Annotated in this window: 55 protein-coding genes (2 of these 55 cut by a window edge); 9 read left to right on the top strand and 46 right to left on the bottom strand. The window is 46.8% G+C overall.

Features of this window, described 5'->3' with window-relative positions; genetic code table 11:
- The 9 genes from efp to C0033_RS19730 all read right to left on the bottom strand — a co-directional run.
- Positions 1-259, bottom strand: partial view of an elongation factor P gene (gene efp / locus C0033_RS19690; protein WP_103229614.1) — the 5' end (the start) only. It extends 299 nt beyond the left edge of the window; 259 of the gene's 558 nt are visible here — the first part of the coding sequence; the start codon lies at positions 257-259; the stop codon falls past the left edge of the window.
- Positions 260-400: 141 nt separating this feature from the next.
- Complete coding sequence (gene aroQ / locus C0033_RS19695) at positions 401-832, bottom strand: type II 3-dehydroquinate dehydratase (RefSeq protein ID WP_103229615.1); 432 nt, start codon at positions 830-832, stop codon at positions 401-403.
- A gap of 12 nt (positions 833-844) precedes the next feature.
- Entirely contained in the window at positions 845-1,396 is a 552-nt protein-coding gene (locus C0033_RS19700; RefSeq protein WP_242984558.1) for a shikimate kinase, read from the bottom strand.
- A complete protein-coding gene (aroE, locus tag C0033_RS19705; RefSeq protein ID WP_103229617.1) occupies positions 1,362-2,255 on the bottom strand; it encodes a shikimate dehydrogenase in 894 nt (297 codons plus the stop codon). The genes C0033_RS19700 and aroE overlap by 35 nt, the downstream gene beginning before the upstream one ends.
- On the bottom strand, positions 2,248-2,766 hold the full coding sequence (locus C0033_RS19710) for a YqeG family HAD IIIA-type phosphatase (protein WP_103229618.1): 519 nt from the start codon (positions 2,764-2,766) through the stop codon (positions 2,248-2,250). The genes aroE and C0033_RS19710 overlap by 8 nt, the downstream gene beginning before the upstream one ends.
- Positions 2,767-2,774: 8 nt before the next feature.
- Positions 2,775-3,227, bottom strand: coding sequence for a transcriptional regulator NrdR (gene nrdR, locus C0033_RS19715; protein ID WP_103229680.1), 453 nt, complete (start codon positions 3,225-3,227; stop codon positions 2,775-2,777).
- A gap of 93 nt (positions 3,228-3,320) precedes the next feature.
- Complete coding sequence (locus tag C0033_RS19720; protein WP_103229619.1) at positions 3,321-3,584, bottom strand: YlmC/YmxH family sporulation protein; 264 nt, start codon at positions 3,582-3,584, stop codon at positions 3,321-3,323.
- A 24-nt stretch (positions 3,585-3,608) separates the two neighbouring features.
- A complete protein-coding gene (locus C0033_RS19725) occupies positions 3,609-3,848 on the bottom strand; it encodes a helix-turn-helix transcriptional regulator (protein WP_103229620.1) in 240 nt (79 codons plus the stop codon).
- Positions 3,814-4,035, bottom strand: coding sequence for a hypothetical protein (locus C0033_RS19730; RefSeq protein ID WP_103229621.1), 222 nt, complete (start codon positions 4,033-4,035; stop codon positions 3,814-3,816). The genes C0033_RS19725 and C0033_RS19730 overlap by 35 nt, the downstream gene beginning before the upstream one ends.
- Before the next feature lie 219 nt (positions 4,036-4,254).
- Here C0033_RS19730 and C0033_RS19735 point away from each other — a divergent pair, with 219 nt between their 5' ends.
- Entirely contained in the window at positions 4,255-4,563 is a 309-nt protein-coding gene (locus C0033_RS19735) for a DUF3837 family protein (protein ID WP_103229622.1), read from the top strand.
- A gap of 1,000 nt (positions 4,564-5,563) precedes the next feature.
- Here C0033_RS19735 and C0033_RS19745 read toward each other — a convergent pair.
- Positions 5,564-6,490: an N-acetylmuramoyl-L-alanine amidase gene (locus C0033_RS19745; protein ID WP_103229624.1), complete on the bottom strand. Its 927-nt coding sequence runs from the start codon at positions 6,488-6,490 to the stop codon at positions 5,564-5,566.
- A 52-nt stretch (positions 6,491-6,542) separates the two neighbouring features.
- A complete protein-coding gene (locus C0033_RS19750) occupies positions 6,543-6,725 on the bottom strand; it encodes a hypothetical protein (protein ID WP_103229625.1) in 183 nt (60 codons plus the stop codon).
- A 103-nt stretch (positions 6,726-6,828) separates the two neighbouring features.
- On the opposite strand from C0033_RS19750, the gene C0033_RS19755 reads away from it, so the two are divergent.
- Entirely contained in the window at positions 6,829-8,406 is a 1,578-nt protein-coding gene (locus C0033_RS19755; RefSeq protein ID WP_103229626.1) for a recombinase family protein, read from the top strand.
- 316 nt (positions 8,407-8,722) lie between these two features.
- Here the strand turns inward: C0033_RS19755 and C0033_RS19760 are convergent, their stop codons facing one another.
- From C0033_RS19760 to C0033_RS19805, 10 genes are all read right to left on the bottom strand, one after another.
- The gene (locus C0033_RS19760; RefSeq protein ID WP_103229627.1) at positions 8,723-9,610 is read right to left on the bottom strand and encodes a DUF975 family protein; all 888 of its coding nucleotides are present in this window, start codon (positions 9,608-9,610) and stop codon (positions 8,723-8,725) included.
- Positions 9,607-9,912, bottom strand: coding sequence for a hypothetical protein (locus C0033_RS19765; RefSeq protein WP_103229628.1), 306 nt, complete (start codon positions 9,910-9,912; stop codon positions 9,607-9,609). Before C0033_RS19765 ends, C0033_RS19760 begins: the two co-directional genes overlap by 4 nt.
- 18 nt (positions 9,913-9,930) lie before the next feature.
- Positions 9,931-10,851, bottom strand: coding sequence for a MetQ/NlpA family ABC transporter substrate-binding protein (locus C0033_RS19770; protein WP_180994827.1), 921 nt, complete (start codon positions 10,849-10,851; stop codon positions 9,931-9,933).
- Between the two features lie 129 nt (positions 10,852-10,980).
- A complete protein-coding gene (locus tag C0033_RS19775) occupies positions 10,981-11,643 on the bottom strand; it encodes a methionine ABC transporter permease (protein ID WP_103229629.1) in 663 nt (220 codons plus the stop codon).
- Positions 11,636-12,655, bottom strand: a complete 1,020-nt coding sequence (locus C0033_RS19780) for an ATP-binding cassette domain-containing protein (protein WP_103229630.1) — start codon at positions 12,653-12,655, stop codon at positions 11,636-11,638. The genes C0033_RS19775 and C0033_RS19780 overlap by 8 nt, the downstream gene beginning before the upstream one ends.
- A gap of 527 nt (positions 12,656-13,182) precedes the next feature.
- A complete protein-coding gene (locus C0033_RS19785; RefSeq protein WP_103229631.1) occupies positions 13,183-13,935 on the bottom strand; it encodes a response regulator in 753 nt (250 codons plus the stop codon).
- Positions 13,928-15,694: a sensor histidine kinase gene (locus C0033_RS19790; protein WP_103229632.1), complete on the bottom strand. Its 1,767-nt coding sequence runs from the start codon at positions 15,692-15,694 to the stop codon at positions 13,928-13,930. The genes C0033_RS19785 and C0033_RS19790 overlap by 8 nt, the downstream gene beginning before the upstream one ends.
- Positions 15,695-15,854: 160 nt before the next feature.
- Positions 15,855-17,372: an extracellular solute-binding protein gene (locus C0033_RS19795; protein ID WP_103229633.1), complete on the bottom strand. Its 1,518-nt coding sequence runs from the start codon at positions 17,370-17,372 to the stop codon at positions 15,855-15,857.
- Between the two features lie 20 nt (positions 17,373-17,392).
- Positions 17,393-18,271, bottom strand: a complete 879-nt coding sequence (locus tag C0033_RS19800; RefSeq protein ID WP_242984559.1) for a carbohydrate ABC transporter permease — start codon at positions 18,269-18,271, stop codon at positions 17,393-17,395.
- A gap of 12 nt (positions 18,272-18,283) precedes the next feature.
- Complete coding sequence (locus tag C0033_RS19805) at positions 18,284-19,186, bottom strand: ABC transporter permease subunit (protein WP_103229634.1); 903 nt, start codon at positions 19,184-19,186, stop codon at positions 18,284-18,286.
- A 257-nt stretch (positions 19,187-19,443) separates the two neighbouring features.
- Between C0033_RS19805 and C0033_RS19810 the strand changes: the two genes are divergently transcribed.
- Positions 19,444-21,558 (top strand): right-handed parallel beta-helix repeat-containing protein, encoded by a 2,115-nt coding sequence (locus C0033_RS19810; protein WP_103229635.1) that lies wholly within the window; start codon positions 19,444-19,446, stop codon positions 21,556-21,558.
- A gap of 213 nt (positions 21,559-21,771) precedes the next feature.
- Here the strand turns inward: C0033_RS19810 and rhaD are convergent, their stop codons facing one another.
- The 10 genes from rhaD to nikB all read right to left on the bottom strand — a co-directional run bounded on the left by rhaD (position 21,772) and on the right by nikB (position 32,749).
- Positions 21,772-22,599 (bottom strand): rhamnulose-1-phosphate aldolase, encoded by an 828-nt coding sequence (gene rhaD / locus C0033_RS19815; protein ID WP_103229636.1) that lies wholly within the window; start codon positions 22,597-22,599, stop codon positions 21,772-21,774.
- A 49-nt stretch (positions 22,600-22,648) separates the two neighbouring features.
- Positions 22,649-23,899, bottom strand: coding sequence for an L-rhamnose isomerase (locus C0033_RS19820; RefSeq protein WP_103229637.1), 1,251 nt, complete (start codon positions 23,897-23,899; stop codon positions 22,649-22,651).
- A gap of 18 nt (positions 23,900-23,917) precedes the next feature.
- A complete protein-coding gene (rhaM, locus tag C0033_RS19825; protein WP_103229638.1) occupies positions 23,918-24,232 on the bottom strand; it encodes an L-rhamnose mutarotase in 315 nt (104 codons plus the stop codon).
- Between the two features lie 19 nt (positions 24,233-24,251).
- On the bottom strand, positions 24,252-25,652 hold the full coding sequence (gene rhaB / locus C0033_RS19830) for a rhamnulokinase (protein ID WP_103229639.1): 1,401 nt from the start codon (positions 25,650-25,652) through the stop codon (positions 24,252-24,254).
- Positions 25,653-25,867: 215 nt separating this feature from the next.
- Positions 25,868-27,214: an alpha/beta hydrolase-fold protein gene (locus tag C0033_RS19835; protein WP_103229640.1), complete on the bottom strand. Its 1,347-nt coding sequence runs from the start codon at positions 27,212-27,214 to the stop codon at positions 25,868-25,870.
- 30 nt (positions 27,215-27,244) lie between these two features.
- A complete protein-coding gene (locus C0033_RS19840; protein ID WP_103229641.1) occupies positions 27,245-28,879 on the bottom strand; it encodes an ABC transporter substrate-binding protein in 1,635 nt (544 codons plus the stop codon).
- A 25-nt stretch (positions 28,880-28,904) separates the two neighbouring features.
- Positions 28,905-29,861: an oligopeptide/dipeptide ABC transporter ATP-binding protein gene (locus C0033_RS19845; protein ID WP_103229642.1), complete on the bottom strand. Its 957-nt coding sequence runs from the start codon at positions 29,859-29,861 to the stop codon at positions 28,905-28,907.
- The gene (locus C0033_RS19850; RefSeq protein ID WP_103229643.1) at positions 29,861-30,862 is read right to left on the bottom strand and encodes an ABC transporter ATP-binding protein; all 1,002 of its coding nucleotides are present in this window, start codon (positions 30,860-30,862) and stop codon (positions 29,861-29,863) included. Before C0033_RS19850 ends, C0033_RS19845 begins: the two co-directional genes overlap by 1 nt.
- A gap of 13 nt (positions 30,863-30,875) precedes the next feature.
- Positions 30,876-31,766, bottom strand: a complete 891-nt coding sequence (locus tag C0033_RS19855; protein ID WP_347501203.1) for an ABC transporter permease — start codon at positions 31,764-31,766, stop codon at positions 30,876-30,878.
- Positions 31,763-32,749, bottom strand: coding sequence for a nickel ABC transporter permease (gene nikB / locus C0033_RS19860; protein WP_103229644.1), 987 nt, complete (start codon positions 32,747-32,749; stop codon positions 31,763-31,765). The genes C0033_RS19855 and nikB overlap by 4 nt, the downstream gene beginning before the upstream one ends.
- Before the next feature lie 298 nt (positions 32,750-33,047).
- Here nikB and C0033_RS19865 point away from each other — a divergent pair, with 298 nt between their 5' ends.
- Positions 33,048-33,992, top strand: coding sequence for a LysR family transcriptional regulator (locus tag C0033_RS19865; RefSeq protein WP_103229645.1), 945 nt, complete (start codon positions 33,048-33,050; stop codon positions 33,990-33,992).
- A 137-nt stretch (positions 33,993-34,129) separates the two neighbouring features.
- Here the strand turns inward: C0033_RS19865 and C0033_RS19870 are convergent, their stop codons facing one another.
- The 5 genes from C0033_RS19870 to hrcA form a co-directional block, all read right to left on the bottom strand.
- Complete coding sequence (locus tag C0033_RS19870) at positions 34,130-35,098, bottom strand: AraC family transcriptional regulator (protein WP_103229646.1); 969 nt, start codon at positions 35,096-35,098, stop codon at positions 34,130-34,132.
- Positions 35,099-35,214: 116 nt separating this feature from the next.
- Positions 35,215-36,369 carry a molecular chaperone DnaJ gene (gene dnaJ / locus C0033_RS19875; RefSeq protein ID WP_103229647.1) on the bottom strand — a complete coding sequence of 385 codons (1,155 nt, stop codon included), beginning with the start codon at positions 36,367-36,369 and terminating at the stop codon, positions 35,215-35,217.
- A gap of 70 nt (positions 36,370-36,439) precedes the next feature.
- Positions 36,440-38,305, bottom strand: a complete 1,866-nt coding sequence (gene dnaK, locus C0033_RS19880) for a molecular chaperone DnaK (RefSeq protein ID WP_103229648.1) — start codon at positions 38,303-38,305, stop codon at positions 36,440-36,442.
- A gap of 59 nt (positions 38,306-38,364) precedes the next feature.
- Complete coding sequence (gene grpE, locus C0033_RS19885; protein ID WP_103229649.1) at positions 38,365-38,988, bottom strand: nucleotide exchange factor GrpE; 624 nt, start codon at positions 38,986-38,988, stop codon at positions 38,365-38,367.
- Positions 38,989-38,999: 11 nt separating this feature from the next.
- A complete protein-coding gene (hrcA, locus tag C0033_RS19890; RefSeq protein ID WP_103229650.1) occupies positions 39,000-40,031 on the bottom strand; it encodes a heat-inducible transcriptional repressor HrcA in 1,032 nt (343 codons plus the stop codon).
- Positions 40,032-40,270: 239 nt separating this feature from the next.
- Here hrcA and C0033_RS19895 point away from each other — a divergent pair, with 239 nt between their 5' ends.
- Entirely contained in the window at positions 40,271-40,762 is a 492-nt protein-coding gene (locus C0033_RS19895; protein WP_242984560.1) for a 3D domain-containing protein, read from the top strand.
- Positions 40,763-40,954: 192 nt separating this feature from the next.
- A complete protein-coding gene (locus C0033_RS19900) occupies positions 40,955-41,665 on the top strand; it encodes a 3D domain-containing protein (protein WP_103229651.1) in 711 nt (236 codons plus the stop codon).
- Here the strand turns inward: C0033_RS19900 and hemW are convergent.
- From hemW to gpr, 4 genes are all read right to left on the bottom strand, one after another.
- Entirely contained in the window at positions 41,654-42,823 is a 1,170-nt protein-coding gene (hemW, locus tag C0033_RS19905) for a radical SAM family heme chaperone HemW (protein WP_103229652.1), read from the bottom strand. The two genes, C0033_RS19900 and hemW, sit on opposite strands and share 12 nt — an antisense overlap.
- Complete coding sequence (gene lepA / locus C0033_RS19910; RefSeq protein ID WP_103229653.1) at positions 42,813-44,627, bottom strand: translation elongation factor 4; 1,815 nt, start codon at positions 44,625-44,627, stop codon at positions 42,813-42,815. Before lepA ends, hemW begins: the two co-directional genes overlap by 11 nt.
- A gap of 157 nt (positions 44,628-44,784) precedes the next feature.
- Positions 44,785-46,047 (bottom strand): stage II sporulation protein P, encoded by a 1,263-nt coding sequence (locus C0033_RS19915; protein WP_242984561.1) that lies wholly within the window; start codon positions 46,045-46,047, stop codon positions 44,785-44,787.
- A 49-nt stretch (positions 46,048-46,096) separates the two neighbouring features.
- A complete protein-coding gene (gene gpr, locus C0033_RS19920; protein WP_103229685.1) occupies positions 46,097-47,119 on the bottom strand; it encodes a GPR endopeptidase in 1,023 nt (340 codons plus the stop codon).
- Between the two features lie 525 nt (positions 47,120-47,644).
- On the opposite strand from gpr, the gene rpsT reads away from it, so the two are divergent.
- Entirely contained in the window at positions 47,645-47,908 is a 264-nt protein-coding gene (rpsT, locus tag C0033_RS19925) for a 30S ribosomal protein S20 (protein ID WP_103229655.1), read from the top strand.
- 220 nt (positions 47,909-48,128) lie between these two features.
- On the opposite strand, the gene holA is transcribed toward rpsT, so the two are convergent.
- The 6 genes from holA to C0033_RS19955 all read right to left on the bottom strand — a co-directional run bounded on the left by holA (position 48,129) and on the right by C0033_RS19955 (position 56,614).
- Positions 48,129-49,100 carry a DNA polymerase III subunit delta gene (gene holA / locus C0033_RS19930; RefSeq protein WP_103229656.1) on the bottom strand — a complete coding sequence of 324 codons (972 nt, stop codon included), beginning with the start codon at positions 49,098-49,100 and terminating at the stop codon, positions 48,129-48,131.
- Positions 49,101-49,228: 128 nt separating this feature from the next.
- The gene (locus tag C0033_RS19935) at positions 49,229-51,541 is read right to left on the bottom strand and encodes a DNA internalization-related competence protein ComEC/Rec2 (protein WP_103229657.1); all 2,313 of its coding nucleotides are present in this window, start codon (positions 51,539-51,541) and stop codon (positions 49,229-49,231) included.
- A gap of 10 nt (positions 51,542-51,551) precedes the next feature.
- Positions 51,552-52,487 (bottom strand): GerMN domain-containing protein, encoded by a 936-nt coding sequence (locus tag C0033_RS19940; RefSeq protein ID WP_103229658.1) that lies wholly within the window; start codon positions 52,485-52,487, stop codon positions 51,552-51,554.
- A 22-nt stretch (positions 52,488-52,509) separates the two neighbouring features.
- On the bottom strand, positions 52,510-53,949 hold the full coding sequence (locus tag C0033_RS19945) for a HAMP domain-containing sensor histidine kinase (RefSeq protein ID WP_103229659.1): 1,440 nt from the start codon (positions 53,947-53,949) through the stop codon (positions 52,510-52,512).
- 30 nt (positions 53,950-53,979) lie between these two features.
- On the bottom strand, positions 53,980-54,840 hold the full coding sequence (locus C0033_RS19950) for a DegV family protein (RefSeq protein ID WP_103229660.1): 861 nt from the start codon (positions 54,838-54,840) through the stop codon (positions 53,980-53,982).
- On the bottom strand, positions 54,812-56,614 hold the full coding sequence (locus C0033_RS19955) for an ABC transporter ATP-binding protein (RefSeq protein WP_103229661.1): 1,803 nt from the start codon (positions 56,612-56,614) through the stop codon (positions 54,812-54,814). The genes C0033_RS19950 and C0033_RS19955 overlap by 29 nt, the downstream gene beginning before the upstream one ends.
- 289 nt (positions 56,615-56,903) lie before the next feature.
- Between C0033_RS19955 and C0033_RS19960 the strand changes: the two genes are divergently transcribed.
- Positions 56,904-57,599, top strand: a complete 696-nt coding sequence (locus C0033_RS19960; protein ID WP_103229662.1) for a hypothetical protein — start codon at positions 56,904-56,906, stop codon at positions 57,597-57,599.
- A gap of 62 nt (positions 57,600-57,661) precedes the next feature.
- A protein-coding gene (locus tag C0033_RS19965; protein WP_103229663.1) for a MazG nucleotide pyrophosphohydrolase domain-containing protein crosses the window boundary here: on the top strand, positions 57,662-57,671 show its 5' end (the start). It continues 317 nt past the right edge of the window; the window shows 10 of its 327 coding nt (coding positions 1-10); it begins with the start codon at positions 57,662-57,664; its stop codon lies beyond the right edge, outside the window.

Genomic DNA, 57,671 nt, shown 5'->3' on the forward strand with positions numbered 1-57,671 from the left:
TGTTAACATCCATAAAATGATATAAATCACCGTCAGCATATAAATACTGCATGTCCACTCTGTCAATTCTGGCTGCCGGGAACTTCTCTGTTGGACGGAATGTTTTCTCGACAACGCCGCCGTTCATAACATTTTTAATTTTAGTTCTAACGAAAGCAGCACCTTTACCTGGTTTTACATGCTGAAATTCCATAATCTGAAATACGTTTCCATCAATCTCTAATGTAATGCCGTTTTTAAAATCGCCCGCTGATATCATAAATGATATTCCTCCTTGAATTTCTCTTAATCCATCTTATTTTATACTATAATATCCGTATTTTCAACACCTTTTTGCAAATATCTGTCTCCAGCCCTTTATTTTACCGCCTTTCAGGGAATGTGACTGCTGAAATACAGGCTAGGTAAGGCTGGTCAGATAATCCATTGCAAGAGCATATCCCTTCAGTCCCAAGCCCACAACCTGCCCGGTGCAGACCGGAGCGGTGACGGAGAGATGACGGAATTCCTCCCGCTTGTGAACATTTGAAATATGTACTTCCACCTTTGGAATTTCGATGGAGGCCAAAGCGTCTCTCACCGCATAGCTGTAGTGGGTAAATGCGCCCGGATTGATGATGATCCCCTCCGTGCCGTCGTGATATGCAGCCTGAATTTTATCGATAATTGCCCCTTCATAATTGCTTTGGAACACCTCAATCTCATGTCCCTCTTCTGCCGCTTTTTCATTCAGCATGGTCACCAGATATTCATAATCCTGTGTTCCGTAGATGCCTTTTTCCCTGATTCCAAGAAAATTAATATTCGGTCCGTTTAGCACTAGTATCTTCATAATCCTGCCTCCCTATTCCTGACCGCCTGATCCATAAATCTCTTCAGCGATTTCTTTTAAACTTCTTTTATCCACCCGGACGATCCGGTGAGCGGCCTCTTCATATACCGGCCCTCTCAGATCCATCAGGTCTTTTACCTTTTGTTCCACATGATCTCCCTGCAGAAGAGGTCTGGTGGTATCCCCTTTCAGCCGTTCCAGAACCGTTTCCGGCTTCACCTGAAGGTATATCACTTCTCCCAGTTCCCGCAGTATAGCTCTGTTTTCCTCCCTCATGGGAAGTCCGCCTCCCACGGAGATAACCGTACTGCCGGCCCGTTCCAAAAGATCGGTGAGCACCTCTGTTTCCAGCTGCCTGAAATACGCTTCTCCCTTATCTGCAAAGATACGGGAAATGCTCATTCCCGCTTTTTCCTCAATCAAACAATCCGTATCCACCAGCATTTTCCCATACCGGGAAGAGAGTTCCTGGCCTACGCTGGTCTTTCCCGCTCCCATAAATCCGATTAGTATGATATTATCCTTCATCTCAACCTCGATCCCGCTTAATTTCCGGCTTTTCACCCAGCCGTTCCATCATCAGCGCTTTCGCTTCACGCGCCGTGGCTTCGTCCACCAAAGCGTCCGGATTCCACAGTTCATAAGCAATGATTCCCTGATACAGAAGCATATCCAGGCCATTGACCGCCTTTCCCCCCGCTTCTTTCACATACTTCATAAATTTCGTTTCCATGGGGGTGTAAATGATATCCAGGCCCGTATGGATCTTCTGGTAGAATTCTCTGTCCTCAATCGGCGCCGCGTCCACGTTGGGATGCATGCCCACGCTGGTGGACTGTACCGCAAGATAGGAACCCTCCGGAATCCGCCCATAATCCGTAATTGCCATGGGAATCATCACCGTGCGGCCGCTCAAACGGTTGATATACCCGGCCAGTTCCTCCGCCCGCTCTGCGCTCCGGTTCAGCACATAAATCACATTGGCCCCTTCCTTTGCCAGAAGGTAGGCGGCCGCCTTGGCAGCGCCTCCTGCGCCGATCAGAATGCAGTCTTCGCCTTTTATGGAGATATTCGACTGCTTCATCGCCCTTAAAAGCCCTGCTGCATCCGTATTATATCCTTTATATCCGCCTTCTGTGCGGACCAGCGTATTAACCGCTCCGATGGCGGCCGCGTCTTTATCGATCTCCACCAGATATTTCATCACAGCCTGCTTATGGGGAACCGTAACATTCAGTCCCACCAGATTCAGGGCGTACGCTCCCTTTATGGCTGCCTCCAGTTCCTCTTCCTTCACTTTAAACGGCAGGTATGCAAAATCTACGCCTGTCCTCTTTGCATATAAATTCTGCATTGCCGGCGACATGGAATGCTCCACCGGATTTGCGATCACTCCGCAAACATTTGTCTTTCCGTTAATCATGTTGTTCCTGTCCTTTTTGCATTTCCTTTTTATAAAAATGAAGCACAACGGCTTCTAATTTTCTCTTCATCACAATCTGAATCTCTTCTTTCGGATGAATGGGCTTCACCAAAATGCCATAGATTCCGGCCCTGTTAGCCCCATACACATCCGTAAAAAGCTGGTCTCCCACAAATAATGTGGTCTGCTTGTCCGTATGCATCATCTCCATGGCTTTCAGATAATTCTTTACAGACGGCTTTCCCGATTTATAGATATATTTGCTGTCCACCTGCCTGGCAAAAGACGCCACCCTGGGCTCTTTGTTATTGGAAAGCAGGCACGTATCAAGCCCGATGGCCCTGAGCTCCAAAAACAGCTCTAACGCCCGTTTGTCAGCCGGCAGCCCGTGAGGCACCAGCGTATTATCAATATCAAAAATGACTCCACGTATCCCCTTTTTATAAAATTCTTTAAATGGGATCTGATACGTGGAATCAACATATTCTTTCGGATAAAATTGTTTCAGCATGGATATCCTTATTTCTTTAACAATTTTCCAATCTCTTCCATAAAGGTATTCACATCTTTAAACTCACGGTAAACAGATGCAAACCTTACGTAAGCGACTTCGTCCAGCTGCTGAAGTTTCTTCATCACCAGCTCTCCAATGGTGGAGGTGGGCACTTCTTTTTCTTCCATGTTAAAGATCTGTGTCTCAATCTCGTCGATCATGGAATCGATCTGCTGGGTGGAAACCGGACGTTTATGGCAGGAATGAATCACTCCGGCCTCCAGTTTGGAACGGTCATACGCCTCTCTGGAATCGTCTTTTTTTATCACCATAAGCGGCATCGTCTCCAGCTTTTCATATGTGGTAAACCGTTTGCCGCAGCTCTCGCACTGACGCCGGCGCCGGATCGAGCTGTTGTCATCTGCCGGGCGGGAATCGATTACTTTCGTATCCGCTTCATTACAATATGGGCATTTCATGGTTTCTCCTCCTGTAACTTTAATTATGTACATTTTACCCTAGCCTCCTGTGAATCGCAAGCAATTTCTTCGTTTCTTTGGTTTAATCCGGCATTAAAATTTACATTTCTCCTCTACTTCCTTCTTTTTTACGTCCACTAAGATAATATCCTCCCCAATTTGGCAGATGTCGCAGAAGGGAATGATATATTCCTTTTCCCTGCCCAAAAACCCACAGAAGCAGCCGGGACCGGGGACGATAATGGCTAACATGCATCCTGTCTGAATATCAAAATCCACATCCCCCACAAAACCAAGACGTTTACAGTCATTGGCATTGATCACTTCTTTTTGTTTTAAATCACAAAGACATGAGATGTGTCAGTTATTTTATGTATTCTCCTATTCCTCCGGTTCCAGATCATCAAATACGGGAGAATTATAAAATTCCCGGATGCTGATCCCAAAAAACTCTGAAATCTTCCGGATCGTCACAATTCCAGGATTTTTACTCTGGCCATACAGAATATTTTTTATCGTGGACGGTGGCATATTTGAATGGTAAACCAACATGTACTCGATTGTATTCTTCTCTCTGCACAGTTCCTTAATCCTTAATCTTGTTGCGTCGCATACCTTCATCTTTTTTCCCCTTTTTATATTCCTCGATTTTTCTTTTCAGTGCCTGATAATCCCCCTTCCCACCTAGTTTTTTATCCGCCGCATTATCCTTTGTTTCCTTTTTTGCTTTTTCGAATTCCAAAAGCAGCTGTTCTTCACTATAACCAAATGCTTCCTGAATTCTCTTTTTAATCTCCTCATCCGTCATGGAATCGCCTCCCTCATGCATGCTGATGTAAATGATAAAACTGCGCGGCACTCTACACTGCATACTCTGCACTTTAAAATATACCACCCCTTATTTTGGTATTTAACTGGTAAATAATGGTAATTATTTTGTGCGGATAATGCAGGTAAAATTTGCAAACGTATCCAATCCGCTATATAATATATCCGACACAATTAACCAATCACAGGAGAATTGCAAATGGTATTTTCAATCAACAAACAAGCAGTAGAAATTAAGACACGTTTTGAGCACGCACAGCTGACTTCCAAATATGAGGTAGTCGCCACAATCGGTATGCTCTCCAAGATTTACGGCCTTCCTCTTCCCCAGAAAAAAGAAACTCTGGACGAAATGCGAAGCTGCCTTCACGAGTCCATCGACAAACTTCCGGTCCCATCTGATTATGCGGAGAAACTGGTCAGTCTTCTGGACTTTTACGATCAAAAATCAGAAATCACCGATGAAATGTACGATCTCCTCAAGTATTCTTACGAAGACCAAACCTGAAATTGGGATTTAACTGGGTTGGCTGCCGAAGGGTACGCCCGAAAGCGGGAGGCGGAACCGGAAGTCCAAGGTCGGAGGGGCCGTCCGGGCCGGGGGAAGGAAGATGCTGCCAAATGGGATTCGGGATTCGCCCCTAAGAGCTACTAAGGCCCGTAAGGACAGAACGAGGCAGGCCAGCGCCATTCGCAGTGAACTCTTTATGACTTCGCTGCTCAAGGGCGCTTTAGAACCTGATTCGGAATTCAGTTTCTACCTGCCTCGTTCTGCCCTTACGGACCTAAGTAGCTCTACAGGGGTTCCATACGATCCCATTTGGCAGCAGCTTCCTTTCCCCGGCCCGGACGGCCCCTCCGACCTTGGACTCCCGGTTCCGCCTCCCGCTTCCGTGCTGGTTTTCGCTGGCCTGGTTAAAAGCATTAATTTTGCCTTAGTATTTATATAGAATCACTTTTATATAGATCCTCAAGGGATTTTGCGAAATGCCTTCACCCTTTACATTAAATCCTCAAGGCATTTCCGAAAATCCCTTCACCCTTGATGTAAAAACTTACTCTCTCATCCACCAAATCTTTTTTCCTCAGCTAGCCAAGCAACAGCCGGAAAGAAGGGGAAACCTGGGTGGGCGGCGGTAATCATAAGGTATAGAGGATCGTTTGCAGACCCTTAGAGGTACTTGGCCGGCAGAAACGGAAAAAGGCAGACAAATACTGGATTCCGAATCAGTATTTGAGGCGCCCCTTGAGTGATGAAGTCATCAGGAGTTCATCGCGAATGGGCGCCGCGCTGCCTTTTTCCGTTTCTGGCGGCCTTAGTACCTCTTAGGGTCGAAACTCGAATCCCCTATTCCTTATGATTACCGCCGCCCGCCCAGGTTTCCCCTTCTTTCCGGCGTATCTTAATCAGTTAAATAAAGATTTCAAATTATCTTTCCAGCGGGTAAATAAGATTGCGGGTAAATATTTTAAATATAACAGAAGAATTGCTCTTGATAGCTGGGGACTTAGCGAATCCATGAAAAAACTCCTTTTCTTTTTAGTCTTCCCAGTTTCAGAGCTCCTTTATCATCAGTTTTCAAACAAATTTCGCCTTCAAACATGCTTCCGTCTCCGGTCACACGGTAAAGTTCATCTTTCCAGACAACCCACTGGTTTCGGGCCATTGCGCCATTGGGCTTCAGATAATACCATTTTCCGTCTGATCCGGTTTTCCAGTTGTCATGGATCATCATTCCGGCTCCGTCGAACCAGTACCAATCGTCACCGTCTTTATACCAGTCGTTTGTCACATAGTTGCCGGTATCTCCCAGATAGAAACGCCAGCCGCCGTTTTCTTCCATCCAGCCGGAACGTTTTGGAATTTCATTTATATTATAATATAGTGCAATGGTGTCCGCCTCTGCCTTCGCAAGGGCGTCCAGGTTGGATTCGTTCAGCAGCCATTTGGCGATCTCTGCGTTGGTGTGGAAGGAATGTTCCAGGATCAGTCCCGGCGTGCCCACAGCGGTGGCGCCTCTTATAACTCCGTAGTAATCCCCGTGGTCTCCCCGGCGGTGTTCGATGCGGGCGCTCTGTACGGTGCCGATCACATTTTCCACGCACTGAGCCAATGCCATTCCGATTCCGTCGGCGCTTCCATCGATAGCACAGTAGGCGGCCGGATAATCCACTTTATTGTTCACAGTGCCGCCTACCGCATTGGAGTGGTCCGATATGAAGAGATCGCAGCCCCTGGACTGGGTTCCTCGGTCATACAGCCCCCGGTCCGTCCCCTGATGCTCCCGCGTTAAAATCACTTCGATCCCATATTCCTCCAGATATTTTTTCTGCAGCAAATGAAGTTTCCACATGATTTCCGATTCATAATAACGGCCGTCTGCCGGGCTCTGATTGTATTTGCCAAAATGACCTGCATCTAAACATATTTTCATATTTTTTACCTTGTCCTTTTTTCTTTATAGTATGAAAATATGTGACGTTTTGTTACTTTTCCGATTTCCGTCTCATCTTCTCTTCTTTTTTTGAAGTTTTGCTGATCCCTGATATCCGTAACGCAAGAATTTTGCCGCAGCGTTTTAGAATTTCCTGTTTCTCATTCCCGGCCGCCGCATAATCATCACAGATGTCTATGATGCAGTAATCTGTCTCGATCCGTTTTTCCGCCATCTTTTCCACTCCTGTCTTTTACATTATATGGCGGCCCGTTTGTACATATTGAATCCGTATTTTTGCAGAATTGTTCCCATATAATGACTTGTGAGGTGATGTGATGTTAAATCCGGACGGATTATATTTTGCCTATCTCAGGAAATCCCGGGAAGACCGGGAGGCGGAACTTCAAGGGGCCGGCGAAACACTGGCCCGCCATGAAAAAGCGCTGGAAGATCTGGCACATACTCTTGGAATTACAATCGCGAAAATATACCGGGAGGTGGTGTCGGGAGAAACCATAGCCGCAAGGCCACAGATGATATGCATGTTAAATGATGTGGAAACCCTGAGGCCGGACGGAGTTCTGGTTACAGAGATCCCCAGGCTGGCCCGTGGAGACACCAGAGACCAGGGACTTCTTATGGAAACATTTAAATACTGCGGCACTAAAATCATCACTCCGTCCAAGACCTATGATCCCACCGATGAGTTCGATGAAGAATACGCAGAATTCGGCCTGTTTATGAGCCGCCGGGAATATAACTCCATACGGCGGCGGCTGATGAACGGAAAAACTGCCTCCGCCAAGGAAGGCAAATACGCGGGAAGCCTGGCTCCATACGGCTATACAAAATATAAGCTGCCTGACGGAAAGGGCTACAGCCTTCAAATTGTCCCCCATCAGGCCCAGATCGTCCACCTGATCTTCGAAATGTACTTAAACGGAACGCCGGAAACGGGAAATAAGCCGTCAGGCGCTTCTGCCATCGCCCGCACGTTAAACGGCTTAAAGATACCGCCGCCGCGCTCGGATCAATGGTCTCCGTCTTCCATCCAAACCATTTTGTCTAACTGCGTCTATGCCGGATTCATCCGCTGGGGCCACAGAAAAACAAAAAAGGTCATGAAAAACGGCAGCCTTACCCGAACCCATCCGGTTCAGCCGGACTGTCTCGTCGTGCCGGGCCTTCATTCCCCCATCATCAGTCCCGATGTCTGGGAATCGGTTCAGCTTCTCCATAAGAAAAAAAGCCGGACTCCCCCATTTTTAGATACCGGTTTAAAAAATCCTCTGGCCGGAATCCTCTACTGCGGCCGCTGCCGAAAAGCTATGATAAGACGACCGGGAAAAGGCGGGGATTCCTCCGGATATTTCATCTGCCGCACCCCGGGCTGCCCGACTTGCGGATCGGATTTCAGCCTGGTTGAAAAAGGGATTTTAACCGCCTTGTCCTCCTGGCTCCAAAATCTCAGAATCTCAGACCTTCCGGCCCCCTCATCCGAGGATTCTCCGGATATCCTGACCCTCTCCCTGGCATCCAGAAAAGCGTCTGTCTGCCGTTTAAAGAAGCAGCTGGATAAAACTTACACCCTTCTGGAAACAGGCGTCTATTCTCCTGAGATCTTTCGGGAACGGTCAGGCACTTTGAATCAGCAATTGGAATCAGAGCTTTCCATCATTGAAAGTCTGGAACAAAAGCTGCCCCGGCAGAATGATCCAAACAAGGTATCAAAAAAAGCAGAGAATCTCCCTCTGCTTTCCATCTATTCCGACCTGTCGGTGGAGGATCAAAATGCCCTTTTAAAGGAATTGCTTCTCCGGGTGGAATATACAAAAGATATCCGCGGAACAAAAAATAATCACCCCAAATTCCACCTGAGAATTTATCCCAAAATTGTGGGGAATACGGATTAAAGTTTTCATTGTTTTTCAAATGGATTCCCAAAAGAACGGGAAAACTCAGCCAGGAAATGAAAAGACTTTATCCCGAAAATTATCCATATAAAAACTGAGGATTCTCTCCAAAAACAAGAAAATCCTCAGTTTCCATATTCTAAATATAAAGTTTTATCTCATTCTGTCCAGCAGCCTGTTAACCGGTTATCCCGGCGAAAAAGTATCCTCTTACCGCTAAAACATTAATCACCAACACATTTAACGCTTTCTTTCACAAATACGCATAGAACAAATCACCTTTTACTCATTTACTGTATACTATGCGCATTGGCAGCTAAATGTCTTCCTCTGTATGCTCTTCATTTGCAGGGATAACCTCCGTCTGTTCCATTCTGTACGGTTCCCTCTGATTCTGATACATATATTCCTGTACGGGTTCTTCCGGCACGGCATAGGCAGCCGCCTGCTGCTCCCTGATATCCATATAAAAATACGTAAATGTACAGCCCATATATGGCACCAGCCATAAAAAAGCAAGTCCTATGGATAAATAACCCAATAGGAACCAACCAATAAAGCTGATTATCAGGCGGAAATAGCGCCCTCTGTTGCCATGCATCATACGGTAGCTTTCACGCAGCGCTTCCATGATTCCTTTTTGCGGTTCATCCACCAGAATATAGAGGGTAAGGCCAAAATTCATGTAAAATAAGAACATGAGGACGTAAATGAGAAGCATAGATCCCCAGTCGAGTACAATATTAAGGACAAAACTGTGAGTAAGCATCCCAACCATGCTGATTAAAAAGTTAAACCCGGTCATGACCACAACCAGTCCTATAATAATAAACGAAATAAGTAAAAATTTACCCGGCGTGTTCTTAAATGCGAATAAAAGGTCGCCCAGCGCATACCGTCTTCCTTTACAGATGTTTAAGTAAAGATTGATATACCCCGGCATCAGCATATATTCGATAACTAATGACGCGAAAAGGATGGCCACACCTATAATAATGATTATGATTACCGGAGCGTTGGATGCCCTGGAGTTACCAGAAAACAAAGCGGCAAATACGCCGATTATGGCAAAAAAGTAAATTACCATCACTAATCCTGCCGCTACGGCATAATTTACAAGAATCGCGCCCACGGCTGTTCCATATTTTCCCAGCAGAGCCCGCTTTGCAAGCTGTTTTAATTCTGCAGATGTTCTGCCTCTCATAGCATACCTCCCGGAATTATAGTCTGAAAACCGTACAAACTGGATGAAAGGTCAAAAGAACCGGCTGCGATCAGCACAAACCATCCAATTAAGAGAATTCCCGATAAAACCAGGCCGACGATGCTGGTGACAAGGCCCGCCTTCGCATGTCCTTCAAATGTTTCATTCACTCTGGACAAACAGGCAAATAATAGTCCTAAGGATGAAAACATAACGCCGATAAAACAACAGCAGGATAATACGATCGACAGGATTCCCATCACCAAAGACGCTGTTGCCATGTTATTTTTTTGTGGCTGCATAACAGTTCTCCTTCACGTTTAGTTTAAAGGAACTACTGCTCCCTCATACGTATCTTCAATATACTTCGTAACCGTATCACTTGTCAATGCATCAATTAATGCAAGAACGGCCGGATCATTTTCATTTCCATTTTTTACACACACAACATTTCCGTAAGTAACGGCTGCTACGGACTTTGCATCTTCAATTGCCAATGCGTCAGAAACCTTAAATCCTGCCTGAATTGCATAGTTTCCGTTAATAACTGCGATATCCACATCCTTGATAGCGCGCGGAATCTGAGCTGCTTCACTCTCGATGATATCCAGTTTTTTCTCATTTTCCACAATGTCTTTTTTCGTTGCGGTAAGTCCTGCGCCTTCTTTTAACTTAATTAAGCCCTGTGCTTCCAAAAGAAGAAGCGCTCTCGCTTCATTGGTCGTATCGTTTGGAACTACTACTTTAGCACCGTCTTTTAATTCCTCTAAAGACGCCGTCCTGCCTGCATAGATGCCGAACGGTTCATAGTGAATCGGCTTTACGGATACCAGGTCCGTGCCTTTTTCTACGTTGAACTGCTCTAAGTAAGGAAGGTGCTGGAAGTAGTTGGCATCCAGATCGCCGCTTTCTACAGCCAGGTTTGGCTGAACATAATCGTTGTATTCTTTAATTACCAGATCATATCCGGCTTCAGCCATCAGCGGTTTTGCCGCTTCCAGAATCTGAGCATGGGGAGCCGGACTCGCTCCTACCGTAAATTTCACCAGTTCTTTTGCTTCTGTGGATTCCTCTTTTGCCGCTTCTGAAGTCTCACCTTTTTCTGCGGTTGTTTCTCCGGCTGAAGCCGCCTGAGTTGTTTCCGCCTTTGAAGATTCCGCCGGCTTATTTCCGCCGCCGCATCCGGTTAATACCGCTGCTGTCAAAGACGCTGCTGCCAGTACACACACTAATTTTTTCATAATTTCCTCCATTCCGCCGCATTTGCGGCACTTTAATCTATGCTAAAAGAGATCCGGCTATGTTACTATTCGCGGCCCCGGGGACCTATGCGGTCCGGTCTGGTTCCGGGGCCGTGAATAGTAACCCGGCTATCGGATTCTCTTATCGCTCAACCTTGACATTCTCATGCCTGTTTCCTGAATAATCTGAACGATGATAACCAAAATTGCCACAGTAATCAGCATCATATCCGTCTGATACCGGTAATAACCGTAGTTGATCGCAATTGCGCCCAAACCGCCGCCGCCGACAAAACCGGCCATAGCGGAGTATCCCAGGATCGTGGTGACGGAAATCGCCGCGCCCACTAAAAGTGACGGCTTCGCTTCCGGAAGAAGCACTTTCCATATGATCTGGGAAGTGGAAGCACCCATGGACTTTGCCGCTTCAATGACGCCGGCATCCACTTCTTTGAACGAAGATTCCACCATGCGGGCCACATAAGGCGCAGCCGCAATCACTAACGGAGGCACGACTGCCTTGGCTCCCAAAGTGGTTCCCACCAAAAATCTGGTGAGAGGGATAACCATGATCAAAAGAATAATAAAGGGAACCGACCGAAGCAGGTTAATCACAAGCCCCAAAACCTTCTGCACCGTTGGAACGGGGCAGATTCCTTCTTTATCCGTCACAACCAAAATGATTCCCAGCGGAATACCGATCAGGTAGGACAAAAAAGAGGAAGCAAATGTCATAAAAAGAGTTTCCATAATACCAACGCCAAGCATTTCAAGTGTAGTCGCATCAAACATTATAATCTGTCACCTCCTCATATGGTACCTTCACTGTTTTCAGATAATTGATAACCCGGACTGCGTCCGCCTCATCCTCAGGAAGCTGGATAATCATCTGCCCTGCTGCCGTTCCTCCAATATCTTTGGTGGACGCATAGATGATATTCACCGCCACCTTACAAGCCAGAATCATATTCGCCAATACCGGTTCAAAGGAAGACCTTCCGTCAAAGGTAATCCTGATCTTTCTGGACTTTCCAAATTCCGCCGTGGACACCGCGTCTCCCAGGATCAGCTGGCGGCCGATCTTGGATTTGGGTTCGGAAAATATCTCCGAAACGCTTCCCACCTCTGCAATCCGGCTGCTGTCTATAATTGCCACCCGGTCACAGATCGCTTCGATTACCGCCATCTCGTGAGTGATCACAATCACGGTGATTCCCAGATTCTGATTGATCTCCTTTAACAGCTGCAAGATCGATTTCGTCGTATTGGGGTCCAGCGCGCTTGTGGCCTCGTCACACAGAATCACTTTGGGATTGGTGGCAATGGCTCTGGCGATGGCTACTCTCTGCTTCTGGCCGCCGGACAGCTGGGCCGGATAAGCTTTGGCCCGCTCTTCCAAGCCCACCAGTTTTAAAAGTTCCATGGCCCTGTTCTGTGCTTCCTTTTTCGGCACTCCCGCAATCTCCAGCGGAAAACAAATATTCTGAATTACATTTCTCTGAGCCAGCAGATTAAACTGCTGGAAAATCATTCCCATAGACTGTCTGGCTCTGCGCCGTTCCCTCTCATCACAGTCCGTAAGGCTGTTTCCTTCAAAAATCACCGTTCCGGAAGTGGGCACTTCCAGATAATTGATACAACGCACTAACGTACTTTTTCCAGCGCCGCTCAGGCCGATGATGCCAAAGATCTCTCCCCGGATAATATCCAGATTGATATCATCCAGAGCCTTCACCGGACCATTGGCAGTCTTAAATTCTTTCCCCATGCCCTTTAGCTGGATAATCGGTTGTTCCTTATTCATGATACCTGATCCTTTCCTGTTTGATTTTCCTATCCGCAACAGAATTATAGGAGACTTTCCTATGATATAAGAAAGAATCCCGCTTGCGGGATTCTCCGCCTGCGGCGGGTCGCTTCAGCGACATTATACCTCACCGCCGCAGTGCGATCCTGCCCGGAGGGCTTTTTTATATCATAGGAGCACTTTCCTATGGTATAAAAAAACGCAGGCCCATGCATGGGTCTGCGATCATATACAGCGCTTACTGCCACTCTTATCCATATCAAATCACAATTCCATACAAAAAAATACTTATGATGTTTTTATGCACATTAACATACGACACATATCCATCATGTCGTTCATCATATACATATTCATCTGCATGGTCTTTGAATTGCACATAAGAGCTGCCTCCTGCTCAGTTTCCTACATTTTAACTAGGAATCTTTATGAAGCGTATTCTACGCTAATGAGTCTGATTTGTCAAGCTTTTTGAACAGATTCCTTGTCTTTTTCCGGCTGATTCCCAACTTTTTCATATCCGCTCAGACTTCTGTTCTTTTTTTGTACTCCTGAGGGCTGAGACCCGTCCTGTTTTTAAACAGGGTTGAAAAATACTGCACGCTTTGATATCCCAGCCTGGCGGCGATCTCATACGTTTTCAGATTTGTGGTATCCAAAAGCTCCATGGCCCTCTCCACTTTAATCTGCTTGACGGAATCGGAAAACGACATCCCGGTTTTCTCCTTAAAATACCGGCTGAAATAGGACGGATTCATATGAAGGTATTCAGATACCTCCAAAAGAGATAATTCCTGATCCACATGGCTTTTCATATACCGGACGGCCCGGTCGATGGCAGTCCTGCCCTCCCGTTTCGATACATCATCCTCATTTTCCAAATCCGCGTCTTTCCTGCGCTTCTTATCCAGCTTTTCCCTTACGCTCACCACCTGTTCCACCACTTCGCTTTTTAATACCGGTTTAACAATATATCCGGCCACCCCCAGTTCAATGGCTTTTTTCGCGTATTCAAATTCCTCATATGCCGTTATGATCAGAAATTCACAGTCAGGAAGCAGGTTCTTCAGCTGTTCCACGGCCTGAAGCCCGTCAAATTCAGGCATCCGGATATCGGTCAAAATGATATCCGGGAGATATTGCAGGGCCCGTTCCACCAGTTCTCTGCCGTTTTCAGCCGTTGCCACCAGTTTAACCCCGCATTTCTCCCAGGGAATTGTTTTCGCTATTCCCTGTAAAACCACTCTTTCATCATCCGCAATCATTATCTTATACATTTTCACTCTCCTGTATCTCCAATACCACCTTTGTCCATTCCCCGTAAACGCTGTCAATGCTGATGGATGCCCTGCCGTGATAACGGATTTCCAACCGTCTTGCAATATTCACCAGCGCAAAATAGTCCTTTCCATCCCCATTTCCGGATTTCATCGCTTCCCGGATTTCGTTCAGCCTATTCTCCTGAATTCCCTGTCCATTGTCCCATACTTCAAAATGAAGGCGTTCCCCCCGCAGCTCTCCCGTCACCGCAATTTCCGTAATGCCCGCCTTATACTGAGCTCCATGGGCAATGGCATTCTCAACCAGAGGCTGCAGCAAAAGGTTTGGTATGCAAAGGGGCAGAATCTCTTTTTCGAAGCAGATTTCGCACTCAAACTGGTCTGCAAACCGCACCTGCTGAATCCACACATAACATTGAAGCTGCTTTAAATTATCCGACAGGCAGATATCCTGGTTTCCGTAATTCAGCGCCGTCTTATAATACCCCGCCGTAGCGCACACCATGCTTTCCAGTCCGTCATAATCTTTCTGTTCGCTCATCCAGATCATATTGTTGAATATATTGTAAAGGAAATGAGGATTGATCTGGGACTGCAAAAGCCGGTATTTAAAATCTTCTTTTCTAAGCCTCTCTTCCAGAACTTCCCGGACCAAACGCTGCAGATTACCCGACATATGGTTAAATCCCTGAAAGATTTCCCCAAACACATCGTTTCGTTCCTCGCTGATCCTGACTCCGAACGTTCCCTTTTCCATCTCCTTCATGGCATCCATCAGGACAACGACCGGCTGGGACATCTTTTTATCGGAAATGCGGATAATAATCCTGTAAACCGCCGCAAACAGCAGAATTACCGCGATGGTGCACACCGCCACCGGGAACAGGTTGGGAAGCAGATACCGGTCCTCATAATAGTAATAGACGGTCATTCCTGTCTTTCCGTCCTTTTTCCCCAGAACAGAATACCGCTTTCCGTTGAAGAGATAACGGTACGGCTGCCTGGCTCCCTCTTCCATCTGTTTTTCAATTCCGCCTTCCCCTTCCCACAACGCAAAATGCTCCTGGTCCATGTGGAAAGGCAGCATATTCCCTTCTCCGAAAGCGATCATCATTCCCTGGTTTTCTCCCTCGTGTTCAAGGTAGTTATACAGTTCATTGACCGGAATCCCCGCACACAAGATTCCCTTTTTCTTTCCAGTCAGAGTTGAATAAACCGGCCTCATCAACGTCACCACCTGCTTATTCCTGTGAAAATAAGACAGAAAATGGTCCGTATAATCCGTGGACCAGTATGGCCCGTCCGTCTCTTCCATTAATGTAACGTAATATTCCTGATCCTCCTTTTCCAAACCGTAAAACACACCGTCATTGGATGTGATAAGATTATTGGAATCGGAAAGGTACAGATCCACCCAGGCCACGGCATTTACGTTAAACACGGTGTTGGACAGATAGTCAACGCAGTCTCTGTACAGAAGGTAATCCGGTTTCGTTTTATAACTTTTAAGCAGTCCCTGGACTTCCGTACCGCTCCATATGCCGGCCGCAACCGTATCCGCCTCCTCCATAATTCTCTGTATGTAAAACATGCTCTGGTTCAGCTGGTTTTCCTTTTCATCCCGTATCAGCTTTTTCTCCCGGTAGGTGTAATACCCGATCAGCAGCACATTAATGCATACGGCCGCTATCATCAGCACGGTCAGGAACTGCAGATAGACCGCCTTCATATAAGATGCCTTTTTCTTCCCCTTCATGCTCCCCTCCCACACCGTTCATTATATCAAAAGAAACCGGATCTTCCATCCGCAATTCATATGTAAATTCTGGAAATGGAACCAGCGCCCGCCTGACAGAATGCTTATCTGCGGTATTTTACCGTATAAGCTTTCCGTTATGCGGACGCTTTGGCGCCTTTTATTTATTCAGTTCCTTCAAGAGCGTATCTCCGTCAATACTTCTCCAGAAATTCTTATAATTTTCCATTCCCTCTTCCACGGTAACGCTTCCCAGCACGATCTGTGATACGATTTCCTGCCAGGTGCTTGTGATGGATGCGGCGCATTCGTCATAAAGATCCGATTTGCCGGAAGGAATCATATATTTCGGCCCCTTCACTTCCAAAGCCTTTTCGATGATCTCCTTCTGTGCAGGCAGTGCGCGTTCCAGTTCTTCACTCAGCTTAAAATTCAGGTTAAAGTCCTGGATAAAGGAATCGTAAAGGAAGGAATATTTGGGGGAATAGCCGGAATTAGCAGCTTTTTCCGTAGGCTCCAGATATCCGTCACCGTTGATATTATAATGTTTGCCTTCCACTCCGATGTTAAACAGAGCCGGATACATCTCGGGGTCCATAACCATGGTTTCGATCACGTCAAATGCTTTCTGCGGGTTCTTGCAATCGGCGGAAATGCAGTAAGCGATCTGAACGGATTCATTTAAACAGCCGCCTTTGCCATCCGGTCCATAGATACAGTAAATCGGAAATACATCGCTCTCCTGTCCTGCCTTTGCGCTTTCCCGGCTGTAATTTGTATAGTTGGTGGTGTAATCGATATCGCAGGCCGCTTTTCCTGTATACATGTATTCACGCATTGTGGCCATCTCTGTGGTGATGAATTCCTGGTCAATCACCTCTGATTCGTAAAGCTCCCTCAGATACTTGAGGGCCTCTGCCATCTGCGGCTCCTGGAAACCGTCCACATATTCTCCTGATTCATTTTTATAAACGCCTGCATATGCGCCGTAAGCATTCATGAAAAACTGGAAGTTGTCAATGAACTTTGGAAAGCTGAACGGTATGATTCCGGTGCCTTTTAATTTTCCCATTTCCGTCATAAATTCTTCTGTCGTAGGAGTGTTGGAAAGTTCAATTCCGTATGTTTCCATCACATCTTTTCTCAAAAACAGGATTTTCATCTTTGGATTTACATAGGGAACATGGTAAATGTTTCCGTCAATGGCCAGAGCATCGTATAAATCCTGGCTGATTGTGGACAGCTTTTCGGAATTTTTAATATAATCATTTAAACAAAGTATTTTTCCTCTGGCCGCATAGTTGGGAAGCCGCGTCATGGCCTGTGATACATAGAAGATATCCGGCACATCCCCGCCTGATATCATGGTTTCCAGTTTATCGTTGTAGCTGGAGACAGGCGGAATGATCGCTTTCAGTTCCGTTCCTGTTTTCTCTTCTAAAAGATCGATAACCGCCTGCTGGAGTTCCGGATCTGTGCTCAGACCGAATGTGCTGTCCGAGGAACAGATAGACAAAGCAACCGGCTTTTCCTCTTTCACGGTTTCCCCGGGCGCCTGTCCCGAAGACTCCTTAGCCGCCCCTTGGGAAGGCGCCTCTTCCTTTTTTGCGCATCCTCCCAATGACGCCGCCATGGATGCAGCCAGCAACACCGCTGTAATTTTCTTGCTTAACCTCATAATTCTACCCCTTTTCCTTTTTATTCTTTCACCGAGCCCAGCATTAATCCGGTCACAAAATACCTTTGTACAAACGGATAGATGACGAGCACAGGCAACATTCCCAATACCATAACTGCCATTTTTGTATTATCATATACCACATTATTTTCCCCCAGCGAACCGTCTCCCTGAAATACCAGGGCCCTCAGCATAACCTGAAGCGTATATTTATCGCTGCTGTTGATAAACATCACAGCCTCGGTATAACGGTTCCAGAAGGATACGAAATAAAACAGTGTCACCGCCGCTAAAATAGGTACGGAAATCGGCAGCACAATTCTCACAAGCGCCTCTATATCGTTGCATCCGTCCAGTCTGGCCGACTCCATCAGGCTTTCCGGAATGGAAGACATGTAATTTTTCACTATAATCAGGTTGAAAGTGGACACCGCAAACGGAAGGATCAGTGACAGATAGGAATCGATCAGCTTTAGATTCCGTATCAGCACATAAAACGGCATGATCCCCGCTTCAAATACCAGGGTGATGGAAACAGCCCTCATAAAAAACTTTCGGAACACAAGTTTTTTCTGTGCCAGCGCATATCCGAGTGGAACGGTCACAACCATCGCCAGCGCCGTACCTCCGGCCGCCACCAAAAGGGAATTATAAAACCCTTTCATATAGCCGCTTTGAAGCACTCTGGCATAATTTTTAAATGTAACCGACTTGGGAATCATCAGATAGATTCCTCCCATCACGTCCTTATCCTCCGCCAGCGAAGTGATGATGATATTCCAAATGGGCAATACCACAATGGTACAGATCAGAGCCAAAAAGATCCCGTTAAATATCCGGTATGCGGTCCTCCATCCCGACTCCTTCATCCCGCGTTTCTCAATCATTTGTTTTTGCATTCCGCATACCTCCTAAAGAATCGAATCGTCCAGAAAACGCTTGCTGAAATAGTTGGTTCCCATCACCAGACACAGGCTGACGATTCCGGTAAACAGGCTGATCGCCGTTCCATATCCGATATTGCCGGAAAGGATTCCCTCCCTGTATGCATACGTTTGAAGCACGTCGCTGGCCGAATATACGGAAGCATTGTACATAACCAATACCTGTTCGAAGATGAGGAGCACATGGGAAAGATTCAAAAGCAGCATTGTCACAATGGTTCCTTTTATGCTCGGTATGGTAATATACCAGACCTGCCGGAACCGGTCGCAGCCGTCAATGGCGGCCGCCTCATACAGCTGAGGGTCAACCGTAGACAAGGTAGCCACATAGATAACCGCCCCATATCCCATCTGCCTCCAGATGTAGGACACGATCAGCACCAGCCGGAACCAATGGGGATCTGCCATAAAATAAATGGGTTTATGCCCAAAATACTGCAAAACCTGATTCACCACTCCACCGGAAGGAGAAAGCATGGTGACAAACACGCATCCCACCACAACCCAGGAAAAGAAATAGGGGACATAGATCATAAACTGCACGGACCGCTTCATAAACAAGGATTTCAGTTCGTTAATCATCAATGCCACGATGAGCGGAAACGGAAAGTAAAAAATGATATTGCACAAGCTGATTATGATCGTATTTTTAAAAGCATTCCAAAATACGGCTGATTTAAACAACCGGCTGAAATTTCTGATTCCCACAAAATCCACCCGGCTCCTGAACCCGTAGTTTGTAAACGCAAGGGCCAGACCGGAATACGTCGCATATTTAAAAACGATGTACCACAGAATTCCCGGAAGCATCATCAGCAGCAGATATCTTTGCCTGTACATGGTTTTCCACACGCTCTTTTTCTCTGACATAGCTTGTCTCCTTTTCACTTTTTCTGTCGATACAATGATTGTACAATAGTTGCCTTCTGTCTAAAACATCACATTTTTTACATTTTGTTCGTTATTTTTACCTCATTTGCAAGTTGGTCCGAAATGCTTGATTTTGCTCTTCCACACTGATATATTCAGTTCATACTTCTAATTGCAATCTCACAAAGGCGCATATCACTCATAATATCCGGAAAGAATCCGGCACCTTAATTCAAAAAGGAAAGGAAGGGATTTTTATGCATTCATCCAAACAATCACCCCCTCTATGGAAAGCGATTACCTTCGGCCAATCCACCGATCTGAATTTCTGCACCGGCGTTCTGCCGGGCAAAACCGGGGTAAATGGAGTCTGGCCTGAGGATTCGGACGTCCCCCTCCCCTCCGGTTCTTCCTCTCCCGTCCAAAATGTGATCATTGAATCGAGAGGGGGAAAGATCCAGCCGGTTCATGACGGCCTCACCTTTTATTATACGGAAATACCTGCCGGGCAAAACTTTATTCTGAGCGCCCATATCACCCTTCTCCAGCTGGGCCCCGAAGACCAGACAGCGCCTAACGGCCAGGAAGCCTGCGGCCTCATGTTCCGCGATATAATCGGACCTGCAAGACAGAATCCATTCCTTCCCGGATACGAAGAATATCCTGCTGCCAGCAATATGGCTATGCTCAGTTTCGCAGCTTCCGGGAGAACGGTTAACTGCCCTTGCGTCCTGCAGGCCGGCGCCCGTTACGGAGTACACGCCCCCTCCGGCAATCCGGGAGTCAAATACCTCACCCATCCGCTGATCCCGGACATCCCCTCCATCCCCGGCACCGGCAACTGCTATCAGACGTCCATCCGCTGCACCTTAGAGCGCAGGCAATCTGACCTTATCTTTACCTATACAGATTCGGAACAGGGAAGCATAAAAACGTACCGTTTCGACGATCCAAATATTTCTTCCCATATATTAACAGAAATTGATTATAAACGGATCTATGCAGGATTTTTTGCGGCCCGCAATGCCAAACTTCTGGTGCGCAGTCCCCAGCTCATATGTTCTCCTGCCGCACCTCTCGCCCCAAAGCCTATATATCATCCGGAACCGGCAGAATCTCCGGTGATGATCCGCACCTCTTCCGACTGGTGCTGTGGAGAAACCTACTGTCTTTCCGCGATGGCTGACCGCCGGGGAAGGCTTACGGTAAAAGCGGAGGGAATCGGTGACACCTACATTCTGGAACTGGAGCCCGCCGCCCAGACAGAGCTTATGGTTCCGGTCAATAGAGCCCATACCACTATATCCATGTTTTTTATTGCAGAAAACGGCAGGACATCATGTGAAGAATTCACCGTCACCTGCGGTCATTTCGGTCCGGATCTTTACGTCTCCCCCCGCGGTTCTGAGTATGGAAACGGTTCCCCGGAAGACCCTCTTACCATAAATGCCGCCGTCCAAAAGCTGCTGCCGGGAGGAACCATCCACATGGCGTCCGGGGTCTATCCTCCCATCACCATTCCCATGACCGCCTCTGGCACCTCATCCGCCCATAAACGGATCAGGCCCGAGGGAAGTGTCCTGATCCGCCCTTTAGGCAGTCAAAAAGCTTTATTTACCTTGGATTCTAATTATTGGGAAATAGAAGATTTAGAACTGGACGGCCAAAACCAGAAGGGTTCCTGCGGTTTTCTCATTCATGGGAATTATAATACAATTACCGGCTGTAAAGTCCACCATACCTTAACGGATCACAGAGACGCAGGCTTCATGATAACAACCATACGGCCAATCAAAGCGTTCTGGCCTTCCAACAACAAGTTAATTCGCTGCGAATCATACGAAAACCACGACAAAACAGACCAGAACGCAGACGGATTTTCCTGCCGTACCGGCGCCGGGGACGGAAACTGCTTCATCCGCTGTATCTCCCATCACAATTCTGATGACGGGTTTGATCTGTACAACAACATAAACGACGGCCCCAACGGCCCTGTATTACTGGAACACTGCATCGCATTTGAAAACCACTGCAATGGCTTTAAACTGGGGGGAGAGGGGCAGGAAGCGGCGCATACGGTCAAAAACTGTATCTCCTTCAGAAATGGCTTAAATGGATTCAGCGACAATTTCAATCCTGGCAGATTGCTGTTGGAATATAATACCGCCTACGACAATGGGCAGTTCAATTTTCTTATGCGTCCCAGCCCTTATAAAAAGGGGAGGAAGGGACAGCCTGTATCCGATTGTATCTTGGTGGGGAATGTTTCATTTCGAACTGAAGATGGGGATCGAAAAGATAGGTTAGAAAAACAGCCTTCTGACTTTACAGCTACGGAAAATATGATAGGGAATTTTTTACATCAAACGTGAAGGCATTTCGGAAAAAGCCTTCACGTTTAATGTAAATATGGATCTATGTAAATGCCAATACAAAAACATTAGTTTTACCATTCATCAGAAGCAGACACGGAAGCAAAAAAACGGACGGGGAGGCATTTACCTTCCCGTCCAGTCTTTCAATACCGTATCTGCTCTTATTATTGAATAACAATTTAATGCGACAGCCCATTATTTGAACAAAACTTATTTTTCATATAAAAATTCTTCCGGCAGCGTCACCTTAAAATCAACTGCAAGATCCCTGAAATTCTGAGGTGTAATCGTCTGAAGTTTATTCGGCTGTATGGATAATACTTTTACAAGAATTTCAGCCGATTTCTCCACCGTATGCATCAACCCGAATGTCAGATCGAAGTCTTCGCCGGAACAGAACATTCCGTGATGAGCCCAGATGGCAACATCATATTTTTTCATCAGTTCGCTGGTCGCAACTGCGATATCTCTTCCGCCCGGAACCATCCAGCCCACAACGCCTACGCCGTCAGGGAATACAACCGGGCATTCGGTTGCCATTTCCCACAGTTCTCTTGTGAAAACCTTGTCTTCTAAAGGAAGCACAAAAGTGAGGGCGATGGTATTGGCAGGATGCGCGTGGTAGATCACCCTGTGTTTTCCGCCTGTAGCCAGTTTTTTCACTTCATGGTTCATCAGATGGGACGGCAGTTCGCTGGTAGGTCTTCCGCCGTTTACCAGGCCCCAGCAGATTCTGAAATTCTCGCCTTTTTCATCCACTTCAATGATGCTGATGTTGGAAGCCGGGTCCAGAATCACGTTTCTGAAATATTTTCCGCTTCCTGTCACCAGGAAATATTCTCCGGCCAGCTGGGGAACGCTGGTGCCGATTGGCTGCCATTCTTTCTCATTGCTTAATTCTTCTTTTACGGATTCCACTTCTTCCGCTTTCATGCGGTAGCTTAAATTTCCGCCATTTCTCTCATGCCAGTTCTGCAAAAAACCGTCATCACACATACGAATAAAACCTTTTACAAATTCTGCATCTAAAACCTTCATGATATCCTCACATTCCGCCGCAAATCCGGCTTTTTAATTTCATTGGCATTTAATTTCTCTTTAATAAAACTTCTTTCTCGTATTTCATCACTTCATCGAACCACTCTTCCTTTTCAGGAACTCCGTTCATCTGGCAGAAATAATTCCATACATCGCCGAATGGATATGATTTTAAGCCTTCCTGCATTACCATCAGCTCTGTGAAGTTTCTGTCTTCCTGGAGTTTAGCCAGATAGCTGTCCGGACGAAGCAGGGCGAACAGCAATGCCTTCTGCATATTTCTCATGCCGGTTACCCAGGCGGAGATACGGTTGATGCTGGCGTCGAAGAAGTCCAGAGCCAGAAGAACCCGGTCAGCTCCATTTCTCACGATCTCTTTCGCAATCTCTTTTGTCTCGTCGTCAAAAAGCACCACATGATCACTGTCCCAGCGCACGGAGCGGGTTACATGAAGGGCCACTTTATCAAAGAACAGCAGCATGCTGGAAATCTTGTCGGAAACCACCTCGGTCGGATGATAATGTCCGTTGTCCAGCAGGCATAAAAGATCATTTTTAGCCGCATAATTCATGTAAAACTCGTGGGAACCTACGGTGCAGCTCTCAAAGCCGATGCCGAATACTTTAGATTCAACAGCGATTAAAACCTTGCTCTTATCATAATCGATGGAAATGATCTGATCAAGAGAATCTTTTAATCTGGCTCTCGGTGACGTTCTGTCCGCAGGGATATCCTTAAATCCGTCCGGAATCCAGATGTTCATCGCGCATGGAGTTTTAAGCTCTTCGGCGAAATATTCGGAAATGCGGATGCAGGCTTTGCAGTGATCGATCCAGAATTTGCGGATCTCAGGGTCTTCACTGGAAAGAGTCGCATTTTCTGCCTTAGGATGTGAAAAGCAGGTAGGATTAAAGTCCAGTCCAAGGCCTCTTTCTTTTGCAAACTCCACCCATTTTTTGAAATGCTTTGGTTCCAGCTTATCGCGGTCTGCGAACTCTCCGTCTTCAAAAATAGCATAGCTGGCATGAAGGTTGATTCTGTGCTTTCCAGGAATCAGGCTCAGCGCCTTGTCGATGTCCGCCATCAGCTCTTTAGGAGTTCTGGCTTTTCCCGGATAATTTCCGGTAGTCTGGATGCCGCCTGATAACTGGGCTGCCCCCTCAAAGCCGTTAACGTCATCTCCCTGCCAGCAGTGCATGGAAACAGGGATGTTCTTTAATGCTTCCATCGCTGCATCTGTGTCTACGCCGATTGCCTTATAAATTTCTCTTGCTGATTCATATCTTTCCTTTGTCGTCATTTCAATTCTCCTTTATTATTAGTCTAAATGGAATACTGGTTTTAAATCTATGCATACGGGACTGTTGTCCTCGTTGGTTTCCATGATATCGGCCATATAATCCCACCATTTCCGGTTGATCTCGGTATCCGCCGATCTGCTCCACTTCTCTTCGTCTTCCACTTCCAGATATCCGTAGAGAACGTTGGTATCCGTATCCAGAGAGATGGAATAATTTCTTCCGCCGTATTCGTGAATCATCTCTTTCATCTCCGGCCAAAGCGCGTTATGCCGTTTCTCATATTCCTCTGCCATTCCGGGATACAGGAACATTTTAAATGTTTTTCTTGTCATATGCTTTCTCCTGTTCTTTTTAAGCGGTGTATTTTTTAATTTCAAACGATTTAAAAATGCTTTCTCTGGCTTCTTTCAGGGAATTAAATTCTCCTGCCTTCAGCATCTGAGCCGTTAAATTGCCGATCGCAGTGGCTTCGGAAGGGCCTGCGTAAACATCCCGTTTTGTAGCCTTCGCAGTCAGAATGTTCAGATACTCCGCATTGGAACCTCCGCCCACAATATGTATGCAGTCATAATGCTTTCCTGTGACCGCCTCGATCTCTTCCAAGGTTTTTCCATAGCAGACAGCCAGACTGTTATAGATAACTGCCGCCAGCTCTCCGGGCGTTTCCGGGACTTCCTGTCCGCTGGCCGCGCAGGCTTCTTTTACGGCATCGATCATGCTCTTAGGCGCCAGGAAACAGTCGTCATTGCAGTCCACGATGGAAGAAAGGGTCTCTTTCGACGCCATGTCACAAAGCTCTGCAAAAGAATAGCGGTTATCCAACTCCTTTTTCACAGACTGGATCATCCAAAGGCCCATAATATTTTTCAAATACCGGAAACGGAAAAAATAGCCGCCTTCATTGGTAAAATTAGCTTTCATGCTCTCCATGGAGCAATTGGCCGTCAGACACTCCGTGCCCATCAAAGACCAGGTTCCCGAACTGATATAGAGCACGTCCTCCTGATTGGAAGGCACTGCCACAACCGCCGAACCGGTGTCGTGGGTAGCGGGAAGCACAACCTGGCAGTTAAAGCCTACCTCTTCCTGAATCTCCGGGCTCAGCTCTCCTACCGTCGTTCCGGGCACTGACAGGGGAAGGAACAACCGTTCCGGATATCCCAATTTTTTTATCAGGCCGATATCCCATTCCATTGTCTCCGGACTTACCAGCTGGGTTGTAGTCGCATTGGTATATTCCTGCTTTTTAATTCCGGTCAGCCGGAAGTTAAAGTAATCCGGTATCATTAACAACGCTTCTGCCTGATTCAGCTGTTCCGGATGTTTCTGTTTTAAGGCCATCAGCTGATATACGGTGTTGAATATCTGTTTCTGGATTCCGGTTCTCTGATACAGTTCTTCTAAAGAAACCAGCTTATAGACTTCTTCATCCATTCCTTTTGTCCGCTCATCCCTGTATCCTGTGGTATTGCCGATGATCCTGTCTTGTCCGTCCAGAAGAACAAAATCCACCGCCCAGGTGTCAATTCCCATACAGTAAGGGATCTTTCCCAGTTCTTTGCATCTCTTCATACCTTCTTTGATTTCATGGAACAAGGCTTCCACGTCCCAGCACAATTCTCCATTAACCGGGCTCATCCCGTTGGAAAACCGGTAAATCTCCTCCAGCTGCATCTTCCCGTCCTTTACTGTTCCCAACATATGACGTCCACTGGATGCTCCGATATCCACTGCCAAATAGTATTTTTCCATATCATCGCTCCTAACATTTTAATCTGACTTTATCATAACTGAAAAAAGGCGAAAAAATAAGAACCTGGTTAATGAAAAACTACGTCCTTATTTGCAGATAAAAAAAGAACTGGGGCAGCGGCATTCGTTCACGCCGAATGCCGCTGCCCCAGTATAATACTGTTATATTACGTGCCGGGCCTTACACCGCCCGATATGTGATACCTGATAATCCGTCAATCCTTCCACTTTTCCACCACATAGTAGAGCGACTGGCTTTCCGATGCCCGGACAAACCGGTTCACCTCTTTTCCTTCTTTCGTACATTCCGTTTTCAAATCACGGTTTTCAATACAGCGTCCAAAATGTCCGTAAAACTCCCAGTCCCGCGGAACGCCGATGCTTCCCGTAAAAACATTTTTTTCCTTCCGGTTCAGAATGCAGTACTGATCCCGGAAAAAATGATATACGACCGGTTCGTCCTGCGGCGTGTTTTCCGGCACTTCCACAGAAATATTCAGCAAAACGCTGCCCGACAGGGAATTGATGGCCGTAACCTGTTTGCTTACGGTCAAATCCCCGTTTTTATATGTGATGGCGGCTTCTCCCGGATGGAGCGCCCTCACCTCGCCGGTGGGTTCAATGGTTAAAATCCCTTCCGGTTCCACCTGGTAGCCGGCATCCATATCGCTGCTCATGATTCCATTTTCATAGAATACAACCGTATTGAGGATTGAAGGATAGCCGTTGACCGATACCGTATTTCTGCACTGAATCGCCGCCGCCTTGGGCTTTGTCTTCTCTCCGAACATCCACAGCAGTGCCATCCGGAATCTCTGGCTGAAATACTGCTCCGTATGCACTGCGTCCGGCTGGGCCAGATAGTGCAGATCCACACCCTGTCTGTAGCCAATTCCTGAAAAAATGCGGTAAAGTTCCCTGGTATTATCCACATAGTAGGACTCGGCCATTCCACAGTCCAGCCAGATCTTCTGGCCGTAATTCCGGATGGAATTATAAAATTCATCTGACAACCAGTGAATAGCCGGAGATATCAGGCCTAACATTCCGTATATTTCATGGCGGTTCATGCCCATGCACAGCGTTACGATTCCGCCCATAGAAGAACCGGCCAGCATGGTATTTTCTTTTTCCGGCTTCGTCCGGAAATGGCTGTCTATATATGGTTTCACTTCGTCCGCCAGACATGCCTCATAGGAAAATCCCAGCCCCTCTCCTTCAAACGCATAACACGGTACATAACCTCTTCTGCCCATTTTACGGAATGGGGGCGGCGTCGTATGGGTCATCTCCCTTCTGCGGTCTTTTTCATTGCAGTCGATTCCCACCAAAATGACCGGCGGAATATACCCTGTCTGAATTAAGTCCTCCACTATCAGGTCCACGTCCCAGCGCTTTTTTCCCTTTTCGGAAAAAGCCCATTGGCCATCATGCAAATATACTACCGGATACCGCTCCTGAGACTTTTCATATCGGGGCGGGAGATAGACCCTGAGTGTTCTCCTGCTGTCTAATGCTTTTGAATAAAAGTCTGTAATTATATGTACGCTTCCCTTTCTCATTTTTCCCTTCCTGAAATCCTGCTTTTTTATCTATTCAAAATACGCTTTATTCATATACTCATAGTTTACAACTTTCATGTTCCCTTTCAGCGAAGTGTTCTGAATCTCATTCAGGCTGGCAAAGCAAAGAGGAATCCACCACATATTTTCGTTGCAGATCTTCTGGGCCTCTTTTAAGAGTTCCTCTTTTTTATCCTGGTCAAAGGTTACTTTCAGCTCATCAATGGTCTTCTGAAGCTCTTCCGTTTCGGGATCATTAGCATTCTTGGATACATTTCTTCCCCCTACAACGCCTTTTGCCGGCTCAAAATGGGTTCCATACGGAGATACAATAGGATCGCCGTTGATATTCACAAGGCGGATGCACAAGTCTTCTTTGAAATCGCCTTCCTGCATGGATGAAGAAGTCGCATCGTCATAAGTCGTGATATCCAGCGTGATACCGATTTTTGCAAGCTGGTTCTGGATTACCTCCGCAGCCCTCGTATAAGTGATTACATTGGCATTGACCATGGTTAATGTAAGTCCGTCCGGATATCCCGCCTCTGCCAAAAGCGCTTTGGCTTTATCCACATCTGCCGTGGTGAGCACGGAATTCTCTTTTAAGCTCTCGTCGTATCCCATAACGCCCGGAGGAATCAGCCCTGTCGCTCCTTTTCCCGTTCCGTCATAAGCGACTGCCGCTACGTCTTCGGTATTAATCGCATAGGCGATGGCCTGGCGGACTCTCTTATCCTTCATAATGCCGCTCTCTGATTCATAATTGCAGGCCATAAATACTACCACTACTTCGCCTCCGCTGTTGACTTTCAGGTTTTCGCTTCCCTTGTTCAGCAGATCTGCCACATCCGAATTCAGAGGATCTAAAGCTACGTCAATGGTTCCGGCTTCAAGCTCAATCATCTGAACCGACTGTTCGGAAATCAGACGGATGATCATGTTTTTGATGGCCGGTGCCCCATTCCAATAATCCTCGTTGGCTTCCAGAGTGATATTATCGCCGCTCACCCATTTTACAAACTTATAGGGTCCGCTTCCCACCGGTTCCTGTCCGAACTTTTCTCCCTTTTCCGTCGTAGCGCTTTCCGAGAACAGGCTGACTTTTACCAGGGAATCCAGCAGCGCGCCAAAGGAATAATTTAAGCCCACATGCACGCTGTAATCATCTGTTTTTGTCACATCGTCGAAATTAATAAAATCCAATGTGGAGCCAATGCTGCTTCCCTTATAATGGGCAAATGTAAACACCAGATCGTCTGCATCCGCCTTGTCGCCGTTGTGGAACACGATGTCCTTTCTCAGATGCAGGGTAATTCCCAGATTGTCCTCGTCCATCTCGTAGGATTCCACCGCGTAAGGCACGATGTTGGCACTACTGCCGTCATAACGGAACAGCTGGTCAAATACCTGGCAGTATACTCGTTTTATGGATGCGCTGTCCAAACCGGAGGGATCGAGGGTTGCCGGCTCCACGTTGCTGGCCATAATGATCGTGTCTTTGCTGGACACCGCCTGCCCGCTCTGAGCGCTGCTTTCCTTATTATCTTCGGCCTGGGCTGCGGCCGGTTCCTTTCCCTGGGACGGGGCCGGCTCTTTTGAACCGCCGCATCCAATTGTCGACAACACCAGTGCCGCTGTGAGACAAAATGCCATCACTTTTTTCATATGAACTACCTCCTCATTGAATGAATCATTGATTGATTTTTTCTACATAATGGCAAGCCGCCATATGTCCTTTTGTAACTTCCTGCCACGCCGGATTTTCATGAAAACATTTCTCCTGGGCGTAAATACATCTGGCTGCAAAGCGGCAGCCCGGCTTTGGATCAATTGGTGATGTAATCTCCCCTTTCAAAAGAATACGTTCTTTTTTCACATCGATGTCAGGCACCGGAACTGCTGACAAAAGCGCTTTTGTATAAGGGTGCAGGGGATGTTTGAACAGCTCCTTTGACTGGCTGTATTCAACCATCTGCCCCAGATACATGACCATAATCTCATGTGATATGTAGCGCACAACCGACAGGTCATGAGTAATAAAGATATAAGTCAGATCCATCTGTTCCTGAAGATCCTGCATCAAATTCAGGATTTGAGCCTGTATGGAAACGTCCAGCGCGGAAACCGGCTCGTCGCAGACAATAACCTTGGGAGACAATACAAGCGCTCTGGCAATTCCCACTCTCTGTCTTCGCCCTCCGTCCAACTCATGCGGGTATGCGTCCTTAATCCTTCTCGCAATTCCCACCGTATCCATGATTTCAAATACCCGCTTCTCAATTTCTGCTTTTGAACCGTATTTAAATATGATTAACGGCTCCGCTATGGTCTGAAATACCGTCATCCGGGGATCGATGGAGGACATGGGGTCCTGGAAAATCATCTGCATCTCCGAACACAGCTCATATCTTCTTTTGGATGTAATATCGGAAATATCCTGACCGTTATAAAATATCTTCCCGTCCGTATGGTCTAAAAGATGAAGAACCACCCGTCCCACGGTGGATTTTCCACAACCGCTTTCTCCCACTATCCCAAGAGTCCGCTTGCGTCCTATGGAAAATGAGATATCATCCACCGCATGAAGCCTACCGCCAGGAGTATCAAAGTATTTTTTCAAATTTTTGACTTCTAAAATTGTATCCATCACAAACCTCCTGTTCCGCGTCCGGCAGCAAGCCCGGTTTTTCCGCATCTCACCAAATGTCCACCGCCAATGTCCAAAAGCTCCGGTTTGCATTCTTCACACCGCTTATCCGCATAAGGGCACCGCGGATGAAAATAGCATCCGGAAGGGAGATTAGACGGGTCCGGCATCATACCCATAATGGGCTTTAATCTGGTTTCCTCTCCCGTTAAGCTGGGCAGCGACTCAAACAGCCCGATGGTATAAGGGTGCGCGGTTTCTTTGTAAATCTGCCTGGCCGTGCCGTATTCCACAATCTCTCCGGCATAGACAACTGCAATTTTATCGCACATCTCCGCAACCACTCCCAGATCGTGTGTGATCAGAATCATGGACGTCTTCATCTCGCTTTTTAGTTTGTTCATCAAATCCAGAATCTGTGCCTGGATCGTCACGTCTAATGCGGTGGTCGGCTCATCCGCAATCAAAAGTTCCGGGGAACAGGCCAATGCGATGGCGATTACGATTCTCTGCTTCATCCCCCCTGAAAATTGATGAGGATATTCTTTTAATCTCTCTGCCGGGATTCCAACCAGCTCCAGCATTTCCCCCGCTTTCCGTTCCAAATCCGCCTTGCTTTTTAAACCGGAATGGAGCTTTAATACCTCCATAATCTGCATCCCCACCGGATCGATGGGATTCAGCGCTGTCATCGGGTCCTGAAATATCATGGAGATCTTATTTCCCCTATATTTTTTCATCTTCTTTAAAGGCATTTGAAGCAGGTCTTCCCCTTTAAATTCGATGCTGCCGCTTATTATTTTCCCCGGAGGATCGCTTACCAGGCGCATAATTCCTCTGGCAATCGTGGTTTTTCCGGCTCCTGTTTCCCCCACAAGGCCCAGCGTTTCCCCTCCGGCCAGGTTAAAGCTGACGCCGTTGACTGCCCGGCATGTCCCCATATTGCGGGTTATGTAGTGAATGTGGAGGTCTTTTACACTTAGTACATTTTCTTTATCCATTCAAGCATCCTCCTTATTGTTTCAGCCGCGGATCTAACGCATCCCGCAGCGCGTCGCCTAAAACATTTAAGCAGATAACGCTGAGGACAATTGCAAGACCCGGGTATGTAACCAGCCATGCGCATTTTGTGATATAGGATCTTCCTGTGGAGAGCATGGTTCCCCACTCCGGAGTCGGCGGCTGGACGCCCAGTCCCAAAAAGCTTAAACTCGCTACGGAAATAATGGAGTTTGCCACTCCAAGCGTTGCCTGAACGATAATAATGGCCAGCACGTTTGGCAGAATATGCCTGATGATCAGTCTCAGCGGCCTTGCTCCGATGGCCCGTGACGCCTCAATATATTCATTCTGTTTGACGGCCAGTATGGGGGCCCGAACCACCCTGGTGAAGCTGGGTATGGCGGAAATCGCAATTGCAAATACGGTATTGCGCAGGCCTGCCCCCAAACTGGTAGCCAGAACGATCGCCATGAGAAGCGACGGAATTGCCATGAATATATCCATAATCCTCATGATGAGATTGTCCACTTTTCCTCCGTAATAGCCGGCTAAGGAACCTAATATCACTCCGACCGCAGTGGAAAGGATGGTTGCCATCATCGCAACGAGAAGAGAGATTCTTCCCCCATATAACACTCTTGAAAATATATCCCGCCCGTAATTGTCCGTGCCAAACCAATGTTTTAAGCTGGGAGGCATCAGCGCCTCTGAAATCTGCTGCTCGTCGATTCCATAGGGAGCCACGAAATCAGCAAATACGGATGAGAAGATAATGACCAGCAAAACGATCAGACAGATAACCGCCAGACGGTTTCTGGAAAACTGATAGACGGCATCTCCCAACCGGCTGTGGCTGATATTGTTCTGCGCCTTCTCCGCTTTATTTTTTCCGTTTCCCATCATGCCGCCACTCCCTTCTCATTGGAAGAACCGCTTCCTCCATTCTTTTTCAACCGCTTTCTTCCCTGTATTTTAATTCGCGGATCGATCAGGGAATAAAGAATATCCACAATTAAATTGATAATGCTGAAGGAAAATGCCACCAGAAGAACCGCCCCCTGTACCACCGGATAATCTCTGGAATTGATGGAATCGATCATCAGCTTACCAATTCCCGGTATGGAAAAGATCTGTTCCGTAACAATGGCTCCGCCCAGCATGATTCCAAATGAAATTCCGATTACAGTAAAAATCGGAAGCAGAGCATTTCTCAGCACATGATGTAAAATTACGGTGATCTCTTTCTGTCCCTTCGCCCTGGCCGTCACCACATAATCCTGGCGGATACACTCCAGCATGGATGAACGCGTCGTTCTGAGAAGGCTGGCCGCATTGGAAAATCCAACGGTCATCGCCGGCAGAATCCAGTATTTCCATCCGTAGAATCCGGACGCAGGCAGCCAGTGGAGATTTGCCGAAAAGATAATGATCAGCACCATGCCAAGCCAGAAATTCGGCATGGACACCGCCACCAAACCAATGGTGACGGCGATATTGTCAATCCACGTGTACTGCTTTACCGCCGATATGATACCGATCGGAAGCCCCATGATAATCATCATCACCAAGCACGCACTTGCCATCTTCAGTGTGGTCGGATAGCGTTCAAAGATCAATTCCACCACCGGCCGGTTCGACTTAAAAGAATCGCCGAAATCGCCTTTTGTAACAATGTTTTTTATGTAGCGCACATACTGGGTGATAAAAGGGTCATTGAGCCCAAGTTCTTCTCTCATCTCCTCAATCGCCTCCACCGGCGCATCGTCCCCCAGCATAATTCTGGCGGGATCTCCAGGCGCAAAATGAAGCAGGCTGAAAACCAGGAATGATACGCCCACAAGAACGGGTATCATCATCACAATCCGTTTAATGATATAGTTAACCACTTAAAAGTCCCTCCCTTTTTATAATTTCCATATTCTTTTTAACCGCTTCCCACCTTTCCATAATCTTCCTACTCCTTTTATTCTAATTTCTTATTCCCCCTTTTTTGATGGTATTTTTTTCCATTTCATACCTGTCTTGTTTTCTAAACTTTCATTTGCTATAATTAAGTTGGCTGTAAAATTGTAGCTAAACTATATCATTGCAAATTATTAAGTGTCAAATTCCACAATTTCATAGACATAATAACCATCTTTCATAGATATTATGTTAGATTCATTTACAATAGGGGATTAAATAATGGATTTTAAAGAATTGACTTACGTTGTAGCTCTGGCAAGATACCAAAACTATACGGATGCCGCCAAAAGCCTCTTTATCACTCAGCCCGCTTTGACGAAATCCATAAAAAAACTGGAGCTTGAATTAGATGAACCTCTTTTTATCAGGAATAAGAATTCTACAATTCCTACAGATTTCGGTTTAAAATATGTGCAATATGCACAAAGCATTTTAAGTCTGAAAAATACCATGGACAGGGAACTGCAAATGCTGCACGACAGAAAATATCCTGTGCTGAGAGTGGGCATCACGCCTGTGTCCGGCCGTTTTCTATTATCTCAAACGGCCATTGCCTATCAAAAGAAGCACCCGAATGTACAGCTCAGTTTTACGGAGGGCATCACCCTCACCTTATATGATATGGTTGAGAAGGGGGATCTGGATCTGGCCATCTGTGTCTCTCCGGGATCTCCGCCATTTCCTGCCCGCCCCAATTTACAAACCGCCTTCGTCCAGGACACTGAAATCGTGCTGGCAGTCCCGCCGGACCATCCTTTAATCAGTATGGCAACCATAAAACCTGAGTTTCAGTATCCCTGGATTCCGTTGGAATGGGCCCGGAACGAAAAATTTCTGCTTCAGCCGGAAGACCAGTTCACTACAATGGCTGCAAGACACCTGTTTAAACAACTGAATTTTCAGCCCGCTTCCATCAACAATCTGACCAATGTGCATTCAGCCATCGATTTGGTCTGCGCGGGCTGCGGCGTAGCCATTGTAACCAACATGCATTTGGCAATCTTAGAGCAAAAAGTGAAACTGACCGCCCTGTCAATCGGGACACATCCTCTCTACAATAAGACGGTGGCCATTTACCGAAAGGGCACATCCCTTCCTCCATATGCGGTGGATTATGTTGACCTGGTCCGGGAAGTTTACAGAGCCATTTTACTGAATCTTTAGTTCTTATCCTTTAAACATTAATTTTATCTATGCATTTTTCCATGTTTGTCAAAAAGTGCATAAAAAGAACCCGGGAATGGATCAGCCCTTCCCGGGTTCTTCTTTTGTCCGCCGCCCTGCGCAGCAAATTTCTGGTTCTATGTAATCTTATTATTTTCCCTGTACTGTTTCGGAGAAATCCCATACCGCTCCCGGAAAATCCTATGGAAATAGCTGGTATTATCGTATCCGACGGCCACGCTGATCTCCGCCACCGCTATCTTGGTGTTCAGCAAAAGAAATGCCGCCTGGTTCAGCCTCTTGATCTGCAAAAGCTCCTTATAGGTTCTCCCGGTCAGCTTTTTCACCGCCCGGCTCAGCCAGTAGATATCATACCCCAATAGGCCTGCCAGTTCCGTCAATTCCCCGTCCCGGTAATTTTCATCAATATATCTGAGCACATTTAACACCAGTTCCTGCTCAAATGTGTCCTCATTCTGGCTGATCTTATCCGTGTAATGCATCAGCTGGAGAAATAAAAGCCCCATGGTGATCTGGTTAATGCTTCTTTTATTGGGCTGATTATTCATCAGCGTCCAAACCATATTTTCCATCAGGTTCTGAACGGGAAGCACATCCGACACCTGGAAATGAAGATAGCTGGAATAACCGTTGTCTCCTCTCAGGCAGCCCACAATAAACTCCCTGAGAAGGTTCTCTTCCTCTCCCATCATCCGGAAGGCCGTATCAAAGAATTCCGGTAAAATAATAAAATTAACCGCAATATCATCTTTCCCTGCCGGAAGTATTTCCTGGGTGGCGTTCTGGTTCAGAAACAGAATTTCCCCTTCTTTTAACACCACTTTTGTGTCGTCCACAATATGAGTCGTGGTTCCCTGGCACATATAAATCACTTCCACAAAGTTGTGTTTATGCTTAGGGAAATACACAAAACGGGTATGGGGCCGGATTCGGATCAGTCTGCCGTGCTCCAACATCTTTTTGCTGTCCACAATCAGATCTTTTTTCTCCGTATAACGGGTCTTGTCAATCTCCGTGCGCCCGTCTAAAAGCTCCCGTTCTTCCTCTGTTATGATGCTTAGCTGGTCTATGATCTTCTGGTTCATCTTTATCCTCACTCAGGATTTAACACCAAGGGTGAAGGCATTTTCGAAAAAGCCTTCACCCTTTAATGTAAAACCTGAAGGCATTTTTGAAAATGCCTTCACCCTTGATGTTAAATTTATTTGAAAAGTCCTTTTTTCTTAGTTTCCTTCGTCTCAGAAGCCCTGCCGTTCATCACATCGTCAAATTTCCGCAAAGCCTCTTTCTGAGCCTCTGTCATCTTCTCAGGCACCTGAACCACCAATGTAACATAATGATCCCCTCTCTGATTCCTGTTGCGAAGAGACGGAACTCCTTTGCCCTTCAGCCGCACTTTTGTATCGGTCTGGGTTCCAGGACGCACCTCGTATTCCACCTGCCCGTCAACCGTCTTAATGCGGATAGTTCCGCCTAATGCCGCCGTTGCAAATGAAATCGGTACTGTGGAGAAAATGCTTGTGTCTTTACGTATGAATACCGGATGTTTGGATACGACCGCCTCTACCAGAAGGTCTCCGCGCTCGCCGCCGTTGACGCCTGGTTCTCCGGCTCCGGAAAGGCGCACGCTCATGCCGTCGTCAATACCTGCGGGAATGTTCACCTTGAATTTCTTCTTTCTGGTGATATAGCCGGTTCCACGGCAGTCCGGACATTTTTCCTTTATGATCTTGCCTGTGCCGCCGCAGTCCGGACATGTCTGGACGTTCTGCACCTGGCCGAATAAGGACTGCTGAGTGTACATAATCTTGCCTTTACCATTACACTTAGGACATGTCTCTGGAGAAGTGCCCGCTTTCGCTCCGGTTCCGTGGCAGGAAGCGCACTCTTCCTTAAAATTGATCTCTATCTCTTTTTCGCAGCCAAAAATAGCTTCCTCAAAAGTGATGCGGATGCTCGTTCTCAGATTAGCGCCTTTCATAGGCCCGTTATAGCGGGCGCTGCTGCGGCCGCCTCTGCCGCCGAAGATATCTCCGAAAATGTCTCCGAAAATATCTCCCATATCCGCGCCGTTAAAGTCAAATCCGCCGAATCCTCCAAATCCGCCGGCGCCGCCTGCCCCGCCGTCAAATGCTGCATGGCCGAACTGATCATACTGCCTACGTTTTTCCGGGTCGCTAAGTACACTATAGGCTTCAGAAGCCTCTTTAAATTTCTTTTCTGCTTCTGCATCGCCAGGATTGGTATCCGGATGATATTTTTTTGCCAACGCCCTATAGGCTTTTTTCAGGGCAGCATCATCCGCATTTCTGTCGACGCCAAGAACTTCATAGTAATCTCTTTTATTTTCTGCCATGTTAGTCTACCTTTCACACTAAGGAAAGTGCTGTACTGCTACAACACTTTCCTCATTTCATCTAAATATCTTATACTTCTTTGTAATCTCCGTCAACTACATTATCATCGCCAGGCGCACTTCCCTGAGCGCTTCCCATGTCAGGACCTGCGCCCTGAGCACCGGCTGCTCCCTGTGCAGCTTCGTAAACTTTAGCAAATAATGCCTGAGCACTTGCCATCAGTTTTTCTTTTCCGGCTTTGATATCTTCGATCTGAGCATCTGTCATCTGATCGATTGGAGCGCGGTTGATCGCTTCTTTCAGTGCGCTTAAATCAGCTTCTACAGCAGCTTTATCATTGGCATCAATCTTGTCGCCTACTTCTTCAAGAGCTTTCTCTGTCTGGAATACCATGGAGTCAGCGTCATTTCTTGCATCAATACCTTCTTTTCTCTTCTTATCCTGTGCTTCAAATTCAGCAGCTTCTCTTACAGCTTTATCGATATCGTCATCGGACATGTTGGAGCCGGATGTGATGGTGATATGCTGTTCTTTACCTGTTCCAAGATCCTTAGCGGATACATTAACAATACCGTTGGCATCGATATCAAATGTAACTTCGATCTGAGGAACACCTCTTCTTGCTGGCGGAATACCGTCCAGACGGAACTGGCCTAACGTCTTGTTATCTCTTGCAAACTGTCTTTCACCCTGTACAACATGGATATCAACGGCTGTCTGGTTGTCAGCTGCAGTTGAGAAGATCTGGCTCTTCTTGGTCGGGATTGTGGTATTTCTCTCAATCAGTCTTGTGGCTACGCCGCCCATGGTTTCAATTGACAGGGAAAGTGGGGTTACATCCAGAAGAAGGATGTCGCCTGCGCCTGCATCGCCTGCTAATTTACCGCCCTGAATAGCTGCGCCGATAGCAACGCATTCGTCTGGGTTCAGGGTCTTGGATGGTTCCTGGCCGGTTAACTGTTTTACTTTTTCCTGTGCGGCGATCATACGTGTGGAACCGCCGACTAACAATACTTTGCCTAATTCGGAAGCTGTCATTCCTGCATCTTTTAATGCATTCTGTACCGGAACTGCAGTTCTTTCGATCAGGTCATGGGTTAATTCATCAAATTTTGCTCTTGTCAGGTTCATATCCAGATGTTTCGGACCTTCTGAAGTAGCTGTGATGAATGGAAGGTTAATATTGGTTGTAGTAGCAGTGGATAATTCCTTTTTCGCCTTTTCTGCTGCTTCTTTTAATCTCTGAAGAGCCATCTTGTCGGCAGATAAGTCTACGCCTTCTGCTTTCTTAAATTCATCAGTCATCCACTGTGTAATTCTTGCGTCGAAATCATCTCCGCCCAGTCTGTTGTCACCGGAAGTAGCCAATACTTCGATAACGCCGTCACCGATCTCGATGATGGAAACGTCAAATGTACCGCCGCCTAAGTCGTATACCATGATCTTCTGTTCTTTTTCATTATCCAGACCATAAGCAAGAGCTGCTGCAGTCGGCTCGTTGATGATACGTTTTACTTCAAGACCTGCAATCTTACCAGCGTCTTTGGTTGCCTGACGCTGAGCATCGTTGAAATATGCAGGAACTGTGATAACTGCTTCTGTTACTTTCTCGCCCAGGTAGCTTTCAGCGTCCGCTTTTAACTTCTGAAGAATCATAGCTGAAATTTCCTGTGGTGTGTATTTCTTATCGTCGATGGTTACTCTGTAATCGGTACCCATATGTCTCTTGATGGAAGAGATTGTCTTGTCTGCATTGGTAACTGCCTGACGTTTTGCAGGTTCACCCACTAATCTTTCGCCTGACTTTGTAAATGCTACAACAGACGGTGTGGTTCTGACACCTTCTGTATTGGCGATAACAACTGGTTTACCGCCTTCCATAACTGCTACACAGCTGTTAGTTGTTCCTAAATCGATTCCTATAATTTTGCCCATAGCTTTTTCCTCCTGATATTTATACTAAATGTTTGAATTGTCATTGCCTTTACTGCCGCTTAATTGGCTACCTGTACCATACTGTGACGCACTACGGTGTCTCTGTACATATAGCCCTTCTGAAGTTCCTGGGCTACCACATTCTCTCCCAGTGATTCATCTTCAATATGCATTACCGCATTATGGAAATTAGGATCAAATGGCTGGCCTACCGCTTCGATCGGTTTCACGCCCGCTTCGTCCAGAGCTTTCATAAGCTGCTTATATATCTTCTCCATGCCTTCCGCCACAGGGCCGCCCTTTTCCGCTTCCGGCACAGAGGCTAAGCCTCGTTCAAAGTTATCCACAACCGGCAGAATCCGTTCAACCATGTCACGGGCGCCGATCTCATACATCGCCGACTTCTCTTTTTCCGTCCGTTTACGGAAATTATCAAATTCAGCCATCGTCCGCTTTACGCGGTCTGTCAAATCTTCAATCTGAGCATCTCTCGGATCTTTTTTCTCTTTTTTCTTTCCGAAAAAGCCTTTCTTTACCGCCTCTTCGGCTTCAGCCGCACGTTCTGTTTCCTCTGCGTCTGCCTGAGCATTCTCAGCTTCAGCTGTTTCTTCTAAGTTATCCTGAGCTGCGGTTTCTTCTTTCATTTCATCCTGTTTTATCTCTTCACTATTCACGCCTGTCATTCACCTTTCATCTATTCTTCTTTATGGAAGATTACATCCAGCTGAGTCATCAGCGTTCGCAAAGTTCCCAATACCTTTTCGTAATCCATGCGCTTAGGTCCGATAATTCCTATCGTTCCCTGAAGACCTTTTCCCAGGTCATAATTGGCGGTTACAACACTGCAGTCCTTCATGGTCTGTATCTGAGTCTCATCTCCGATATAAACCTGAATATCCGCATTATCACTGTTGGAATTCACATCTGAGATCAATTCCTGTAAAAGTTCTTTCTGTTCCAGTGTGCTGATTAACTGGCTGGCTTTTTCTCCGTCGCTTAACTCCGGATATTTAAAAATGTTGGTGGTGCCGCTGGTATAGATCTGAAGATCCTCATCCGCTACAATGGCGGCTGCGATCTCATTGAGCACCAGATCGACCACTTCCCTGTGCATGCCTGCCTGTTCCTTCAGCCGTGTAATCACCGCTAAGTTGATCTCTTCCACTGTCAGACCATTCAAATTAGTGTTCAGCAGAATATTCAGATTCAGAACTTCTTCATCCGTCACTTCCACGCTGACCGGAACAATGGTGTTCTTGATAATGTTGCCTTCCACAACGACCACGACCAGAAGCTTTCTTAAATCAACTCTGGAAAGCTGGATGAACTTCAGCTTGTTCTGATGGTAATTGGGACCGGTTATCATCGCCGCATAGTTCGTATCTTTTGCCAGTATCTGTGCCAGCTGCTTCAGCACAAGTTCCACCCGGTCAACTCTCTGCAGCATCAGTTCCTTGAACTCCGCCACTTCGTTGTCCTTCTCTTCCATGATCTGATCCACATAGAAGCGGTATCCCTTATCTGAAGGAATCCTTCCGGCTGAAGTATGAGGCTGAATGATATAGCCCATATCCTCCAAATCCGACATCTCATTACGGATGGTGGCTGAACTCCACTTCTGTTCAGTGAACTTGGATATGGTTCTGGATCCAACCGGCTCACCTGTATCCAGATAAGTTTTTATGATAGCTTTCAATATAATCATCTTACGCTCATCCAAATCCATATCGTTTCGCCTCCCATCTTTTTGTTATTAGCACTCCCAATCATTGAGTGCTAACAACCATGTACTTAATATAATCCTTTCATATGCGTTTGTCAACACTTTTTTAAAAATATATTCTCTGTTTTCAATACGTTTTCAATACTTTTAAGCAGTTATTACGATCTTAACTTGACATTTAACAATTATGTAATATAATGGTAATTGATCCACCCAAACAATTTATTTGCGAGGTAAATCATATGATAAAGAATTTAATATACCGATTGAGAATGACCGTACTGATCTGCGTGTTCGGCATCCTGCTTTCCTTTCCGGCCATGGCCGCCAAAACGATTGATGTGAAAGTAGCTGACACAGCGGATATGCAGGAAAGTGATACAGAACAATCCGGCCCCGGCGTTCCGGCCGAAGAAAAGATTGAAGAACCCGAAGCTCCTAAGGCAGGCGATTCTCTTGGAACTTTTACCACCAGCGGCTACTGCAACTGTGAAAAATGTTCCAAAGGCCACAATCTCACCTATGCAGGAACGGTTCCTAAGGCAGGACATACAATTTCAGCAGATTTAGACTTGATTCCCCTTGGCACAAAAGTACTGATTAATGGTACTGAATATACAGTTGAAGACAAAGGCAGCGGTGTAAACGGCAGAATGATCGATATTTACTATGATAATCATGATGATGCATGGAACCACGGCTTACAGACAGCAGAAGTTTTTTTAGCAGAATAACAAAAGATAAAGGATGCAGAAGCAGCGGCTTTTGCATCCTTTTTTGTTCCCCGAAAATCGGGAAAAATGGAAAAAATATCCATTTTCCTTGACAAATCGTAATTTTTGTGTAGAATAAGTACTTGTGTCAGTTGTTACAGAATTATTACATTTGTTATAATTTCTTAACAAAGCAGCAGAAAGGATTTATTTATGAAAGAAAAAAAATTGTTAGTGGCTTTAATTATGGCAGCAGTGATGACGCTCCTCGGAGGCTTCACAGCATTTGCTTCCACTTATTCAGGCCGGCTGGACAGTGTAACTCAGGACAAAATAACAGGATGGGCTTGGGACAGCGCAGACCCTGCATCTTATGCAGTTGCCAGAGTCGTCATCCGCAATCAAAATACACAGGAAATTGTTCAGGATACTACCGTTGTTGCTTCCAACTACCGGGAAGACTTAGCCGCTTCCGGCAAAGGGAACGGAACACACGGATTTGAAGTGCCTGTCGACTGGAGCCAGTATGAAGACGGCGTTTACAGCGTTCAGGCCTACATCGGAGACCAGGAATTCGACAATACCATCTCCTATAATACCGGAACAGCCGCACAGGAAGTATCCGGAGGCAGTTTCCGTTCCTTAGGAGTGTTTAAAACAACCGCTTACTGCCCATGCGCCAGATGTTCCGAAGGCTGGGGAAGAAGAACTTCAACCGGAGCGGTAGCAACTTCCGATCACACAATCGCAGTTGATCCAAGGGTCATCCCATACGGAGCAAAGGTTATGATCAACGGCACGATCTATACGGCCGAAGACAGAGGCGGCGGCGTCAGAGGACACCATATCGATATCTTCTTTAACACCCACGGTGAAACCACTCAGTACGGAACACGAAACGTTGAAGTTTTCTTAGTCCAGTAAAAACTGGCTCAACACATAATTGCTGACATCAATGCCCTTCTCCGTTAAACGGATCGAAGGGCTTTTTATTTCTAAAAGACCTTGTTCCGCCAGCTTCTCTATCACATCTTTGTAAACATTCCACATGTTCTGGCCGAAACGGCCCACAAATTCGCTTCCGGACACGCCGTCCATCATCCTCAGCCCCAGAAACATGAATTCTTCCATCTTTTCCTGCAGGCTTAAAATTTCCAATTCCTGACAGAGATTTTCTTCGTCGGGACAGCGGTCCAAATACGTCTTCAGATCACTTTCATTGCAGAACCGTTCTCCCTTTATATAAGAAGAAGAACCCAGTCCAAGCCCCAGATACTCCACGCCTGTCCAGTATCCGATATTATGCCTGCATTCATATCCCGGCTTCGCATAATTGGATATCTCGTACCGCTCATATCCATGCTGCTTCAAAATCTCCTTCGTCTTATAATACATCCACCGCTCCAGCTCTTCATCGGGCAGAGGACAGCGGTTATATTCCAAAGGATTGGCTTTTGGACCGTAATAGGTGTAAAATGGGGTTCCCTCTTCAATAATCAGGCTGTAGGCCGATATATGTTCCGGTTTCAGCATCAGCACTTTCTTCAGCGTCTTTTCCCAGGAAGCGCAGGTCTGTCCCGGCAGCGCCGACATCAGATCCACATTCACGTTGGTAAATCCGGCGATTCTCACTCTCTGGTAACTTTTCAGAAATTCTTCGTAGGTGTGGATTCTTCCCAAAGACCTAAGTTCGTCATTATCGGCCGATTGAAGCCCCAGGCTGATCCGGTTGATCCCCGCCCTGCGGTACGCATCCAGTTTCAGGCTGTCCACCGTCCCGGGATTCACCTCGATGGTGATCTCAGCATCCTCTTCCACCTCAAAGCCCTGCCGGATGGCATCCATGACCGCCTCCATATATTCCGCCCTTAATATAGAAGGAGTGCCTCCCCCTATAAAAATGGTTGAAACCATATAATCCCGGTATCTGGCACTCTGAAGCTGAATCTCTTCTATTAACTTGTCCGTATACTGCCTATGCACTCCCTCCGGCGCCACGCCGGACAAAAAATCACAGTACTCACACTTGCGGGCGCAAAAAGGAATATGCACATATAATTCTAATTTTTCTCTATTCTTCATCTAATTTCAACACACTCATAAATGCTTTCTGCGGGATCTCCACATTGCCGATCTGGCGCATACGCTTCTTACCTTCCTTCTGCTTCTCCAACAGCTTTCTCTTTCTGGAGATATCGCCGCCGTAGCATTTTGCAAGAACGTCTTTACGCATGGCTTTAACCGTCTCTCTGGCAATGATCTTGCTTCCCACCGCTGCCTGAATCGGTATCTCAAACAAATGTCTCGGAATTTCTTCTTTCAGCTTTTCACACATCTTGCGTCCCCGCTCATAGGCGGATTCGGCATGTACAATAAAGGACAGCGCGTCCACTTCTTCTTTATTGATCAGGATATCCAGTTTTACAAGTTCGGACTGCTCATATCCCTTTAATTCATAATCAAAGGACGCGTATCCTCTGGAACGGGACTTGAGAGCGTCGAAGAAATCGTAAATGATCTCATTTAACGGCAGCTCGTATTTTAACAGCGCCCTTGTCTCCTCCATATACTCCATTCCCAGATAAACGCCGCGGCGTTCCTGGCAGAGGGTCATGATCGCGCCTACAAATTCTGTGGTCACCATGATCTCAGCGGTGACGATAGGCTCTTCCATATATTCAATCTCGGAAGGGTCCGGAAGATTGGACGGATTGGTCAGCTCCATCATCTCTCCATTTTTCTTATGAACCCGGTAGATAACGCCGGGAGCCGTGGTCACCAGATCCAGGTTGTATTCTCTCTCCAGCCTTTCCTGAATGATCTCCAAGTGAAGCAGTCCCAAAAATCCGCAGCGGAATCCGAATCCCAAAGCGATGGATGTCTCGGCTTCGAAGAACAGGGACGCGTCATTTAATTGTAGTTTTTCCAGAGCATCTCTCAAATCATTGTATTTGGCTCCGTCGGCCGGATACAGGCCGCAGTAAACCATGGAAGTCACTTTTTTGTAACCGGGAAGCGGATGTTCGCAAGGGCGTTCGCTGTTGGTAATCGTGTCGCCTACAGACGTATCCTTCACATTCTTAATGCTGGCTGTGATATAGCCAACCATACCTGCGCTCAGCTCTTCACACGGAAGGAACTGCCCTGCTCCGAAATATCCCACCTCCACAACTTCTGCAGTTGCTCCGGTTGCCATCATCTTGATCGGAGTCCCTTTTTTCACCCTGCCCTCTTTAATCCGGCAGAATACGATAACCCCCTTATAGGAATCATATAAGGAGTCGAAAATCAGCGCCTGCAGCGGCGCTTCAGGATCACCGTCCGGCGCCGGAATCTTCTTCACAATCGCCTCTAAAACTTCTTCAATGTTCACCCCGGTCTTTGCCGATATCCTGGGCGCGTCGTGCGCCTCAATTCCGATCACATCTTCGATCTCCGCTGCAACGCGGTCAGGATCGGCGCTTGGAAGGTCGATCTTATTGATCACCGGAAATACGTCCAGATCGTGATCCAGGGCCAGATAGACGTTAGCCAGCGTCTGCGCCTCGATTCCCTGAGCCGCATCCACCACCAGGATCGCTCCGTCACAGGCCGCAAGGCTTCTGGACACTTCATAGTTAAAATCCACGTGTCCAGGCGTGTCAATCAGGTTGAATATATATTCTTCCCCGTCCTCTGCCTGATACACGGTGCGGACTGTCTGGGCCTTGATGGTAATGCCCCTCTCCCGCTCCAGTTCCATATTATCCAGTACCTGAGACTGCATCTCTCTGCTGGTTAACAGTCCGGTCTTTTCTATAATCCTGTCTGCAAGGGTTGACTTACCGTGATCGATGTGTGCGATAATACAGAAATTCCTAATTTTGCTTTGGTCAACAGTTGCCATAATATTCCTCTCTTCTTCTGGTCTTACCAGAGTACAAATGTATACAAATGCGCCGCCTGCGTACCCGCACGGGACGGTACATCATGCCGTTTTGGCATTCTTTTTCTCTTGCTGCCCGGCAAACTGCCGCAGCTGTCTATAAAAATATATCATTTTTTTATTTTCCTTGCAACACCATATCTAAAACTTCTGCCAGCGGTTCCATGGCATTTAAGGCTTCCTGATAGGTATTGGTCTGGGCTCCCACTTCAATTAATGCTGATGCAGGGCGCAGATGCATGTTATACCGGAGACCTTTTAAATAGATTTTCCTCGTATAACCCGGGAAATAAGCGGCCGCCTTCAGCTGCATCTGAAAGCTGAAAGCCAGATTGTCTTCCCTGTATGGATTTTTCAGATAGTCGATTTCCCCTGTGGGCGTTTGGGATAATCCGTTAAAAAACATGATATTGGCCGTCGGCTTGCCGTTGACATCGGAAACCAGATGCACCCCTTCCCGCACGCCGTCTCTATGCAGGTCCAAAACCACTTCCACCGACGGATTATCCTGAAGAATCCGGGTAATCCCGTCCAGAGCATATGTATAGGCCTTATTCCGGTCCAGCTTTCCGTCTCTCAGATCATATACCGAAGTATCGTGAATCACATGATACCCCTTCTGCTCCAGCAGGCTGGTCAGGTAACTGCCCATTCCAACCACAGTAGCATCCGGCTTATCCACGCCAAAGTCTGCAAATGTCTCCTGGGAATGGGTATGATAGATCAGAATTTGAGGCTGGTCCGCCCCTGTGGTCAGTTTGAAATTGCGGCTTAAAAATTCGTCCGCATTCATAAGATCCCTTCCTGCGGTTGTTGAGGAATGAATGCTGTAAAAATTCTTCATCATATAATCATAATCGGCCAGCTGCTCTTTCAAATAGATCTTTCCGGGAACATTTTGCGGAAGTTCTTCCGTTTTTTCCTCTATCGGCGTTGGAGCCGGAACCATAGTATCCGCCTGCTGTGAAGGGTCCAAACTGGTGTCTTCCCCTCCATATAGAAACAGATACTGATATTCCCGGCAGATTCTCTGTTCATCCAGATACCGTTCATAGGACGGATCCGAGTGGGGTTTGGCCGCCGGTTTTTGGTTCTTTTCTTTATAATGAAAGGAAGGATAAACGCTCTTTATCATCAGCACATACCATGGTGCCTGATCCCCATTGTTCAGATCCGCTCCTGCAAGCGGATACCGTTCTTTCCAAATCTGCTCCAAACATGCTTCTCCCAGCTCATTAAAGGCGCTTCCGGCCTTTTCCCCAATCACATTCCCCTTCATGTATCCTGCCATTTTCCACAGGAGCAGGAGGATCAGCATAACTCCCACCCCTGTCATAGCATACCTTATCGCCAAATATGGCGTCCATTTTCTACGTTTCACATAATCACCCTTTATAAGATATGTGATAAACGCAGGAAGATTTCATTAATTATTCCTGTTGCTGAAAAAAAGCTCCGTGTATGCCCTCCGAAATGGTGAAACTCAGCTGCTTCACCGTCTCATCAATGTCCGGCGGCGTCACGTACAGGCTTCCAAACTCCGGTTCTAACAGCTCCCGGATCAGTTCATACTGTTCATCGGAATTCATTTCTTCTATAAAATTCCCCATACCACTGGTGGATGAATTGCTTGCCAATGTTTTGATCATGGTGGAAACCGTGTCATGGACGATGGCCGCCGCTCCCACCACCGTAGGCACGCCGATTGCCAGCACCGGAATCCCCAGGCTCTCGTGTGTCAGGCTGTGGCGGTGGTTTCCCACCCCTGACCCGGGATGAATTCCCGTATCCGTCAGCTGAATGGTGGTTCCAAGCCTGCGCACGCTTCTGGCCGCCAGAGCGTCGATGGCTATAACCAGATCCGGCTTTGTCTCATGGATAATGCCCTTCAGTATCTCAGCCGTCTCCATTCCGGTCTGAGCCATCACGCCGGGGACGATGCCGCTGATAATTGGAAATCTCTTTTTCTGACAGAACGCCTCCCCATACTGGGTCCACAAATGCCTTGTTACCTGAAGATTACCCACAACCCTCGGCCCCAGGGAATCCGGGGTAACCGACTGGTTCCCCAGCCCCACAACCAGCACATGAACCGGGTGCTCATAATGGGAAAACGGCTTTCTGCACACCTGCTTCACCAGTTTTCTCAGCTGCTTCGCCAATTCATCCGATATCTCACGATGAAAATCCTCATCCTTGTCGCTCAATTGGGACGCTTCCAAAGTCAGATAAGTACCCTTTGGCTTTCCCATGGCCTTAGCTCCCCGTTCATCTAAAATCTTCACTTCGGTCAGCTTCATGGAATTTTCGCATCCATTCCATTCTCTTAACGATACCCCCCTGATCTCCCCTCCGTCTCCGGGAAAACTCTCTTTCTCTTCCAGGGCAAGGTCTGTCCTCACCTCAAACTGCATTTTCTCTGCTTCCATATTCTCCACTCTTTCCGCCTCCATCTTTAAATTACGAAATGGGATTCGGACGTTTGCCCAAATCCACATAAATTCAAGTCCGTTAAAAATCGCTTCTCTTGGTTACTATTCACAGTCCCGGCGGTCTCTGCCGTGCATTCCGGTCTTGGCAGTTTGCAGGAACTTTCCAGTGACTTTGCAGGGCTTTAGCAATTCTTAACGCGCAGAATTTTTCGTTCAAGGGAAATGTCCACTTGTCTGAGCAGAGCGAGTTTGGACATTTCCCTTGGCTTTTAGAAAAATCCTGCACGTTTAGAAGCGCTTATGCCCGAAACCGGAACTGGAAAGTTCCTGCAAACTGCCAAGACCGGAATGGACGGCAGAGACCGCCGGGACTGTGAATAGTAACTTCTCATGGTATTTTCTGCAAAAAACCTGAAAATATGTATTGACATCCCTCAATAAATTAGCTAAAATACAATAGTATGTTTACATTGAACTGTCCGTGTCCAGACTTTGATGCAAACCAAAGATTAAATTAATATATTATTTCAATTGGAGGTGTACAGATTGGCTAACATTAAATCTGCTAAAAAAAGAATTTTAGTTAACGAAACTAAGGCTGCTAGAAATAAAGCGATCAGATCCAAAGTTAAAACAGCTATTAAGAAGGTAGACGCTGCAGTTGCTGCCGGTGACAAGGCTGCTGCACAGGCTTGCTTAACCAGCGCTATCACAGAAATCGACAAAGCTTGCTCAAAGGGAGTTTATCATCCAAATAATGCTTCCAGAAAAGTATCTCGTGTCACAAAAGCTGTTAACTCTATGGCTTAATTATTATAAATTTTAAAAGCTTATATTCGTGGGTGTGACGAATATAAGCTTTTTTTATTTTGATGGAAGGCGCATGGAATCGGGATTTTTGTAGAACCATATTTACATCAAGGGTGAAGGCATTTTCAAAAAAGCCTTCACCCTTTACATTAAATCCTCAAGGCTTTTCCGAAAATGCCTTCACCCTTAATGTAAAACCCTACTCTCCCACCCACCAGATTTAATAATGTTTTGTAATCAGCAATTCCACCGCCAGCCGGTCCCCCAGCCGCCCTGTCTTCACAGCTTCTTCCGCATCCACGCAAAGTGTCACATAAGAAAAGATCTGTTCCCTTGTAAACGTCTTAGCCTGGATCATCACTTTCCCAGCTATAAAAGGCTGGATCTTGAGCCTGGAAGCGATTCCGCTTTTATCCATCCCCTGCCCCACCAGTTCCTTTACCTGTAAAATCTGGTTAAACTGCCTGGCTATTAAAAACAGAATCCTCATTGGCGGTTCCTTCAGCGTCAGAAGATCTTCATATAAATCCATGGCCACTTTCGTCTTCCTGTTTACAATGGCGCTGACCATATCGAATATCTTATTGGTCACCTGAACCATGCAGACGGCTTCCACATCCTCCGACGTTATCACGTCTCTGCCCAGCGTATAGCTGATCAGCTTGTCCAGTTCCATGCGGATGTGTTCCATATCATCCCCGGTTTTGCTTAAAAACAGTTCCATGGTGTTTCCGGTAATCTTTTTGCCTTCCTTTGCAAGGATTCCGCCGGCCCATTGGGCCAGCTGTCTGGCATCCTGACGGGACATATCCGCCGCATAACCGATCTCCTTCACCTTTTTATACATCCTGTTTCTTTTATCCACTTCGGATTCCACAAACACGAGACAGGTGGTGTCCGGCAGAGACGGAAGATATTCCACCATCTCGTCGGCAGCCGACTTAAAAAATCCGCTGTCTTCTATTATAATAAGCCTTTTATCGCTGAAAAACGGCATGGTATCCGCCAGGCTGATCAGTTCCTTAACATCCAGCCCTTTTCCCTCGAAATAGTTGTAGTTCATCGTATCATCGCCCATGACCGCCTCTTTTAAACGGTTCTTGTAGCTTTTTTTCAAAAATGCCTCTTCCCCATATAAAAGATATACCCGTTCAAACTCCCGGCTTTTGATATCCTGGTTTAATTTCTGCATAGCATTTCCTTTCCTGTTTGCTGAAACCGATTTGAAAGCTGGGTTCCAAATCCGTGCGTTAACCTCTATTATACGGTGGCCGGGCTTTTCAGTCAACCTGCGGATTTCATTTAAACTTTATTCGGATTTTATGGAATCCAGGTATGCCAGACTATCTTTCTGCCGTCGGTCCAAAGGGTTACCGCCCCGCTTACGGCAGTCTCATAGAGGCGGCTGTGCACTGCATCTAAACGTTCCAGCACCTCTTCATGGGGATGGCCGTAGCGGTTTTCTGCTCCGTAGGAGATCACAGTCCAGACAGGGCTCAGCTGTTCCAAAAAGCTTTGTGTATTGGAGAACTTGGAACCGTGATGAGCCGCTTTCAGAACAGACGCCGGAGCTATTTTGTATGATTCCAGCTTCTCTTCACCTGCTCCGCTCATATCTCCCGTAAGGATAAGGCCGAAATCCCCCAAACGGACTTCCAGCACCAAGGATTCCTCATTGATATCAGAGGGAATATCCTCTGCACCCGGGAAAACACATCGAATGGACAAATTCCCTTTTTTCAGACAATCCGGCCGCTTCACATCCTGCACCGCGTTTCCCCGCGCCATTTGCAGCCGTTCCAGCTCTCTGCAGTTTTCATCCGCTGTCCTGTGATAAGGAAGCATCAGATTCTCAATGACGATTCCTCTGTCCTCCTCCAGAAGATAGCGGACTCCGTTGATATGATCCGCATCCCCATGCGTTATAAATGCATAATCGATCCGGCTGATTCCTTTGCTCTTTAAAAATGGTTCCATCGTATATTCACCCAGCTTTTTCTGACTGCTGCTTCCTCCGTCTATCAGCACCACCAAATCCTCGTATTCGATCAGAATCCCATCCCCCTGCCCCACATCCATAAAAGTTATTCTAAGGCCGCTTAAAGGCAGTTTCCACAGGGATATTACGGATAGAGCCAGACAGATCAAAATTATCAGAAAATGCTTACGCCCGCTCCACATTTTTTCCTGCCCTCTTTTTATTAGAAGAAACACGGTTATCATGACCAGATAATACAATCCGATCTGCCAAAGTTCAGGCCTTCCGAGCACAACGCTGCTTCCCGGTAATTTAGCGATGATACGGCAGACGCTTTCATACAGGCGAAGGATGTAATGGCCGGAGCCCAGCGCCATATGGCCCGCTTTCAGGCTGACACAGCCAAGCAGGGCTCCTGCTGCCCCGGAACAGACCACATAGGTCATCAATGGGATTACGAAAAGATTTAATAGAATTGAGTAGACGGGATATTCAAAATAATGGTATCTGATGATGGGATAAGTCACCCACTGTATAGCTGTTCCGACGGCCAGAGCGGATTTCCAGGAGTTTTGTCCCTTCAACTGCTTATCCATCCATTTTCCCGGAATCCCTATGGCAAATACAGCGCCGAAGGACAGCTGGAAGCCGGCGGAAAATAAGAGCCAGGGGCTGTCCCATAACAGCAGAATGGCGGCCAGGGACGCGGCAGTCAGAAGATCGTAAGTCCTGCCCAGATATTCTGCAAGCATCATGAGCAGCAGCATGGCCACAGAACGCACCACAGAGGCCGAGCCGCCCACCGCCATACCATAGCTGACAATCCATAGGCCGGACAGAAGGCCTGAGCTTAAAAAGCCCATTCCGCCCAGCCTGAACAGACGGTAAATTCCCGCCCCGATCAGGGCGATGTGAAGGCCGCTGATGGCTAAAAGATGGGCAATTCCATTTTTCTGGTAAAGGTTTCGTACCTCCTTATCCAGATTGTCTTTTTCTCCCAAAAGGGCGGCCTGGAAAATACCCACATCTTCCGGTTCACTGATCCGGTCCAGGATGCCGGAAAGATGCATTTTCCCCCGGTATACCAGATGACGGTAAGGGCTGTAATTGTCACCGCATGCCATAAGGCTGGGTTCAAACATCCGCCAGCGGATTTTAAGACCGCCATAATAGGTTCGCGCATCGAACTCTCCCGGATTTCTGGAACCTTCAAATTCCTCAAGTTCCCCATGGCACCTGACCTTTCCTCCTATTTTTAAAAGTCCGGGATTTTTATCCTGGAATTCCGGGGCCATATAGAGCAGGATCTTTCCCGCCGCTTTTGCCCCTTTCTCCGTTTGAACGCGGCATGTTCCAAGCCGGATGATATCATAGCCGGATTTGCGGCTGATGTCTTCCACAAAGCCTACAGCTTCTATTTCCGAACCTCCTGCCATTTCCATAAGAGCCGGGTCCCCGAATCTGTCTGTAACGGATTTCATTCTGAAAAATCCGGCCGTCAAAAAGAAAAGCAGAATCAGGATCATCCCGACTCTGCCTTTTCTCACCACAGACCATAAGCCTCCTGCCGCGAAAAGCAGCAGCACGCCTATTACCACCAGTTCAGGTAACAGAGTAAGTACCTCTCCAAGTACGAACGCCCCTGTTATGAACATAAGCGGCCTTTTAATTTGCAGCACCTCCCAAATCTGTTTTTCTTTCAAACAATGTATTCAATGAAATCGAGTCCTTATATACCGCATCCTGGGTCCCGTTTATCGAGATCTGGACTTTATTGACCGTGGTCAGCTCAGTAAGCGAATTTACAACGGAATAGATGGGGATGTAGTCTTTCACCTCTAAAGTACTGTTTAAAAATGAAGAATCAAAATTGATATAACAAACATTTTTATTCACCGATACGTTCAGCAGCTTTACATCTTTTGGCAGCGTAGGATTCAAGCCGTCGGTGACCGGCCCTTTAATCAGCTGTTCAATTATCATTTTCTCCAGAGAAGTGTTGATATTGTGCACCACAGAGCGGTGCTCGGGCAAAAGCTTCTCCCCTGTTTCATCCGTAAAGTACAGCGTGATTTCCGTCTTTTCATAGGAGTTTACGTCGCTGACGCTGTCCACGAAATCGCCGGAAGCCAGCATTCCCACAGGAGCGCCCGTTCCATCCATCAGCGGCTGGTCCCCCACATTAATGTTGATGTATTCCACCCCGGGAATCTGGGTAAATGTCCTGGTAAGCGCCGCCCTGCAAAGTATCTCGCGGGTGGCTTTCATCTCCTGTACATTGGTATAATTATTGTCAAAATACAGATAGAGCACATGATCCTTCAGCTCGTATTTCTGAAATGTCACTTTTTCCGACAGTGAAACCTGGCAGTCCACATCTTTCGGCACCGTGCGGAACTGGGTCATCAGCTCGTCAATCAGCCTCCCTGTCTCCGTTTCTTCCGCATGGTATACCTGGGAAACCAGATGGGTCATGCCCGGATTCAAATAATAGATTTTATAAGTATTTTCCGCTTCTTCAGAAGCTGTGCTTTGATTCCCGCATGCGATCAGGACACAAAGTGCAGCCAAAGCGAGGATAATTTGTTTCAGATATCTCATGTTCTGTCACCTCTCCTGTCTGCTATGAAATATAGGACAAAGGAATTCTGACCGTAAATGTGGTCCCTTCCCCTTCCTTACTCTGTAGTTTCAGCGCCCCCTGATGCATCAGAACCACACTCTTCGTGATGGCGAGCCCAAGGCCTGTTCCGCCTGTCTCTCTTGAACGGGCTTTATCCACCCGGTAAAAACGTTCAAATATACGGTCCTGGTATTCCTCCGGTATTCCGATTCCGGAATCCGCCACCTTTACGTAAAAGAACTTGTGATCCGCATCCAGAGTCACCCGTACCCAGCCGTCTTCAACGTTGTATTTAATGGCATTTTCCACCAGATTATTGAGAGCCAGTGACAGCTTTGTCTCGTCTGCGTCAGCGGTCACATCCCGGATGCTTTCCAAAATCAGTTCAATATTCCTCTTTTTAGCGATGGGCCTTAACCGCTTGAGGATCAGTTCCAGCAATGCGTTAATATTCACCTGGGCGATATTCATCTCCGTGGCGGCTTTATCCATGCGGACCAGAGAAAGAAGGTCGTCAATGATCTTGCTCTCCCGGTCGATTTCATCCGAAATATCCGTCATAAATTCCCGGTACAGTTCAATCGGCACCTCTTCCATTCCCATGAGGGAATCGGCCAGCACACGGATCGATGTGATCGGCGTCTTCAGCTCGTGAGACACGTTGGACACAAACTCCTGCCTGGACTGGTCCACAGCTTTCAGCTTGGTCAGAGTGCGTTCCACGGCGGATGAGATTCCTGCCGTTTCCTTGTAGCTGTCGGCAGGCAGTTCCTCTTCCAGATTTCCATCCGCAATCCGGTCCAGACGCCTTTGCAGGCGCTGAAACGGCCGTAACAGGAACAGAGCCGCTCCCATGGAAGCCAGAACCAATATCCAGAATACGATCATCTGGAAAAAGCTTCCCTTTTCCGCGATCCGATCCGCCAAATCCAGGATATTTTCCGTGGAAGCGGTCACAGCCATCACGCCGCTGATATTTTTCTCTGTGGTATTGTCATAGATTGGAACAGTCAGGGCAAAATAATGTTTTTCCTTATTGTGCCGGTTGCTGTTCTCCCCCATAAAACACTTGATCACATCTTCCGAGATGTACATCTTCTGATTTGCCAGGCCAAAGGTGTCTTTGATAACGCGGAAGTTCTTGTCCACAATTATAATTCTTCCGTTGAAAATATCGGCAACCGTATCCATCTCGCCGTCTAAAAGCTCATCCCCAGCGCCGGATGCCATATAACCGCCCCGCGTCATCTTATTGCTCAGAATCAAACATTGATTCTGTACCTCAATGATCCGGTCGTCAATCTGATTCTGACGGAAAGACCCGATCAATACTTTTCCCTGTAAAAGCATGGGCAGAAATCCGGCCAATAGAATTAGGATAACTAAAGGAATCTTCATGCTGATCTGATGTTTCCATTCAAAGTTCTTCCATTTTGCCATGAATCTTACCTCCCGTTCATCCGTTTTTTCTTATACAATCTTTTTCGAACAGGCCACCGCGAGCGCTCCAGGGCCGATATGACAGGAAATGCTTAAAGACAGGCAGTCCATATAGATCTCTGCCTTAGGATACAGTTCCTGCAGCTCTTTCTTAAATTCCTGGGCCGCCTCTTCACTGTCCGTATGGGCGATCTGAAGCCATGTGCGTTCGCACTCTTTATCATTAAAACGCTGCTCTAAGTCGTGGGCAAGAGCGGTTGTCATCATCGTTTTGGCCTGTTTCATAGTTCTCGCCTTGGCAAATGCATCCAGCTTCTCCCCCTGTATGGTGAGCACCGGTTTCAGCTTGAGCAGCGTGCCAAGAGCCGCAGCGGCCGGTGTGATTCTTCCGCCTTTTTTCAGATATTTTAACGTATCAACCGTAATATAAATGCTGGACTCAAATTTAGTATCCTCCAGCACCTTTTTAATCTGCGCCGCGTCCATTCCCTGTTCCGCCATCTTTAACGCATCCAGGGCCGACTGCCTTTGGGTGACTGAAATCCTCTGGTTATTAACCACTTCCACCCTTCCGTCATACTCCTGAGCCAGCATCAGAGCGGTCTGACAGGAGCCGCTGAGCCCGCTGGACATGGGGATATACAATACCTGGTCATGATCCTTTAAAAGCTCTTCCCAAAAGCTCATGACCTCCTCCGGTGACGGCTGAGAGGTGGAAATATCCGCGTCCGCTGCCTGCCTGTCATAAAACTCTCTCTGGCTCAAATTGATTCCTTCCAGATAAGTCACCCCATCTATCATAAACGGCATGGGAATTACAAAAACCCCTTCCTCTTTTGCCTGCGCCTGTGTAATTCCGCTGTTACTGTCCGTTGCAATTGCTATCTTCATAAAAATCTTCTCCTTTCGCTGCTCCTTCTGCCGAGGTGTACAGCTGATAATATATTCCCCTCTTTTTCAATAATTCTTCATGATTTCCTTCTTCCACGATCCGGTTGTCGGAAAGCACCAGAATGCGGTCCGCATTGCGGATGGTTGTCAAACGGTGGGCAATGGTCAAAGTCGTCCTGCCCACTGCCAGCTTGTCCAAGGATCTGGATACCAGATGCTCGCTCTCATTATCCAGTGCGGATGTGGCCTCATCCAGAATTAAAACGGAAGGATTCTTTAAAAATACCCGGGCAATGCTGATTCTCTGCTTCTGACCTCCGGACAATTTAACGCCCCTTTCACCCACATAGGTTTCATATCCGTCTTTTAATTCCAGAATGAACTCATGGGCTCCGGCCAGCTTGGCCGCTTCGATCACTTCCTCTTTGGAAGCGCCGCTCTTGCCGTATGCGATATTATCATATACCGTTCCTGAAAACAGATAAACATCCTGCTGTACCACGCCGATATTGGTCCTAAGGCTTTGAAGGGTAACTTTCCTGATATCCTGTCCGTCAATGCGGATAGCTCCTGAGGTAATATCGTAAAAACGCGGAATCAAATTGCAAAGGGTGGTTTTACCGCCTCCAGACGGCCCGACCAAAGCGATTCTCTCTCCCGCCTTCACGTGCAGGTTAATTCCGGAAAGCACCTGATTATGATCATCCGGATATTCAAAATAAACATCTTCAAAATCGATGGTTCCATTCACATCTCCCAGCTCCACTGCGCCAGGATCGTCAAAAATATCGATGGTGGAATCCATAATTTCCACAAAACGCTCAATTCCCGTCATTCCCCGCTGGAACTGCTCCGCAAATTCAATAATACGGCGGATTGTAGCCAGCAAAGTGGTCACATACATGGTATAAGCCACCAGATCACCGGGTTCGATGATTCCGCGGAGCATGAAGATACCGCCTGCTATAATCACCACCACATACATCAGTCCGTCAAACATACGGATCGTATCCTGGAAAGCCGCCATGTATTTATAAGTCTGTCTCTTGATATTTAAAAACTCGATATTATCTTTCTGAAATTTCTCAATCTCCACATCTTCATTGGCAAAAGCCCGCACCACCCGGTTGCCCAAAAGGCTGTCTTCGATTCTGGCGTTAAGCTCTCCGATATGGTTCCTCTGCTTTTTAAACGCCGCCCGCACCTTTAAATTAAAATACGAACAGGACACAGCCATAACCGGCACGAAGATAAAGATGATTACAGTGAGAATCAAACTGATTCTGGACAATATAATAAACGAAACAAGAGCCTTTAAAAACGCGATAAAAAACTCTTCCGGACAATGATGGGCAAATTCCGTAACATCGAACAAATCGCTGGTAATTCTGGACATGATCTGCCCCACCTTGGTATTGCTGTAGTAGCTGTCCGACAGCTTCTGCAGATGGGAAAATGCATCCTTCCTCATGTCGGTTTCAATCTGAGCGCCCATCACATGCCCGGTATAGGCCATATAAAAGCTGGCAATCCCGTCCACAATTCTAAGGCCAAAATAAATCAGACCGATATTAATAATCGTCCTCGCCGTAAGCGAAGCCAGATCCTGAAGTCCCTGATTGGTAATATACCGCAAAATCAGCGGCAGAACCATTTCACAGATCGTAGTCAGAGACGCACAGAATAAATCGATGATCAATATGCTGGTGTACTTTTTATAATATGGAGCGAACCTGCGGATCAGCTCCGTTGTCTTCATTCGTTTGTTTTCCATATTCTCTCCTCGTTTACGTTAAAATTATAACTATCATTCCCAAAACAGCCTTTAACTATTTTACCTTACTTTTATAGGAAATGGAAGCTCAAATCTCACCGACTTCCATCAATTTCGCTTCCAACTGTTTTATATGAATCTGCCGCCTCCCTTGCCCGCTTGTTTGACCGGTTTAGGCTGCGGTCTTTCTATCAGGCGTTTAGAATAATTCTGGACGAAGATACCATTTTATCCTATAATAAGATTGATGAAATGATATAAAAAATACAATTATTAAAGGAGAACTCTCATGCCCTACTGTCCAAAATGTGATATGGAATTTATTGACGGCATAACTGTCTGTTCTGACTGCGGCGGCCCTTTAGCCGCGTCCAAAGAAGAAGCGATGAAAATGAAGAAACAGATGCAGGAAGAAGAAGAGGCCAGGATGGCCGCCGAATACGAAGCTGCCCGCGGAATGCTTAACAGCATAGAAGGTGCAGACCCCCAACAGGCCCCGGAACCCGCGCCTGTTAAAGTCTATGTGAAGAAAGCGGATAAATACGAAGACCTCAAGTCCTCTGCCTCCGCATTTATTCTGGTTGGAGCCTGTCTCCTCCTCTTTTCCGTCCTTTGCTGGACAGGTATCATCAACCTGCCTGTCGCAGGCACCTCTAAACTTCTGATGCAAACGGTGCTCACGGTAATGGGAATTGGTTCCCTGGCCGTTGCTTTCAACGCCTTGAAGTCCGCAAAAGTGGTCAAATCACAGATTGCAGAAGAAAACACTGCCACCAGGCAGCTGATCGAATGGTTTATCACCTCTCACTCGGCCGCAGACTTAGACCGCCAGCTTTCAGCGGAGCTCGGAGAGCTTGGACCGGAAGAGCTGAGCCTAAAGAGATTTGAGCTGATCCAGGATATTATCATCACAAACCACGATATTACCGACCAGTCTTATGTAGACAGTTTAAGCGAAGAAATATATAGCAAATTATTCGAGTAGTTTTTTCTCTCTTGGCGGATAAGGGGCAGGCGAACAAATCGGAATGTGAGGAGGTAAATAGCATGTCAGATT

The sequence above is a fragment of the Clostridium sp. chh4-2 genome (assembly GCF_002899675.1).
GTDB lineage: Bacteria > Bacillota > Clostridia > Lachnospirales > Lachnospiraceae > CHH4-2.

What these genes read in the sequence shown, in the direction of transcription:
- aroQ (WP_103229615.1), bottom strand. Translation starts at nt 832, where the DNA reads ATGAAGATACTAGTGCTAAACGGACCGAATATTAATTTTCTTGGAATC.
- aroE (WP_103229617.1), bottom strand. Translation starts at nt 2,255, where the DNA reads ATGATTAACGGAAAGACAAATGTTTGCGGAGTGATCGCAAATCCGGTG.
- C0033_RS19710 (WP_103229618.1), bottom strand. Translation starts at nt 2,766, where the DNA reads ATGCTGAAACAATTTTATCCGAAAGAATATGTTGATTCCACGTATCAG.
- nrdR (WP_103229680.1), bottom strand. Translation starts at nt 3,227, where the DNA reads ATGAAATGCCCATATTGTAATGAAGCGGATACGAAAGTAATCGATTCC.
- C0033_RS19725 (WP_103229620.1), bottom strand. Translation starts at nt 3,848, where the DNA reads ATGAAGGTATGCGACGCAACAAGATTAAGGATTAAGGAACTGTGCAGA.
- C0033_RS19730 (WP_103229621.1), bottom strand. Translation starts at nt 4,035, where the DNA reads ATGACGGATGAGGAGATTAAAAAGAGAATTCAGGAAGCATTTGGTTAT.
- C0033_RS19735 (WP_103229622.1), top strand. Translation starts at nt 4,255, where the DNA reads ATGGTATTTTCAATCAACAAACAAGCAGTAGAAATTAAGACACGTTTT.
- C0033_RS19745 (WP_103229624.1), bottom strand. Translation starts at nt 6,490, where the DNA reads ATGAAAATATGTTTAGATGCAGGTCATTTTGGCAAATACAATCAGAGC.
- C0033_RS19750 (WP_103229625.1), bottom strand. Translation starts at nt 6,725, where the DNA reads ATGGCGGAAAAACGGATCGAGACAGATTACTGCATCATAGACATCTGT.
- C0033_RS19755 (WP_103229626.1), top strand. Translation starts at nt 6,829, where the DNA reads ATGTTAAATCCGGACGGATTATATTTTGCCTATCTCAGGAAATCCCGG.
- C0033_RS19760 (WP_103229627.1), bottom strand. Translation starts at nt 9,610, where the DNA reads ATGAGAGGCAGAACATCTGCAGAATTAAAACAGCTTGCAAAGCGGGCT.
- C0033_RS19765 (WP_103229628.1), bottom strand. Translation starts at nt 9,912, where the DNA reads ATGCAGCCACAAAAAAATAACATGGCAACAGCGTCTTTGGTGATGGGA.
- C0033_RS19770 (WP_180994827.1), bottom strand. Translation starts at nt 10,851, where the DNA reads ATGAAAAAATTAGTGTGTGTACTGGCAGCAGCGTCTTTGACAGCAGCG.
- C0033_RS19775 (WP_103229629.1), bottom strand. Translation starts at nt 11,643, where the DNA reads ATGTTTGATGCGACTACACTTGAAATGCTTGGCGTTGGTATTATGGAA.
- C0033_RS19780 (WP_103229630.1), bottom strand. Translation starts at nt 12,655, where the DNA reads ATGAATAAGGAACAACCGATTATCCAGCTAAAGGGCATGGGGAAAGAA.
- C0033_RS19785 (WP_103229631.1), bottom strand. Translation starts at nt 13,935, where the DNA reads ATGTATAAGATAATGATTGCGGATGATGAAAGAGTGGTTTTACAGGGA.
- C0033_RS19790 (WP_103229632.1), bottom strand. Translation starts at nt 15,694, where the DNA reads ATGAAGGGGAAGAAAAAGGCATCTTATATGAAGGCGGTCTATCTGCAG.
- C0033_RS19795 (WP_103229633.1), bottom strand. Translation starts at nt 17,372, where the DNA reads ATGAGGTTAAGCAAGAAAATTACAGCGGTGTTGCTGGCTGCATCCATG.
- C0033_RS19800 (WP_242984559.1), bottom strand. Translation starts at nt 18,271, where the DNA reads ATGCAAAAACAAATGATTGAGAAACGCGGGATGAAGGAGTCGGGATGG.
- C0033_RS19805 (WP_103229634.1), bottom strand. Translation starts at nt 19,186, where the DNA reads ATGTCAGAGAAAAAGAGCGTGTGGAAAACCATGTACAGGCAAAGATAT.
- C0033_RS19810 (WP_103229635.1), top strand. Translation starts at nt 19,444, where the DNA reads ATGCATTCATCCAAACAATCACCCCCTCTATGGAAAGCGATTACCTTC.
- rhaD (WP_103229636.1), bottom strand. Translation starts at nt 22,599, where the DNA reads ATGAAGGTTTTAGATGCAGAATTTGTAAAAGGTTTTATTCGTATGTGT.
- C0033_RS19820 (WP_103229637.1), bottom strand. Translation starts at nt 23,899, where the DNA reads ATGACGACAAAGGAAAGATATGAATCAGCAAGAGAAATTTATAAGGCA.
- rhaM (WP_103229638.1), bottom strand. Translation starts at nt 24,232, where the DNA reads ATGACAAGAAAAACATTTAAAATGTTCCTGTATCCCGGAATGGCAGAG.
- rhaB (WP_103229639.1), bottom strand. Translation starts at nt 25,652, where the DNA reads ATGGAAAAATACTATTTGGCAGTGGATATCGGAGCATCCAGTGGACGT.
- C0033_RS19835 (WP_103229640.1), bottom strand. Translation starts at nt 27,214, where the DNA reads ATGAGAAAGGGAAGCGTACATATAATTACAGACTTTTATTCAAAAGCA.
- C0033_RS19840 (WP_103229641.1), bottom strand. Translation starts at nt 28,879, where the DNA reads ATGAAAAAAGTGATGGCATTTTGTCTCACAGCGGCACTGGTGTTGTCG.
- C0033_RS19845 (WP_103229642.1), bottom strand. Translation starts at nt 29,861, where the DNA reads ATGGATACAATTTTAGAAGTCAAAAATTTGAAAAAATACTTTGATACT.
- C0033_RS19850 (WP_103229643.1), bottom strand. Translation starts at nt 30,862, where the DNA reads ATGGATAAAGAAAATGTACTAAGTGTAAAAGACCTCCACATTCACTAC.
- C0033_RS19855 (WP_347501203.1), bottom strand. Translation starts at nt 31,766, where the DNA reads ATGATGGGAAACGGAAAAAATAAAGCGGAGAAGGCGCAGAACAATATC.
- C0033_RS19865 (WP_103229645.1), top strand. Translation starts at nt 33,048, where the DNA reads ATGGATTTTAAAGAATTGACTTACGTTGTAGCTCTGGCAAGATACCAA.
- C0033_RS19870 (WP_103229646.1), bottom strand. Translation starts at nt 35,098, where the DNA reads ATGAACCAGAAGATCATAGACCAGCTAAGCATCATAACAGAGGAAGAA.
- dnaJ (WP_103229647.1), bottom strand. Translation starts at nt 36,369, where the DNA reads ATGGCAGAAAATAAAAGAGATTACTATGAAGTTCTTGGCGTCGACAGA.
- dnaK (WP_103229648.1), bottom strand. Translation starts at nt 38,305, where the DNA reads ATGGGCAAAATTATAGGAATCGATTTAGGAACAACTAACAGCTGTGTA.
- grpE (WP_103229649.1), bottom strand. Translation starts at nt 38,988, where the DNA reads ATGACAGGCGTGAATAGTGAAGAGATAAAACAGGATGAAATGAAAGAA.
- hrcA (WP_103229650.1), bottom strand. Translation starts at nt 40,031, where the DNA reads ATGGATTTGGATGAGCGTAAGATGATTATATTGAAAGCTATCATAAAA.
- C0033_RS19895 (WP_242984560.1), top strand. Translation starts at nt 40,271, where the DNA reads ATGATAAAGAATTTAATATACCGATTGAGAATGACCGTACTGATCTGC.
- C0033_RS19900 (WP_103229651.1), top strand. Translation starts at nt 40,955, where the DNA reads ATGAAAGAAAAAAAATTGTTAGTGGCTTTAATTATGGCAGCAGTGATG.
- hemW (WP_103229652.1), bottom strand. Translation starts at nt 42,823, where the DNA reads ATGAAGAATAGAGAAAAATTAGAATTATATGTGCATATTCCTTTTTGC.
- lepA (WP_103229653.1), bottom strand. Translation starts at nt 44,627, where the DNA reads ATGGCAACTGTTGACCAAAGCAAAATTAGGAATTTCTGTATTATCGCA.
- gpr (WP_103229685.1), bottom strand. Translation starts at nt 47,119, where the DNA reads ATGGAGGCGGAAAGAGTGGAGAATATGGAAGCAGAGAAAATGCAGTTT.
- holA (WP_103229656.1), bottom strand. Translation starts at nt 49,100, where the DNA reads ATGCAGAAATTAAACCAGGATATCAAAAGCCGGGAGTTTGAACGGGTA.
- C0033_RS19935 (WP_103229657.1), bottom strand. Translation starts at nt 51,541, where the DNA reads ATGTTCATAACAGGGGCGTTCGTACTTGGAGAGGTACTTACTCTGTTA.
- C0033_RS19940 (WP_103229658.1), bottom strand. Translation starts at nt 52,487, where the DNA reads ATGAGATATCTGAAACAAATTATCCTCGCTTTGGCTGCACTTTGTGTC.
- C0033_RS19945 (WP_103229659.1), bottom strand. Translation starts at nt 53,949, where the DNA reads ATGGCAAAATGGAAGAACTTTGAATGGAAACATCAGATCAGCATGAAG.
- C0033_RS19950 (WP_103229660.1), bottom strand. Translation starts at nt 54,840, where the DNA reads ATGAAGATAGCAATTGCAACGGACAGTAACAGCGGAATTACACAGGCG.
- C0033_RS19955 (WP_103229661.1), bottom strand. Translation starts at nt 56,614, where the DNA reads ATGGAAAACAAACGAATGAAGACAACGGAGCTGATCCGCAGGTTCGCT.
- C0033_RS19960 (WP_103229662.1), top strand. Translation starts at nt 56,904, where the DNA reads ATGCCCTACTGTCCAAAATGTGATATGGAATTTATTGACGGCATAACT.